67 protein-coding genes and 3 pseudogenes are annotated in these 55856 nt (G+C 70.8%); 43 read left to right on the top strand and 27 right to left on the bottom strand.

Features of this window, described 5'->3' with window-relative positions; all coding sequences use genetic code 11:
- Positions 1 to 131 precede the first annotated feature (131 nt).
- Positions 132 to 1673 carry a gamma-glutamyltransferase gene (locus ACIBAF_RS23190; protein ID WP_399465306.1) on the top strand — a complete coding sequence of 514 codons (1542 nt, stop codon included), beginning with the start codon at positions 132 to 134 and terminating at the stop codon, positions 1671 to 1673.
- A gap of 42 nt (positions 1674 to 1715) precedes the next feature.
- Here ACIBAF_RS23190 and ACIBAF_RS23185 read toward each other — a convergent pair whose 3' ends face one another.
- The 5 genes from ACIBAF_RS23185 to ACIBAF_RS23165 all read right to left on the bottom strand — a co-directional run bounded on the left by ACIBAF_RS23185 (position 1716) and on the right by ACIBAF_RS23165 (position 5019).
- Positions 1716 to 2447 carry a hypothetical protein gene (locus ACIBAF_RS23185; RefSeq protein WP_399465305.1) on the bottom strand — a complete coding sequence of 244 codons (732 nt, stop codon included), beginning with the start codon at positions 2445 to 2447 and terminating at the stop codon, positions 1716 to 1718.
- Positions 2444 to 2974, bottom strand: a complete 531-nt coding sequence (locus tag ACIBAF_RS23180) for a hypothetical protein (RefSeq protein WP_399465303.1) — start codon at positions 2972 to 2974, stop codon at positions 2444 to 2446. Before ACIBAF_RS23180 ends, ACIBAF_RS23185 begins: the two co-directional genes overlap by 4 nt.
- A gap of 295 nt (positions 2975 to 3269) precedes the next feature.
- Positions 3270 to 3590 carry a GFA family protein gene (locus ACIBAF_RS23175; protein ID WP_399465455.1) on the bottom strand — a complete coding sequence of 107 codons (321 nt, stop codon included), beginning with the start codon at positions 3588 to 3590 and terminating at the stop codon, positions 3270 to 3272.
- Between the two features lie 354 nt (positions 3591 to 3944).
- A complete protein-coding gene (locus tag ACIBAF_RS23170) occupies positions 3945 to 4385 on the bottom strand; it encodes a GFA family protein (protein WP_399465301.1) in 441 nt (146 codons plus the stop codon).
- 109 nt (positions 4386 to 4494) lie between these two features.
- Positions 4495 to 5019 carry an AAA family ATPase gene (locus ACIBAF_RS23165; RefSeq protein ID WP_399465300.1) on the bottom strand — a complete coding sequence of 175 codons (525 nt, stop codon included), beginning with the start codon at positions 5017 to 5019 and terminating at the stop codon, positions 4495 to 4497.
- 224 nt (positions 5020 to 5243) lie between these two features.
- Here ACIBAF_RS23165 and ACIBAF_RS23160 point away from each other — a divergent pair, with 224 nt between their 5' ends.
- Complete coding sequence (locus ACIBAF_RS23160; protein WP_399465299.1) at positions 5244 to 5738, top strand: hypothetical protein; 495 nt, start codon at positions 5244 to 5246, stop codon at positions 5736 to 5738.
- A gap of 11 nt (positions 5739 to 5749) precedes the next feature.
- On the opposite strand, the gene ACIBAF_RS23155 is transcribed toward ACIBAF_RS23160, so the two are convergent.
- The 22 genes from ACIBAF_RS23155 to ACIBAF_RS23050 all read right to left on the bottom strand — a co-directional run bounded on the left by ACIBAF_RS23155 (position 5750) and on the right by ACIBAF_RS23050 (position 21580).
- Complete coding sequence (locus tag ACIBAF_RS23155; protein WP_399465297.1) at positions 5750 to 6049, bottom strand: DUF6087 family protein; 300 nt, start codon at positions 6047 to 6049, stop codon at positions 5750 to 5752.
- Between the two features lie 13 nt (positions 6050 to 6062).
- Complete coding sequence (locus tag ACIBAF_RS23150) at positions 6063 to 6185, bottom strand: hypothetical protein (protein WP_399465296.1); 123 nt, start codon at positions 6183 to 6185, stop codon at positions 6063 to 6065.
- A 575-nt stretch (positions 6186 to 6760) separates the two neighbouring features.
- On the bottom strand, positions 6761 to 7744 hold the full coding sequence (locus ACIBAF_RS23145; RefSeq protein WP_399465295.1) for a SpaA isopeptide-forming pilin-related protein: 984 nt from the start codon (positions 7742 to 7744) through the stop codon (positions 6761 to 6763).
- A 35-nt stretch (positions 7745 to 7779) separates the two neighbouring features.
- Entirely contained in the window at positions 7780 to 8565 is a 786-nt protein-coding gene (locus ACIBAF_RS23140; RefSeq protein ID WP_399465294.1) for a DUF317 domain-containing protein, read from the bottom strand.
- Positions 8566 to 8625: 60 nt separating this feature from the next.
- A complete protein-coding gene (locus tag ACIBAF_RS23135; protein WP_399465293.1) occupies positions 8626 to 9114 on the bottom strand; it encodes a hypothetical protein in 489 nt (162 codons plus the stop codon).
- Positions 9115 to 9143: 29 nt separating this feature from the next.
- Positions 9144 to 10004, bottom strand: a complete 861-nt coding sequence (locus ACIBAF_RS23130) for a DUF317 domain-containing protein (RefSeq protein ID WP_399465292.1) — start codon at positions 10002 to 10004, stop codon at positions 9144 to 9146.
- Positions 10005 to 10050: 46 nt separating this feature from the next.
- Positions 10051 to 10704 (bottom strand): HAD family hydrolase, encoded by a 654-nt coding sequence (locus ACIBAF_RS23125; RefSeq protein WP_399465291.1) that lies wholly within the window; start codon positions 10702 to 10704, stop codon positions 10051 to 10053.
- Complete coding sequence (locus tag ACIBAF_RS23120; protein ID WP_399465290.1) at positions 10701 to 11864, bottom strand: MFS transporter; 1164 nt, start codon at positions 11862 to 11864, stop codon at positions 10701 to 10703. The genes ACIBAF_RS23125 and ACIBAF_RS23120 overlap by 4 nt, the downstream gene beginning before the upstream one ends.
- Complete coding sequence (locus tag ACIBAF_RS23115) at positions 11861 to 13114, bottom strand: ATP-grasp domain-containing protein (RefSeq protein WP_399465289.1); 1254 nt, start codon at positions 13112 to 13114, stop codon at positions 11861 to 11863. Before ACIBAF_RS23115 ends, ACIBAF_RS23120 begins: the two co-directional genes overlap by 4 nt.
- A gap of 53 nt (positions 13115 to 13167) precedes the next feature.
- A complete protein-coding gene (locus ACIBAF_RS23110; RefSeq protein WP_037729836.1) occupies positions 13168 to 13470 on the bottom strand; it encodes a hypothetical protein in 303 nt (100 codons plus the stop codon).
- A 36-nt stretch (positions 13471 to 13506) separates the two neighbouring features.
- Positions 13507 to 14742, bottom strand: coding sequence for an MFS transporter (locus tag ACIBAF_RS23105; RefSeq protein ID WP_399465287.1), 1236 nt, complete (start codon positions 14740 to 14742; stop codon positions 13507 to 13509).
- Positions 14739 to 15257 (bottom strand): regulator, encoded by a 519-nt coding sequence (locus ACIBAF_RS23100; RefSeq protein WP_399465286.1) that lies wholly within the window; start codon positions 15255 to 15257, stop codon positions 14739 to 14741. Before ACIBAF_RS23100 ends, ACIBAF_RS23105 begins: the two co-directional genes overlap by 4 nt.
- Positions 15254 to 16096, bottom strand: coding sequence for a winged helix-turn-helix transcriptional regulator (locus tag ACIBAF_RS23095; RefSeq protein WP_399465285.1), 843 nt, complete (start codon positions 16094 to 16096; stop codon positions 15254 to 15256). The genes ACIBAF_RS23100 and ACIBAF_RS23095 overlap by 4 nt, the downstream gene beginning before the upstream one ends.
- A gap of 41 nt (positions 16097 to 16137) precedes the next feature.
- On the bottom strand, positions 16138 to 16551 hold the full coding sequence (locus tag ACIBAF_RS23090; protein WP_399465284.1) for a hypothetical protein: 414 nt from the start codon (positions 16549 to 16551) through the stop codon (positions 16138 to 16140).
- Between the two features lie 10 nt (positions 16552 to 16561).
- Positions 16562 to 17005 (bottom strand): hypothetical protein, encoded by a 444-nt coding sequence (locus ACIBAF_RS23085; protein ID WP_399465283.1) that lies wholly within the window; start codon positions 17003 to 17005, stop codon positions 16562 to 16564.
- On the bottom strand, positions 17002 to 17478 hold the full coding sequence (locus tag ACIBAF_RS23080) for a hypothetical protein (RefSeq protein WP_399465282.1): 477 nt from the start codon (positions 17476 to 17478) through the stop codon (positions 17002 to 17004). The genes ACIBAF_RS23085 and ACIBAF_RS23080 overlap by 4 nt, the downstream gene beginning before the upstream one ends.
- A gap of 99 nt (positions 17479 to 17577) precedes the next feature.
- Positions 17578 to 17901: an SH3 domain-containing protein gene (locus ACIBAF_RS23075; protein ID WP_399465453.1), complete on the bottom strand. Its 324-nt coding sequence runs from the start codon at positions 17899 to 17901 to the stop codon at positions 17578 to 17580.
- A gap of 181 nt (positions 17902 to 18082) precedes the next feature.
- Positions 18083 to 18832: a hypothetical protein gene (locus ACIBAF_RS23070; RefSeq protein ID WP_399465280.1), complete on the bottom strand. Its 750-nt coding sequence runs from the start codon at positions 18830 to 18832 to the stop codon at positions 18083 to 18085.
- A gap of 17 nt (positions 18833 to 18849) precedes the next feature.
- Positions 18850 to 19548, bottom strand: coding sequence for a hypothetical protein (locus ACIBAF_RS23065; RefSeq protein ID WP_399465279.1), 699 nt, complete (start codon positions 19546 to 19548; stop codon positions 18850 to 18852).
- Between the two features lie 18 nt (positions 19549 to 19566).
- Positions 19567 to 20052: a hypothetical protein gene (locus tag ACIBAF_RS23060; protein WP_399465278.1), complete on the bottom strand. Its 486-nt coding sequence runs from the start codon at positions 20050 to 20052 to the stop codon at positions 19567 to 19569.
- Complete coding sequence (locus ACIBAF_RS23055; protein ID WP_399465451.1) at positions 20049 to 20600, bottom strand: DUF4913 domain-containing protein; 552 nt, start codon at positions 20598 to 20600, stop codon at positions 20049 to 20051. The genes ACIBAF_RS23060 and ACIBAF_RS23055 overlap by 4 nt, the downstream gene beginning before the upstream one ends.
- A gap of 224 nt (positions 20601 to 20824) precedes the next feature.
- Positions 20825 to 21580 (bottom strand): DNA-methyltransferase, encoded by a 756-nt coding sequence (locus tag ACIBAF_RS23050; RefSeq protein ID WP_399465277.1) that lies wholly within the window; start codon positions 21578 to 21580, stop codon positions 20825 to 20827.
- Between the two features lie 517 nt (positions 21581 to 22097).
- Here ACIBAF_RS23050 and ACIBAF_RS23045 point away from each other — a divergent pair.
- The 41 genes and pseudogenes from ACIBAF_RS23045 to ACIBAF_RS22845 all read left to right on the top strand — a co-directional run.
- Complete coding sequence (locus tag ACIBAF_RS23045) at positions 22098 to 23231, top strand: C40 family peptidase (RefSeq protein ID WP_399465276.1); 1134 nt, start codon at positions 22098 to 22100, stop codon at positions 23229 to 23231.
- Between the two features lie 312 nt (positions 23232 to 23543).
- On the top strand, positions 23544 to 23912 hold the full coding sequence (locus tag ACIBAF_RS23040; protein ID WP_399465274.1) for a hypothetical protein: 369 nt from the start codon (positions 23544 to 23546) through the stop codon (positions 23910 to 23912).
- Positions 23913 to 24157: 245 nt separating this feature from the next.
- Positions 24158 to 24466, top strand: coding sequence for a DUF6112 family protein (locus ACIBAF_RS23035; protein WP_061334899.1), 309 nt, complete (start codon positions 24158 to 24160; stop codon positions 24464 to 24466).
- Positions 24466 to 25152, top strand: a complete 687-nt coding sequence (locus tag ACIBAF_RS23030; protein WP_399465273.1) for a hypothetical protein — start codon at positions 24466 to 24468, stop codon at positions 25150 to 25152. Before ACIBAF_RS23035 ends, ACIBAF_RS23030 begins: the two co-directional genes overlap by 1 nt.
- 36 nt (positions 25153 to 25188) lie before the next feature.
- Entirely contained in the window at positions 25189 to 26565 is a 1377-nt protein-coding gene (locus ACIBAF_RS23025; RefSeq protein ID WP_399465272.1) for an ATP-binding protein, read from the top strand.
- Between the two features lie 81 nt (positions 26566 to 26646).
- Positions 26647 to 28119 (top strand): SCO6880 family protein, encoded by a 1473-nt coding sequence (locus ACIBAF_RS23020; RefSeq protein ID WP_399465271.1) that lies wholly within the window; start codon positions 26647 to 26649, stop codon positions 28117 to 28119.
- A 94-nt stretch (positions 28120 to 28213) separates the two neighbouring features.
- Complete coding sequence (locus ACIBAF_RS23015) at positions 28214 to 28675, top strand: DUF6238 family protein (RefSeq protein ID WP_399465270.1); 462 nt, start codon at positions 28214 to 28216, stop codon at positions 28673 to 28675.
- A gap of 28 nt (positions 28676 to 28703) precedes the next feature.
- Complete coding sequence (locus tag ACIBAF_RS23010; RefSeq protein ID WP_399465269.1) at positions 28704 to 30239, top strand: VirB4 family type IV secretion system protein; 1536 nt, start codon at positions 28704 to 28706, stop codon at positions 30237 to 30239.
- Positions 30236 to 30802 carry a hypothetical protein gene (locus ACIBAF_RS23005; protein WP_399465268.1) on the top strand — a complete coding sequence of 189 codons (567 nt, stop codon included), beginning with the start codon at positions 30236 to 30238 and terminating at the stop codon, positions 30800 to 30802. Before ACIBAF_RS23010 ends, ACIBAF_RS23005 begins: the two co-directional genes overlap by 4 nt.
- Positions 30803 to 30909: 107 nt before the next feature.
- Positions 30910 to 31080 (top strand): hypothetical protein, encoded by a 171-nt coding sequence (locus ACIBAF_RS23000; RefSeq protein WP_399465267.1) that lies wholly within the window; start codon positions 30910 to 30912, stop codon positions 31078 to 31080.
- On the top strand, positions 31070 to 31990 hold the full coding sequence (locus ACIBAF_RS22995; protein WP_399465266.1) for a hypothetical protein: 921 nt from the start codon (positions 31070 to 31072) through the stop codon (positions 31988 to 31990). The genes ACIBAF_RS23000 and ACIBAF_RS22995 overlap by 11 nt, the downstream gene beginning before the upstream one ends.
- Positions 31991 to 32227: 237 nt before the next feature.
- Complete coding sequence (locus ACIBAF_RS22990) at positions 32228 to 32983, top strand: hypothetical protein (RefSeq protein WP_399465265.1); 756 nt, start codon at positions 32228 to 32230, stop codon at positions 32981 to 32983.
- Positions 32967 to 33938, top strand: a complete 972-nt coding sequence (locus ACIBAF_RS22985; RefSeq protein WP_399465264.1) for a hypothetical protein — start codon at positions 32967 to 32969, stop codon at positions 33936 to 33938. Before ACIBAF_RS22990 ends, ACIBAF_RS22985 begins: the two co-directional genes overlap by 17 nt.
- Positions 33939 to 34096: 158 nt before the next feature.
- Positions 34097 to 34606 carry a hypothetical protein gene (locus ACIBAF_RS22980; RefSeq protein ID WP_399465263.1) on the top strand — a complete coding sequence of 170 codons (510 nt, stop codon included), beginning with the start codon at positions 34097 to 34099 and terminating at the stop codon, positions 34604 to 34606.
- A 66-nt stretch (positions 34607 to 34672) separates the two neighbouring features.
- A complete protein-coding gene (locus ACIBAF_RS22975; RefSeq protein ID WP_399465261.1) occupies positions 34673 to 35632 on the top strand; it encodes a hypothetical protein in 960 nt (319 codons plus the stop codon).
- A 164-nt stretch (positions 35633 to 35796) separates the two neighbouring features.
- Positions 35797 to 36368: pseudogene (locus tag ACIBAF_RS22970) on the top strand (hypothetical protein).
- 108 nt (positions 36369 to 36476) lie between these two features.
- Positions 36477 to 37168: pseudogene (locus tag ACIBAF_RS22965) on the top strand (glycosyltransferase family 2 protein).
- A complete protein-coding gene (locus ACIBAF_RS22960; RefSeq protein ID WP_399465259.1) occupies positions 37168 to 37701 on the top strand; it encodes a hypothetical protein in 534 nt (177 codons plus the stop codon). The pseudogene ACIBAF_RS22965 and the gene ACIBAF_RS22960 overlap by 1 nt, the downstream one beginning before the upstream one ends.
- A gap of 291 nt (positions 37702 to 37992) precedes the next feature.
- The gene (locus tag ACIBAF_RS22955; RefSeq protein WP_399465449.1) at positions 37993 to 38445 is read left to right on the top strand and encodes a hypothetical protein; all 453 of its coding nucleotides are present in this window, start codon (positions 37993 to 37995) and stop codon (positions 38443 to 38445) included.
- A complete protein-coding gene (locus ACIBAF_RS22950; RefSeq protein WP_399465257.1) occupies positions 38442 to 39632 on the top strand; it encodes a hypothetical protein in 1191 nt (396 codons plus the stop codon). The genes ACIBAF_RS22955 and ACIBAF_RS22950 overlap by 4 nt, the downstream gene beginning before the upstream one ends.
- A gap of 18 nt (positions 39633 to 39650) precedes the next feature.
- Positions 39651 to 40910, top strand: a complete 1260-nt coding sequence (locus ACIBAF_RS22945; RefSeq protein WP_399465256.1) for an MFS transporter — start codon at positions 39651 to 39653, stop codon at positions 40908 to 40910.
- A gap of 79 nt (positions 40911 to 40989) precedes the next feature.
- Positions 40990 to 41211: a hypothetical protein gene (locus ACIBAF_RS22940; protein WP_399465447.1), complete on the top strand. Its 222-nt coding sequence runs from the start codon at positions 40990 to 40992 to the stop codon at positions 41209 to 41211.
- A gap of 194 nt (positions 41212 to 41405) precedes the next feature.
- Positions 41406 to 42548, top strand: a complete 1143-nt coding sequence (locus ACIBAF_RS22935) for an AAA family ATPase (protein WP_399465445.1) — start codon at positions 41406 to 41408, stop codon at positions 42546 to 42548.
- Positions 42545 to 44344 (top strand): hypothetical protein, encoded by a 1800-nt coding sequence (locus ACIBAF_RS22930; protein ID WP_399465254.1) that lies wholly within the window; start codon positions 42545 to 42547, stop codon positions 44342 to 44344. The genes ACIBAF_RS22935 and ACIBAF_RS22930 overlap by 4 nt, the downstream gene beginning before the upstream one ends.
- Positions 44345 to 44552: 208 nt before the next feature.
- The gene (locus ACIBAF_RS22925) at positions 44553 to 45044 is read left to right on the top strand and encodes a hypothetical protein (RefSeq protein WP_399465253.1); all 492 of its coding nucleotides are present in this window, start codon (positions 44553 to 44555) and stop codon (positions 45042 to 45044) included.
- A gap of 144 nt (positions 45045 to 45188) precedes the next feature.
- Positions 45189 to 46121, top strand: coding sequence for a hypothetical protein (locus ACIBAF_RS22920; RefSeq protein ID WP_399465251.1), 933 nt, complete (start codon positions 45189 to 45191; stop codon positions 46119 to 46121).
- Positions 46118 to 46825: a hypothetical protein gene (locus ACIBAF_RS22915; RefSeq protein WP_399465249.1), complete on the top strand. Its 708-nt coding sequence runs from the start codon at positions 46118 to 46120 to the stop codon at positions 46823 to 46825. Before ACIBAF_RS22920 ends, ACIBAF_RS22915 begins: the two co-directional genes overlap by 4 nt.
- Positions 46822 to 47355 (top strand): hypothetical protein, encoded by a 534-nt coding sequence (locus tag ACIBAF_RS22910; protein ID WP_399465247.1) that lies wholly within the window; start codon positions 46822 to 46824, stop codon positions 47353 to 47355. The genes ACIBAF_RS22915 and ACIBAF_RS22910 overlap by 4 nt, the downstream gene beginning before the upstream one ends.
- Before the next feature lie 323 nt (positions 47356 to 47678).
- Positions 47679 to 48116, top strand: coding sequence for a hypothetical protein (locus ACIBAF_RS22905; protein ID WP_399465245.1), 438 nt, complete (start codon positions 47679 to 47681; stop codon positions 48114 to 48116).
- Positions 48113 to 48877: a hypothetical protein gene (locus ACIBAF_RS22900; protein ID WP_399465243.1), complete on the top strand. Its 765-nt coding sequence runs from the start codon at positions 48113 to 48115 to the stop codon at positions 48875 to 48877. Before ACIBAF_RS22905 ends, ACIBAF_RS22900 begins: the two co-directional genes overlap by 4 nt.
- Positions 48878 to 48924: 47 nt before the next feature.
- Complete coding sequence (locus tag ACIBAF_RS22895; protein WP_399465241.1) at positions 48925 to 49215, top strand: hypothetical protein; 291 nt, start codon at positions 48925 to 48927, stop codon at positions 49213 to 49215.
- Positions 49216 to 49238: 23 nt separating this feature from the next.
- Positions 49239 to 49997, top strand: coding sequence for a hypothetical protein (locus ACIBAF_RS22890; RefSeq protein WP_399465443.1), 759 nt, complete (start codon positions 49239 to 49241; stop codon positions 49995 to 49997).
- Entirely contained in the window at positions 49994 to 50638 is a 645-nt protein-coding gene (locus ACIBAF_RS22885; RefSeq protein WP_399465239.1) for a hypothetical protein, read from the top strand. The genes ACIBAF_RS22890 and ACIBAF_RS22885 overlap by 4 nt, the downstream gene beginning before the upstream one ends.
- A 16-nt stretch (positions 50639 to 50654) precedes the next feature.
- A complete protein-coding gene (locus ACIBAF_RS22880) occupies positions 50655 to 51062 on the top strand; it encodes a hypothetical protein (protein WP_399465238.1) in 408 nt (135 codons plus the stop codon).
- A 274-nt stretch (positions 51063 to 51336) separates the two neighbouring features.
- Positions 51337 to 51720 (top strand): hypothetical protein, encoded by a 384-nt coding sequence (locus tag ACIBAF_RS22875; protein WP_376387152.1) that lies wholly within the window; start codon positions 51337 to 51339, stop codon positions 51718 to 51720.
- Entirely contained in the window at positions 51717 to 52520 is an 804-nt protein-coding gene (locus tag ACIBAF_RS22870; RefSeq protein ID WP_399465236.1) for a DUF317 domain-containing protein, read from the top strand. The genes ACIBAF_RS22875 and ACIBAF_RS22870 overlap by 4 nt, the downstream gene beginning before the upstream one ends.
- Before the next feature lie 27 nt (positions 52521 to 52547).
- Positions 52548 to 52904 carry a hypothetical protein gene (locus tag ACIBAF_RS22865; RefSeq protein WP_399465235.1) on the top strand — a complete coding sequence of 119 codons (357 nt, stop codon included), beginning with the start codon at positions 52548 to 52550 and terminating at the stop codon, positions 52902 to 52904.
- Positions 52895 to 53716 (top strand): DUF317 domain-containing protein, encoded by an 822-nt coding sequence (locus tag ACIBAF_RS22860; RefSeq protein ID WP_399465233.1) that lies wholly within the window; start codon positions 52895 to 52897, stop codon positions 53714 to 53716. Before ACIBAF_RS22865 ends, ACIBAF_RS22860 begins: the two co-directional genes overlap by 10 nt.
- A gap of 73 nt (positions 53717 to 53789) precedes the next feature.
- Positions 53790 to 54308, top strand: a complete 519-nt coding sequence (locus ACIBAF_RS22855) for a hypothetical protein (protein WP_399465231.1) — start codon at positions 53790 to 53792, stop codon at positions 54306 to 54308.
- Positions 54309 to 54310: 2 nt separating this feature from the next.
- Positions 54311 to 55090 carry a DUF317 domain-containing protein gene (locus ACIBAF_RS22850; RefSeq protein WP_399465230.1) on the top strand — a complete coding sequence of 260 codons (780 nt, stop codon included), beginning with the start codon at positions 54311 to 54313 and terminating at the stop codon, positions 55088 to 55090.
- 38 nt (positions 55091 to 55128) lie between these two features.
- Positions 55129 to 55856 (top strand): annotated as a pseudogene (locus tag ACIBAF_RS22845) (hypothetical protein); the annotation flags it as partial.

Here is a 55856-nt window from a genome sequence, read left to right as displayed (position 1 = left end):
GGACGGGCAGGCCAACAACGCCGGTCGCCGTCGGCATGGCCGTGAATACGCCATGCCGACGGGAGTTAAGCAGATCGCCGGCCCGCCGCCCGGCGTCAGGAAGGATCCTGAGCCGTGCCAGAGTGATCCGCATGATCCCCGCACACGTCCCCGACAAGCCGCCGCTGACCTACGCCGACAGCTTCGACATACCGGTCCTGTTTCGCAACGGGCCCGCGAAGAAGCCCCGGAGGCAGTGGCGGACGGCCAAGCACAAGGCGTGGGCCGGGTCGGACGGGTTCCCGGCGGACGACGGCTGGTACGCCCCGACCACCACATGGCGGGAGATCATCAAGGCTGCCACCGAAGTCGGCCGCGACATCACCCCGCACCTGCAGAACCAGCCGCGCTACGCACACGGAGAACTCGTTGCCCGTGTCTCCCCGCTGTACGCCTACCTCGGCGCGCACCCCGTGAATCCCCGACATCCCGTACCGGGCGCCAAGGGCCGGCGCCTGACCTGGAACCCGGTCTACACGCACGGTACCGAGCGCAGCGCGAAGAATGCCGCCGGCTACCGGCTGGGCATGACGATGACCGAGTGGGCCTGCCGCTCGCTGCTGGGCCTCGGCCAGACCGAGCACCTCGAACTCGGCGGCCCCGTCCCGGCTCTGTACAAAACGTTCAAGGATCCGAAGAAGAGGCTGCCCGACCTGTGGGGGCGCCACGAGGCAGAAGAGCTGTACTGGCTGATCGAGGCCAAGGGCGGCGACGTGGGTCTCGGCACGCTCCGCAAGGGGTGGGCGCAGCTGGCGGCCGGCAGCAACGTCCTCGGCGCGTACGCGCACCGCACCGTCCTGGTCGGGGCGTCCGTACGGCCCGGTGACGACCTCTTCCTGACCATCGACCACAACCTGCACCCCGGCCAGCCCCCGCTCGCCCCCGACGGCTCTGACGGCTCTGACGGCTCTGACGCCGACGACGAAGCGGCGGGCCCGGGCAACCTGGAAGACCGGCTCGGAGACAGCGACGACGCGCTCATCGGCGCGGCCCGCGCCCAGATGCTCGCCTACCTGGCGCTGCGCTCGGCTCCCGCCTCACAATTGCGCACCGTGCCCGTTCCCGCCGACCGCGCTTCCCGTCACCGCCGCTCCGGGCTGACCACGCCCCTGGAAGGCGATGACCTCACTCTCGCCATGCGGGCCGACGCCCGCGGAGCAGCGACCGGCGCGGAGCAGCAGGCCCTGCGCGCCGGAATCCGCTCCATGGGCCTCGACGACTTCCTGAGCTGCCGCATCCCCGGAACTGAGGTCCACCTCGGCATGTCCCGGAAGCTGTTCGCCGCCTGCGAGCGCCTCCACGAGGAAGACCTCGCCATCGCCCGACGCACCCCAGGACTGCGCGCCGAGGACCAACCTCCCGCCGACCTGCAACTCAGCGACGAAGCCCAGGAAGAACAGCGGCTCACCCAGCGGCGCATCTTCCGCGAACAGCAGGAGGAAGCCCGCCCACGGCTGCGTCCTCTACTCCGCGACGCCTACGAGCGGGGTGGGGCGAGCAACTGGAGTGACCTCCTGCGCCGTCCCCGGGAGCCGGAACTCGACCTGGAGGGCGACGAGGGTCTCCTCGAATCGGCGACGCCGGAGACATACCTGGCCGTCAGCCGTTACGACCTACCCCTCGCCCACTCCTAGTCCGGCCCCTGGCGTGCCCGCCTCTCGCGGTGGCGAGGCCGGTCATGATGTGCCCTTCCGCCAGGAGGCACCGAGTTCTGCGAGCCGCCCTCGAAGTGCGCCGCGCTGTTCCTCCAGGTCCTGCGAGGCAGGCGAGAGGAGATAGACGTTGTCGCGGAAGAGGCGGAACCCGAGGCTCCGCCATCCCTGGGCGATCTTGGTGTTCACGCGGTCCCACTCGGCCTGGTCTGTCAGACGCCGGCTGCTGAGGTCGGTGATGCCAGGTGAGCAGGCGATGGCCCGGCAGCCGGCCATGAGCCGGTGGATCACCTCGCAGCCGAGTACAGCCGCCAGTCCGTGCCCACGCCACGGGGGATCCAGCGTCACCCGGTCCATGACGAGCAGCGCGGAGCCGACATACTCCAGCAGCTCGCTGACCTCGCTGGTGAAGAAGCCCGTCTCGGGATCGAGGAGCACCTGGGCGGTTTCGTACAGCTCCTCGGATTCCTCTTCCATCGCCCGGAACGCGTTCCGGCCGCGGTCGAGGTGCACCCGGTAGAACGTCATCGACCCCACAGTGGCGTCCTCGACCGTGCACGCGGGGCACCCCACGGTGACGCAACTGCTCGTAGCCGCCGCCCCCTGGCCTCCGTCGTGCACACGCCGGCGGTGGAGGACGGACACACTCCACCGCTCCAGCGTGTCGGCCTGCGGGGTGTCCCAGAGTTCGTCGTCGTAGGAGATCCGCAGGTACAGGTCGGAGGGGTCACCTGGAAGCTGAGGCCGCTTGCTCACCCGGCAAGGTCCTGCACGATGGCTTCAAGGACAGCCCCCGAACCCTCGATGGGCGTGGGCATCACGACACCGATCACCGTTCGGTGCGCGGCACCGCCCGACAGCAGCGACGGCTCGGGGTTCTTGGTCACGATCCGCAGGAACGCGTGTCCTGGAGCCCCCTCGACCCGATAGCCGGGTTGGAGGCGAGAGAGCCATCCGTGGTCCACTGCCACCGCGGCGCCCTGTAGCGCGCCGATACGCAGACCGCGGGTCACCCAGGCCGACCAGGCGACCTCGCTCCAGTCCGCGCCGTCGGCCGGGTCCGGAAGGACGCCTGAGAGGTCGGGGTGCTGCTCAGACACCCAGCGCGAGGGCTGCGCCTTGCGGAGGACCCACTGCCCGTCCCGGCCGACCTCACCAGGGTCGAGCCCTGGAGTGAGGCGCATGTCGAGAGCGACGTGGCCGTCGGTGATCCGGTCGCCGTGCACCCAGACCTTGTCCTTATTGACGACCCAGTCGCAGAGCCGCTCCATTGACGCTGTCACTCGTTGTGCTCCCAGGAGAGATCGTTGCCCTTCCACAGTAGGGCGGGGAGCACGGACAGCCGCTCTCAGACGACCTTTCCGCCTGCGGCCGACGCGAAAGCCACGCTCCGGGCGAACAGCCCCACGTGACCATCGCACGCGTAGAAGCGGCGGCCGTCATCGGGGCCGGCGCAGGGCTCGAACAACAGCACGGCGGTATGTCGGCATGAGTGGTGGTCACAGTCGTGGGGGTCGGTTATCAGATCCGCCAATCCCATGAGCGCGTGAGTCAAGCGTGGAGGCTAGCTGCCGACCGTCACGTGCCGGGTCGCGGGTCGGGCGCGAGCGTGATGGTCATCCAGGGCGCCGACATCTCGCGGTAGCTGTGTCCAACCGGGGCCAGTTCCGCGCTGCGGGTGAGGCTGAAGATCGTCACCGTGATCATGTCCGAGCCGTCCGCGACAGAGGTGAGCTGGGTGTGGCAGCGCTGGCAGGATCCTCGGTGGAGAGTCGGCCAAGTGGAGAAGTAGTCCGGCTCTCCTGCCGGGCCCGTCCACTTCAGGGCGTCCCTGTGGAAACCGACCCAGGCCATCGCGGGAGAACCGGACAGGCGCGTGCAATGCGCGCACGAGCACAGTTCCCTGTCAAGTCCTTGTGTTCACGTCTTGTGCCTCCTCTAGGTGGCAGCCGTCGAAGGAGCGGGACGGCCATCCAGCGAACGGGATGAGCAGTTCCTGTAAGACCAACTCTGCCGTTTCTACAGGCGCGTTGTGGGCCTCTTCGATGAATTCGACGGACCCGTTCACGGGCGGCGGACAATGCATCAACCGATGTCCCGTGCTCCGCACCCAAACTCGTCGAAACCGACACCGCCCGAAAACCCAAAGTTCTGGCTCTCGCTTCCGCTTCAGTCTCGGTGGGGCGGCAGCACTAATTCATCCAGAAAGTAGCCCCGCGCATTTCGGAAGTGCCCTGTCCGTCCGGCTCTCGGTCAGCTGGCCGTGGTGGGCTCGGTCTTGGCTACCGAAGGCAGCCATCCCACGGCGTTGTCGTGGAAGGAGGCGTGGATCGGGACGAGGTCTTCGCCGCTGGTGTCGTCGAGGGCGGTGACGTTGATGCCGATATCCGGGATGTCGCTGTCGATCGCCGCGACGCGGCTGCCGCAGGTCGGGCAGAAGCCGCGCTTCGCCTCACCAGGGAAGGTCTCGTACCAGGTCGGCTCGCCACCCTCGCCAGTCCAGGTGACGGTGGCGAACCCCACCCACCACATCACGGGGGTGCCACCGAGTTTTTGGCAATGCCCACACTCACAGGTGTGGGGGAAGCCCGCGGGGCCCTGAGCGGTGAAGCGGATGCGACCACAGAGGCAGCCGCCGGTGCGATCCTCGACTGGTTCGATTCGCTGGGCGTCGGCGGCGGGGGTGGCGTTCATCGGGTGATCTCCCTGGTTTGATGGGCAAGTTGGGCAGATCAGTGTGCCAGTGCTTCCGTGATCGCCAGGATGCTTGGTGCGACGGCACCCGCTCCGGGGCTGGGCGGCCTTACAGACCCCGGGCCTCGGAGAGCGCCACCGCTAGCGCGTCTAGGTCCCCGGTATAGACGATCACGTCCTCGTCGTCGGTAGGGGTGTCCAAGCGGGCGAAGAAGTCGTCCAGGGCGCCGGGGGTGACGGTCAGCGCGTTGGCGTCCTCGCGTACGTTGCGTTCGGCCAGGCGCCGCAGCAACTGTTCGCGGTCGGCGGGGAGGTAGACCACAACGGGCAGGCCGCCCGCTTCGCGGGCGGCCTGCCGCCAGGCGTCGCGCTCGGCACGGCGCCACAGGCCGTGGTCCAGGACGACGTCGTTCCCGGCCTCGATCTCATTGATGAACCGGTCCCGGATCGCTTCGACCACGGGCCGTTCACGCTCGAAGTAGGTGCGCTCGGGGTAGTCCACGCCGTACCGGCCGTGGAGGCGGTGGACCTCCTCGTCCACGGACAGCCGGAGGTAGCCGTGGCCGACCAGGGCCTGGGCGACGGTGGTCTTCCCAGAGCCTGTGAGGCCGGCCAGGAGTACTGCGAGGGGCACGTTGTCGTCCTTCCGCGACATGCTGTCCGCGAGAGAGAGCGTTGCCTGTCAATCCTGGCCGCTGCGGACATGCGGACGCCAGGTGGTGAAGACGCTGCGGGCCTCCAAGGGCGCAACTGAAGGGCATCCGGAGAACGCGGTGCACTCCCGTGCGCCCCGAAATGCAACACTGCGCTGACAGCGTGGCGTTGTCAGCATGTTGCTGTGCCTCGAGGGTGGGAGGCATGACGAACTCCCACAAGCAGACTCGTCCGCCCCGGCCGGTCCCGTACGTGATGGACGAGGAACAGGCCGGATTACTCGCCCGTCTCTCCGAGGACTACGCCGACGCCGTGCAGGAGATCCAGGATCGTACGCCGCACGTATCGGTCGCCGCGCTGCTGCACGCGGTCCACGCCCACCAGGCCCGGCGCGTGTTCGCCTGTGACCCGCGGTGGCGGGAGACCGCAGGCATCACGGAGGTACCCGAGGACCGTGCAGACGACGCGGCTGCCGCGCTCGCGCTGCTCCAGGTCGCCCGCGACGACCTGGAGGGCCTGGAGGCAGCCCTGTTGCTGGCCGCGCGTACGCCCAGTACCCGCACGGGCAAGCCGTTGCTGACGTTCAAGAAGATCGCTGCTGCCCTCGGCGTCGAGTCCGAGCAGGCAGCCCAGGGCCGCTACCGCCGCAAGGTCGGCAATCTCAACGGCACCGATTCCGGACTCGACGGCACACCGTAGGGGCGGCCGGATCAGGCAGCGGACTCCCCATTGTCGGCGCTGGTCGTCTGCTCGTTCACCCACCGCTGGGCCTCCGAGAGGTTCGCGGCGGTGCCCGCGGGCTCGTAGGAAAATCCGTTCCACTCCTCCAGAGCCCTCGGCTCGTCCGGGCGGAGGTGTCCGCCACCGCCGTGGAGTGGGCGGTGCCGGCGATGGACGTCCAGCGGCGGGCGGCGGCGCTTGTTGTACGCCGCGAGCGGGTCGCCGCCGTCGACGCGGGGAACGGCGCGGGACGGCTGGTTCGGTGGTCCGGGTCGGGAGTGTTTGCCCATGGGGCCGATGGTCTCAGGCGGCGACGGTGGTCGGCCGGGCTGCGGCAAGATCTGCCGCGCGGGTGCGGACCTCGTCCGCCGCGGCGGTCCGGTAGGGGCGGGCTGCGTCCAGGAGGGTGTTGAGCCGGGAGGCCACGAGCGTGGAGTCGAGGCGGGTGACGACCTCCAGCGCCTGGTGGGCTGCGGCGGCTCCCTGCTCGAGCTCGCCCTCGGTGAAGGGGCGGCGGCCAGGCCGATGCGGTCCATGACCTTCACCCGGTCGAAGCCGGGTCTGCGCAGCCGCAGGGCGTCGGTGAAGTGCAGGCTGGCGGGTCGGCGGTCGCCGAACACGCCGGCGCCCGCGCGGTCTCCGCCCGCGACCTCGCCGGAGTCCACGGCGAGGCAACGCCCAGTCCACAGGTCGGGTACGACGATGCGCTCGGCCACCGGGACGACTCCTTTGGTACGGGAAAGCTGATACCGGCGGCAGTGTGCCGCACCCAGGCGACATCGCGCTGGCGTTCGACACCGGCCGACCCCAACGGGATGGCGAGTCCACTCTTGAAGGCGAATATCCGTACGCGTCTTCACGGTTCGGCGTCGCTCTGCGCAAGGGCCACGCGTGTGCGGCGGGTGGCGCCCGCCTCCGCTCGCATCGGACACGCGCCCATGACAAAGCCCCCGGAATCAGTGGGCGAATTCCAGGGGCTTTGCGGAGTGCCGCGGGTCAGGTCAGCTCGCGGAGGAGCCGTCGGCGGCGGAGTCGTCCGTGCGTCGGCGACGGGCCGCGAAGAGAGCGCCTCCGCCAGCGACGATCAGGATTCCGGCGCCGCCGATCAGCCACGGGGTGGCGTCGGCGCCGGTGTGCGCGAGCGAGCCGGAGGGAGCGGGCGACGCGGTCTCGTTGGAGGTCGGAGTGCCCGGGGCAGACGGCGCCGGGGTGTCCTCGTCCTTGCCGGGCTTGTCCGGGGAGGGCTTGTCGCTCGGCTTCTCGGTGGGCTTGTCTGTCGGCTTCTCCGAGGGCGGCGGGGTGGCAGCAGTCTTGGCGTTGGTGACGGTCACCGTCACGGGATCGCCCGGCTTGGCCTTGAACGCCTTCGAGGGCTTGTAGATGTTGTAGCCGGCAGGTGCCTTGACCTGCTTGACCCAGAAGTCCGTGCCGGTACGGGAGTTGATGGGCAGCTGGCCGCTGGCCGTTCCGTCGGCGCCGGTGGTCAGCGTCAGGAGGGTCTTGTCGCCGCTGCCGATGTTGACCGTGGACCCGGCCAGCAGCTTGCCGGTCTTGTCGTCCTTGCCCTTCAGCAGGACCGAGGCGGCCTTGAACGGGTCGACGATCGTGAGCCGGGTGGCGGTGCCCGGAGTGACGATGACGTCCTGGTCATCGACGGTGTCGTGAAGGCTGCTGCCGCTGGAGATTTCTTTGAGGCGGTAGACGCCCGGCGCGAGGGCGGAGAAGGTCAGCTTCCCCTGTGCGTCGGTCTTGCCGCGTCCGGCTTCTTGGCCGGCGGAGTCGAGCAGGAGGAACGTGGCGTCGGGGAGCGCGTCCCCGGCCGGGTCCGTGGTGGTGATCTCGACGCTGCCCGCGTCCGGGGCCGGTGTCTCGGCGGAGGCCGAGGGGGTCGGTTCGGAGGGCTGGGCACTCGCGGCCGGCGCCCAGGTGAGGGTGCCGGTCACCGCGACGGCGACGGCGGCGGATCGAACGAAGCGTGCGTGCACGAGGAGGAGGACTCCTTGGATCAGAAGGGGGAAGGTCAGTGGGCTCGGCCAGCGACTGGGGCGGGAGGTGGCAGGGCGACAGGTGTGTTGCCGTGAGGCTGCTTGGGTGTCCTGGTGGCGATGTAGAGGGCGCTGCGGGTGTGGACAGGGACGTCCTGGACGGCGCGGTGCAGTGGCTCGGTGGAGATCAGCGAGGCGATGAAGGCCGCGACGAGCGTGGTGGGCGTGCCGAACGAGAAGCGCGCTGTCCAGTGCGGCTCGCTGGGGTGCCCGCCCCAGGCCCGCCAGGCCGGCCCGCTGGAGCCGCTGATGGCGTAGCGGTGGCGTAGGCCGCCGAGTCCTTCCGGGGTGAGGAACGTCTGTGTGCCGTCGGTCTTGACGTCGTGGCTCCACCCGCGGGTGAGCAGCGGCACGTACGCCTCGTGCGGCGCCGTCTCGTCCCGGAACAGCCGGTCGTGGTCGCTGTGCCGGTCTTCGAGGTAGAGGTCGAGCAGTTCGGTGTGGACGTCGTGCAGCAGCTCGACGGGGGTGGTGGCATCGAAGGTGATCCGCCAGGCCGGCGGGGTGAACGGGGCCCGGTGCGCGCTGACGGTCCACGTGCCCTTGCCGCGCTGGTCGGGCTGGGGGTCGTAGGTGGCCTGCAGTCGCAGGCACGGGCTGAACGCCGCGGCCGTGCCGTCGTCGGTCTGGGCGAACGGCCAGCCCTCGTCGAAGGGGAAGGCCCATGCGGTACGCGGGTCGACGGCGCCGGGCCCTGCGAGGTGGCGGGGAAGGACCTGCACGGTCTGGGCGGGGTCGAGGTTTTCAAAGGGGTGGCTCATCACGGGCAGGGCTCCTGTTGGAAGAGTGCGGAGTGCGGTGCTGGCCGGTGGGGGCGCGGCTCAGCGGGCGCGGGTGCCGCTGCGGGTGACCGGCATGGCGGGAGCCGTGTGCGCGGTCCGGCCTGCGGCGCGGCTCGGCGCGGACGCGGTCCAGGCGCCGGGGAACCAGACGGCGGTGTACTGCTCGATGGCGTCGCGCAGCCCGGTGGTGACGGCTCCCTCCCACGGGGGCCGGCCGGGGCGGTGGTACGTGTCGAAGGTGCCGTGCTGCTTGGTGTTCGGCCGGGTGTTGGTCGCTTCGTCGCGGCGGTGGAAGGTGCCGTGGTCGAGGAAGCTGAGGGCGACGGCGTCGATCTCGCCGCGGTCCGGGTGGACGACCGCCAGGCGCAGGCCGCCGTAGGTGTCCGCGTGGATGGTGCCGGTGAAGTCGATCCGCAGCCGCAGCGGTACGCCGGGGATGGGAGCGGCGAAGTACGTGTTGCCCACGACCGTGCTGTCGTGGAAGGTGAGGCACAGCTCCGCGAAAAACTCGGGGGCCTGCAGGGACAAGAGGGGTCTCCGGTCGGGTCGGGCTGGTCCTATCGGCGTGGACCCGGCAGGGCCGGTCGGCTGGCGGTGCTCCAGCGCGGGACGCTGGCCGCGGGGAGCGCGGCCGGGCGGCGGGACGCGGCGGCCCGCCGCACGTCGAGCGGGGTCGGGGCTGGCGGTCCGGGCGGAAAGATCGGGGTGAGCTGGGCCATGCCCTTGACGTAGCTGAAGGTGTCCTCGCGCCACCGGGGCAGGGGAGCCGGATCGGCGACGCACTCGGTGACGGCGGTGAGCAGGGCGACGGGAGTGTCGGTGCTGGCCGTGGCGTACCAGGCGGGCCGGTCGATGGAATTGCCCGCCCACATCTGCCACCGGGCGTCGCGTGTGGTCAGCTCGGCTTCCGAATCGAGGTCGCCGGTGGTGAACTCCAGGCCGGCGAGCCCCTCGGGGGACTGGACCGCGAAGACGCCCCAGCGCGGGCGGTCGATCTCCCAGCCCTGTTTCAGCAGGGGCACGACAGCCAGAAAGGGATCGTGCTCGTCGCCCCCTGCGACCGGCCTGGCGAGGTAGGCGTCCGGGCCACGCTCGTACGCCTCTGCGAGAGCGGTGGTGAAGGCGCGGACGAACTCGGTGGGGACGCGGTCGTTGAAGCAGACGCCCCACTCCGGCGGGCCGAACGAGTCCTGGTAGGCGTTGATGCGCCACAGCCCGTCGTCGTCTCCCTCGGGCAGATAGCCGAGTCGGACGCGGTGGTCGGGCGCGGTGACGTATGCGTTGCCGAGGTCGTCGTGACGCAGGTCGAAGCCGTGCGCGAGCAGCGGTTCCAGAGCCGGGTCTCCGGTGTAAGTGCTGGCGGCGAGGTAGCGGGGGGAGACGTAGACGTCGCCGTCGATCTCTTCTGTGTCGGGCACGAAAGTCCTGAGGGTCGGGGCCGGGGGTGAGTGACGCGGTGCGCGGTCAGGAACCGGTGCTGGTCGCGAGGGTGGGCAGCAGCTGTCGTTCCAGGTGGGCGGGTTGGCCGGTGTAGTGGAGGGTGCGCAGGCCCAGCTGGGCGGCGGCCCGGCAGTTGTCCTCGCGGTCGTCGACGAAGAGCACGCGTGCTGGCTCGGCGACTCCGGTGGCAGCCAGGGCGTGCTCGTACACGGCAGGGTCGGGCTTGCACAGGCCCAGGCGGGCGGAGTACAAGGCGTGGTCCATCAGCTCGCGCCGCCAGACGGTGGCGTCCAGGACGTCGCTGAGGTGGGCCGGGGCGTTGGAGAGCAGCACCATCGGCAGCTCCGCGGCCCGGGCGCGGTACAGGACATCGAGGACGCGCGGGTCAGTGCGGGTCCACATGTCAGTGTCGGCGGCCCGCAGGGTGCGCAGCCACCGCGGGCCGGGATGGTGTCCGAGGACCTTGGCCCAGTAGGCCAGATCGCTCAGTTCCCCTGCGTCGTACGCGTTGCGGGGAGCCCAGAAGGCGTCCTGGAACGAGGGAAGATGCCGGTCGGGCCACTCGGCGAGGTCGGCAAGACGGGTCCACATGGCGGTGCTGGGCTGGAGACCGAGGACTCCGTTGTAGTCGAGGATCAGGGCGTCCACGCCGCTCAGGGAGGCGGAGGTGCGGGTCAAGGGGTCGTTTTCTCCAAGGCTTTGGGTGCGCGCACGGCGACGCTTGCGGCGAGGAGGGCGGGCAGCAACAGCGCGTGCGGCAGTGCGGTGACGGTGGTGAGAGCGCCGATGAGGGCAGGGCCGGCGAGCAGGCCGACGTAGCCGGTGACCGCGACGGTGGCGACCGCGCGGGGTCCGCCGGTGCCGGCGGCGGTGATCAGGCTGGGGATCGTGACGGACAGGCCCAGGCCGAAGGCCGTCCAGCCGAAGAGGGCGAAGGCGGTGGTGGAGCCGACCAGTCCGGTGGCGAGGCCGAGGGCGGCCAAAGCGGCGCCGGTGCGCACGACGGTGTCCGCGCCGAAGCGGGCGGTGAGCCGGTCTCCGGCGAGACGGCCTGCGGCCATGGCGGCGCTGTAGAAGCCGTACGCCGCGGCGCTGGTCGCGGCTGTCGCGCCGAGGTCGTGCAGGTGGACGGAGGCCCAGTCGGCAGCGGCTCCTTCACCCAGCAGCGTAGCGGCGGCAAGTGCGCCCAGCAGCCACAATCGACGCCGGGACAACCCCCTCCGCTCGTGCGGGCCCGGTGCAGCACCGTGGTGGACGGGCTCGAGTGCGGGGCTGGCGACGGTGCGGGTGAGTTGCGTGGTCGCGCCTGCCGCCGCAGCAGCGCCAGCTGCCACCGCGGCGAACAGAACGGTGTGTGAGGTGTGGGCGGTGGCGGCGGCGAGTGCGGCGCCGAGGAGGGCGCCGAGGCTGTAACTCGCGTGCAGCTGGCTCATGATGGGGCGACCATGGGCGTCCTGGCATCGGACCGCTGCGGCATTGACTGCGACATCAAGGACGCCGTGAGCGATGCCGAAGGCGAACGCCGCTGCCAGGAGGCTCTCCAGACTGGAGCAGACCCCGAGGACGGCAAGACACGCGGCGAGGGCCATGGCACCGCCGGTCAGCAGCAGGGGCAGACGGGCCGGGCGGGCGAGGCGTCCACCTGCCTGGAGTCCGGTGACCATGCCGAGGGCGGCGGCCAGCAGGACCAGGGCAAGCCCCGCGCTACTCACCTCTGCGGCGCTCTGAACGGCGGGCATCCGCGCGCCCCAGACAGCCATCGCCACACCCAGTCCGGCGAAGTACCCGGTCAGCAGGCGGCGGCTGCGCACCAGCTCGGGCGCTGCGGTCTGCCTCACGCGGCACGCTGCCCGGTAGTCAGGGCTGCCGGCGGGACCGGGGCGACCTGGACGTCGAGGGTGCGGTACGCCTCCTGGGCGCGGGCTTCGGCGGCGGTGGCGGTCGGCCCGGTGGTGATCAGGAAGCCGATGCGGGCGGTGTACAGATCGCCGCCGTCCTGTGGCAGTACGAGCGGGTCGCCGGCCTGTCGCTGAAAGCGCACGCGCTCCATTCCTTCGACGTGTGCCTTCAGGCGGCGGGCGGTGAGGGTGCCGGAGTAGGCGGGGTAGATGAAGCGGATCGCCGCCCCCTGGTGGCGGGTGGGCGTCAGGTCGGGGGTATGTCCGCAGGCGATGTCGGCGGCGGCCCGGGCGAGGTCGACGCCGGTGGCCAGGTGGACGAGGTGGCCGATCATGTCGCCGCCCAGGCGTGCGTTGACCTCGATCAGCCGTGGCCGGCCGTCGACCATGCGTATCTCGACGTGCTGCACGCCGTCGGTGATTCCCAGGGCCTTGATGGCAGCAGCGGCGGTCGGCGCCACTGTTGCGAGGAGCGGATCGGCGGCGTCGACAGTGTGGCCGGTCTCGTCGAAGTAGGGGGCGGGGCCCAGGCGCTTGCGGGTCACGGCGACGGCGGTGGTGGTGCCGCGGTGGGTGACGCATTCGACGGAGACCTCCGGTCCGTCGAGGTACTCCTCGACCAGGACGCCGCTGTCCTCGCGGCTGCGGCTTGCGCCGGCCGAGGCGAACTCGAAGGCGGCGGGCAGCTCTTCGAGCCGGTCGATGCGGATCACGCCGATGCTGCCGGCCGATGCGGCGGGCTTGATGACGGCGGGGAAGCCGAGGGTCCTCGTCGCCCGTTCAGCCTCCCGCAGGGTCCGGGCGGTCATCGACGCGGCCGACGGCACTCCGTGGCGGGCGAACAACGTGCGGGCGGTGGCCTTGTTGCGGCAGGCCCTCATCACCTCGACGGAGTTCGCGGCCAGACCGAGCGCGCGGGCGAGGCGGGCGGTGGGGACGAGGTTCCATTCGTCCCAGGTGATGACGCCGTCAAGGTCGTGTCGTTCCGCCAGAGCTCGGCCGGCGGCGAGCAGCGCGGTGGTGTCGTTCAGATCGGCGACGGCGTGGTCGACGATGTGCTGCTTCTCCCACGACGGCTCGGTGCCGGTCAGCAGGACGATGTCGTACGCGGCGGCCACCTGCTCAAGGCAGTAGCCGCGATCCGCCTCATCGCCCGGAGAGACGACGAGTACGAGGGGGCGAGCGGACAAGAAGGGGTTCTCCGAGTCGGTAGGCGGCAGGACGAGGGAAGGGAAAGGGGGGCTCAGGCGGCCCGGCGGCGGCGCAGCTCGAACACGCCGGCCCAGTGGGGGTGGTCGTCGATCAGGCGGCGGGCGTAGAGGGCGGTGAAGTTGTTGTTCAGCCCGGCGACGCCGTACGGGAGTTGGCGGCGCAGGTCTTCGAAGAGGTCCTTGAGGCTGACCCGTGTGGCGCCGGCGGCCAGGCGGCGGGCGGCCATGCGTTCCAGAGCGCGGTAGACGTGCGGATTGTGTGCGTCGAAGGCGTGGAACTGTTCGGTGATGGTGCGACCGCTCGCGCGGTTCGTCCCGAGGATCGTGGTGGGCATGAGGTTCTCCACAGGCTGGGGAAAAGCGCGACAGGGTCAGGTGCGCAGGGCGGGATCGGTGCGCAGGCGGGCGAACGCGTACAACAGGCCGAGGGCCTGCAGACCGGCGCAGACGGTGATGGCGTGGCCCAGTGCGTCGGGCGGGGTGAGCGCGGTGAGCACGCCGGCGACGGGGAAGGGCAGCAGGAGGACGAGGATGGTCGCCGACAGGGTGCTGCCGAACGTCTCCGGGGGGATCAGGCGGGAGCGCAGGGTGCGCAGGACGACCGTCATGCCGCCGTCGGCCGCCATGAGGACCGCGACCAGGACCAGGTAGGACCGGTAGTCGGGGGCCTGGGCGGCTGCGAGGCAGGCGAGCGAGGCGAGGGCGGCGCAGGCGGCACCGACCGGCCACAGGCCCAGGCGGTCGAGCGCGAACCGGCAGAGCGTGACGCTGAGGAGCGTCGCTGCGGCGGCTGCGGACCAGACTAGGCCGACGGCCGTGGTGGACTGCCCGAAGTGCTTGACGACGATCACCGGTCCGGCCGCTTGGAGGAGTCCGGTGGCCAGGTTGGACAGGGTCAGCCCGGTCACGAGCCAGCCGAGCGCGGGAAGAGAGCGGATCGTGCGCCACCCGGTGAGGAGTCCGGCGCCGGACTGTCCCTTCGGCGCGCGGGCCGGGGCAACGGGTGAGGGGGGTGTGCGCAGGGCGAGCATCGCGGCGAGAAGTGAGAGCACCGTGATCACCGCGAGCATCGTCGGCGCCCCGGCGAGCAGGAGCACTCCGGCGAGGGCCGGGCCGGCCAGGGTCGCGGTCTGGTCGATGCCGAGCAGGGCAGCCTGGACGCGGTGGGCCCGCTTTCCTGCCCGCCGGCCGGCGGCGGCGCCCGCGGTCTCGGCCGCGATGTAACTGAACTCGGTGAGCACGCCGGTCGTCGCCGCAAGCACCATCACCGTTGCGGTCGCCACGGTGCCGGACGGGTAGAAGTGGAGCAAAGCTGCGCCGGCGGCGAGGACCAACGCGCGTCCCAGGGAGGCGAGGTGGAAGACGACTGCCGCCCCGCGCCGGTCGACGATGGATCCGGCCCACCCGAACGCCGCCAGCCGCGGGATCCACTCCAGGGCGAACGCGGCGCCCGTCAGAGCGGCGGAGCGCGTGGTGGCCAGGACCAGCAGCGGGATGCCGTAGGTGCACATCGCGAACGCGAGGGCGTCCGCCGTGCGCGGCAGGTAGATGCTGCACATCAGCCCGGCGCTGTGGCGTGCATGCCGGGGTGCAGCCGCTGTGCTCACGCGGCCGGCTCGGGCTCGGACACCCGGGTGATCTGAGGGTTGCCGGCCAGCCACTGAATCAGGAGGGTGCGGGGACGGACGAGGTCCGCTTCGGCCTCGTCGCTGGGCAGCCGCGCGGCGGACGGCCGCGGGTGGCCGTCGGCGCGCTCGGTCGCGAGCGAGGGCGCCAGGAGGTCGAGGACGTGGCGGACGCGACTGCTGAACTCGCAAACCGGTGTCGGGAAGGCGTGGTGTCGGGCCCAGCGCGCCGCAGCGTCGTACAGGTCGGCCAACTCCGAGCCATGCTCGGTGAGTTCCAGGCCGGTGCCGGGTGCGGTCCGGACGAGACCGTGGGCGCGGGCCGTCTCAGTGGCGCGGCGCAGTTGGTGCGAGGAGAAGTCAGGGAGGGTACCGGCCAGCCGCCTGGGAGGTATCGCCCCGTTGTCGTCGATCTCGGTGACCAGGCGGATCAAGGATCGCGAAGCCAGCAGCTCGATCGCGTTGCGTACTTCGGCCGTGGTGGAGGGAGTGGTCATCGGCGCGGACCTCCCGCCGGGACGGCCGCCTGCGGGCGGGCGGGGGTGGCGTGCGAGAAGAGATCGCGGTTGTGCCACGCCGGAGAGGACTCACCCGTCCGGGCCTGCGGGAGGGTTGCGGGGGCCGGCCGGGACTGGCTGCTGACCCACGGCCTCGGCGCGGGCTTGGCCTGCGGGTGCCCCCAGACCGGGTGTTGGGCCGCCTGGTTGAGGGGCTGTCCGGCGGACCAGGCGGACAGGGCGCCGAGAACGGGGCTCAGGCCGTCGCCCGCCGTGGACAGCCGGTAGGGCTGGCCGAGGCCCTCGGTGTCGACCAGGCCGTCGGCGACGAGCTGCCGCAGTGGCGGGTACACGTTGGTCCAGTCGCTGCTGGGCATCACGATCCGGGCCAGGGCCCGCCCGCTGACCTCCGTCCGGGACTTGAGGACCCACAGGATGGCGGCGGCGTGCCGCCGGGTGAGCAGGGTGAGGCTGTCCTCGATCTGCTCGATCGCGAGCAGCGGGCGGTCCGCCTTCTCCAGATGTTCCTCGGCCCAGGTGACGATCACCGGCAGGACCGGCAGCAGGGCGGCCCCGCGCTCGGTGTGGCCGTAGGTCACATGCCGTGCGGTGTGTTCGGTGCGCTCGACGAGCCCGGCGTCGCACAGCGACTTGAGCTTGGGGTGGAGCTGGCCGTTCTGCAGCCAGGACACCTTGGCCGCCAGCTCGCTGTAACGCTGCGGCGGGCCGGAGAGTGCCAGCAGGATCCTCACGTTCCAACGCGGGGTGATCATGGCGAGGGCCTCAGTGACCCGGGCGATGTCGGCATCGGTGTCGGGAGGCAGGGCGGTGATGGCCAAGGGAGGAACTCCTGGAGTGGGGAAGGGAAAACGCCAGCGGATCAGCGGCTGTGCGCCGTGCTCTGGACCGGAAGAGGCGGAGCCGGAACGGGCGGCGAAGCAGTCGGCGGGGACAGCACTGGCGCCGGGACGCGGGCCAGGCTCTGCAAAACGGCGGCGACCGACTTGGCCTGGACGTCGCGGACTGCGACTGCCTCGGCGAGCCGGCGAGAGCCGTCGAGAAGGTGGGAGACCTCATGCCGGCCGATCTGCCGCTCTGGGTGGACGAGCCGGGCGAGGTGGTCACGGTGGAAGTCGATGCTGCGCTCAGCGAGGACGAGGTCGTCGTGCATGCCGAGCAGGGCGGAGAGCATGCCAGGCGGCTGATCCTGGGCGTGGGCTTCGAGGTCGGCGAGCGGCGCGCCGTACAGGTCCTCGATCCGTCCGGCTATCTCGGTGGACGTGAGGTGAGACAAGCGGGAGCTTTCAGGGTCGGCGGGCCCGGGCCGCCCCGGCACGCTGAGGTGCCGGGGCGGCGGACGGGGGCAGGGCTGCGGTGACCCTGAGTTGTGCCGTGCGGACAGGGCGGGCCCGCTGGTCGGGCGCAGGCATGGTGCGCAGCAGTTCCCGGAGGGCGGCGCGGTAGCCGTCGCGGGCATCGAGCGCCGCCTCCAGCCACTGCGCGTCGAAGCGGAGCTTGTCCGCCGACAACTCGCCCATGTCGCGGTCCGGATCCATGTCCGCGTGCACGCGGTCGCGGACGCGGGCGACCTGCTCCTCGGTCAGCGCCAGGAAGGAGCGCAGTTCCAGGGCACGGGCGAGGGCAGGCGAGGCGTCGGGGCCGACAGCCGCCTCGTAAAGCTCCGCAACCGCGTTCCCGAAGACATCCTCCAGGTCGCCGTCCATGGTGCTTGCCTTGCCCCGGCTCACCGGACGGGCCTTCCCGCCCGCCACGCCGACGCGGGTGTGCCCGCGGGTCGGTGGGGAGCGCTGGTGGGCACCGCCGGCCCGGTTCGGGGGCGCAGACGGGCGAGGCGTTCCGCGGCGAGGTCCTTCTTGCCCGGAGCATCCGGGTCCAGGAGCCACCGCACGACCAAGGCCCGGCCGTCACGGGTGGCGACGGCCGCGTTCACGCGGTGGGCAAGGCCCATCGTCGGGTCGTCGACCTCGCTGGGCTGGGTTTCCAGCGCGGCGAGGAGGTCGTCCTCAGCGCGGTCGAGCACCGACTGGGCCTCGACGAGAAGGCCGTGCCACCTGACGACCTCGGTGGCGTCAGGATGCGCGGTCGGCGCGGCGGAGACCGCGGCCTTCAACTGGTCCATGTCCATGGCGAAGCGCGCTTCGATCCGTTCGGTGAGCACGCCCACGACATCCTCAGCGTCATCGGATATGCCGTCGGACAAAAAGAAAACTCCTGTTCTGGAAAGGCCGATGCCTGGGGGAATGTGACGGGCGGCCGTACCCGGCGGCTCAGCCACCTTCGGGCACCTGTTGAATTGCTGTCAGTCCAGGCACATACGGGTGTCGCGGTAGACGTAGGTGCCGGAGACCCAGCCCTTGACGCCCGTGGTCCGGTCGGTGATGTAGAGCCAGTTGCCGCTCTTCTTGTGCACGGTGAACTTGTGGCTCTTGTAGAGCACTCCGACCGCAGTGGACTTCGTGGTGGCCTTGGACCGGATGGTCACCGCCGACGCGTGGACCTTGTACGGCAGCGGCGGGAGGTCCGGGCAGGGCGTCACCATGCTCGTGACCGTCGAGGCAGCGGCGACGGGGGCCGCGCTCGCGGGCGTAACGGACAGCATCGGCAGAGCGAGTGTTCCGAGCATCGCCGCGGATATGGCAATTCGGGTGGAGCGCATGCGGAAGAAACCTCCGTGAAGGCATAGGGATTGCATGGAATGGCGCCGCGGGAGTTGTCCCGGCGGCTGTATAAGAGTCCGGAGAATCGCCGGTTTGGCTAACCGGCGATCGTCGGCTATGTTGCGCCGCCCGCGTCGGCCTTGGCGCTCAGCGCGACCGGCCGGGCGGGCGCGGAGCAGGGGCCTTCGCCACACCGGCAGGGCTGCCGGCTGCGGCCGACGGGCGGACCGGCGGGAGGGGACCGGCCTCGCCGGTAAGCCGGTCGTCGCACCACTGCAGGGCCTCGCCCACCGTGTCGAAGCCGCCTTCGCGCAGGGTGTGCGTCCACGCGTCGGTGTCGACTTCCTCGACCACGACGCGGAACGGGCTGGGGGCTCGCTCGTCCAGGGCGCGCAGTGCCACGACGGTGACCGTGTCGTCCGGGTCGTCGCTGGTGTAGGAGTAGCCCATGGCGTAGTGGTCGCCGTCGCCCGCGAGGCGTCGCTCCAGCGCACGAGTCGCCTCGTCCGCCGGCGGTGGCCCCAGCTCGGGGTCGAGGCCGATGGCGTTCTGCGGGCAGCCACGGTGGATGAGCCAGGACTGCGCCATCGCCTGCAGCGGCATAGCAGCCTGCTCGAAGGTGAACGTCCGCTTCTCGCGGTCCCGTTGCAGATGCACGGCGAGCAGCTGCGCCATACCAGGGTGTCCCCACGTGGCGGTTCGGTCGAACAGGACGTAGTAGCTGTGCGCGCCGTTGGGAGTGTGGTGTACAGCGAGGGGGACAAGCATGTCCTCGTGGACGGCGACCTGGCGGTAGAAGTCGAGGTACATCTCCTCGTCGGCGTCGAAGTCGTCCAGCTCGAAGTCGACTTGGGGGATCGGCTTCCGGGCCGGCGCCGGTTCGGTAGGAGTCAACAAGGGCCTCTCGGTGGAGTTCACCGCCGCTGCACCGGGGTGGACGGCGATGTGCCGGGGCGAGCCGGGAGCGTGGGTGCCCGGGTCGTGGGGGTCCGCCGAGCGGCGAACAGCGCGGCGCGGCCGGCGTCGGTGAGTGCGACCGGCTGGCCGGCGTGCACGGGGTGGCCGGTATCCCGGACGACCAGGCCGGCGTCCTCCAGCCGCTGCAGCTTGGCGTGTGGGATGCGGGTACCGGAGGCGGCGGTGACGGACATCCGGCCGGTCAGCAGGTGTTCGTAGAGCTTGGCGCCACCGGCGATGGCGAGCAGCGCGGCCTGGTCGTCCGTCGAAAGCCGCTGCGCGCCGGGCGCGGAGGCCGCCGCGGCGGCCTCAATGGGCTCCAAGGCGGCGAACACCCTCCGGGCGGCGGCGTCCCGCGCGGCGGCGGCCTCCTCCAGCTGGTCCACGGTGCGGTTGATGCGCGTGAACAGGGCGTCGTTGACGTCGAACTCGCCGCTGGAAAGGCGGTGGAGGAGGCGGAGAAAGAAGGTGACGCCGGTCTGGGTCTTGGCCAGCTCGCGGTGCCGGTCGACCAGGTGGGCGTGTGGCTCGTCGAGGATGCCGCGGTCGCGGTAGGCCCACAGGGTGTCGATGTCGTGACCGGTGGCGGCTTCGAGGCGGTGGTCGAGCGGGGAGACCGCACGCCGACCTGGTGTCGGCGCGGGTTCAGGGGGCATAGGCGAGGTTCCGTGCGTTCAGCGGGTGTGATGGTGCGCGGGGTTGTGTGCGGGACGGGGCAGACCCGGCAGTGCGGTGGGCGGTGGACCGGGCCGGGGCGCCGGAGTGCGGGTGGTCAGCTGCGGGGAGCGGGAGCGGGCCGCGTGGGTGCGGGCGCTCAGCGGCCGGCGGGTCATCCCCAGGCGGCGGCCGACCTCGTCGTAGACGTCGTTGCCCGCACGCGGCCGGATGGCGACGACGTGGATCTCCTTCGGGTGCGCGGACTCCGCGGGCGCCGGGCGGACGCCGTAGACGACGCGCCAGTCCTTGCGCGAGTCCACGAACAGCTTTCGGTAGCCCTCCAGGTCACCGTCGAGGCGCAGTCCGAAGCGCTGCGCGTTCACGACTTCCTGCAGGTACGCGAGGGTGAGGTCGCGGATGTCGCTGGGGGCCTGGAGGAGATCGGTCAGCGCTCGGGGGTCGAAGCTCAGTCCGAAGGCGGGCTGCTCCTGTCCCGTGGTCATGACGTCGGCTCGTCCGGCTCGGCGGGCCCGGCGGCCTCCGCAGTGGCCGCCGTCTCCGTGCGCACGGACGGCGGCGGGCCGGGCAGAAGACGGTGCGCGGGCCGGTCGGGAGAGGTCATGCAGGCCGACAGCGGCCCGCCCGGTGCGCGGATCGCCGCAAGGGCATGGGTGAGGAAGTCCCGGTGCCACACGAACAGGCCGGAGAGCCCGGCTTCGGGGTCCTTGTGCTGCTGGTAGGCGAGCCACAGGGCGTGGAGCCAGGCCACGACGTCGTCGTGCTCCTGCCACTGCAGGCACCAGGGCGCTGCGGTGGTGACCTCCGCCCCGTAGACCGGGAGGAAGAAGTCGTCGACCCAGTCCGACAAGGCGTCGAGTTCGTCTTCGCGTTCCTCCCCGTCGAGTTCCAGGATCGGGCGGGGCTCCGGCGGAGCGGCGGCAGGCGGGCCGCCGAGCCCCGGCATGCCGAACGCGGCGAACGGTGATCCGCTCGGCGCTGGGGCGGACGCGAGGTGGTCGAGTTGCTGCGCCTGTTGCGCCGACTGCTCCATGAGCCGTCTGACGCTCGCCTCGATTCCTTCCAGCTGCGGATCGGGAATACGTACCGGCTCCAACTCCCCATCGTCAGGGGGTTTTATGGCTTCGGGCATGATGAAGTTGGGCCTCCTACGAGACGCGGAATGAGAGGAAAACGGAAGCGGCGACGCTCGGACCGGCCGGCGAGTTACAAGTCCACCAGGGCGCCGGTCGCCTTGACGGGAAGCGCGCTCGCGGCTCAGACGGTCAGAGTCACGTCGTCTTGCGTGAGGGTCTCGCGGAGCGTTTCGGTGAGCCGGTCGGACGCGATCGACGCGTAGTGCTCGGTCTTCTCCACGCCGATGAAGTCCCTGCCTTCCAGCAGAGCGGCCACCCCCGTAGAGCCGGAGCCAGCGCAGAAGTCGAGGACTGTGCCACCCTCGGGGCTGATCTTGACCAGCTCACGCATCACCTCGACGGGCTTCTGCGTGATGTGCTGGCGCTTCGCCCCGGAGGGCTGCGAGGCCGAGTACAGGCCGGGCAGATAGACCGGGTTCCGGGAGCCGTCAATCGCTCCCTTCGACGCCCAGACGATGAACTCGCAGTTCTGGGTGAACCGGCCCTTCTGGGGCCGCGCCTGTGGCTTGTGCCAGGCCAGCACCCCGCGCCACAGCCACCCGGCAGCCTGGATCGCGTCCGTCGTGATCGGGAGTTGACGCCAGTCGGTGAACAGCAGCGCGGTGCCGCCGTTTCGGGTGAGGCGGTGGGCTTCGGTCATGATCTGCGTCAGCCAGAACCCGTAGCTGCGCTGGTCCATGTTCTCGCCGGGGAAGTCCGGCAGGGTGTGCTGGGCGTCGGCGGAGGTGTACTTCTGCTTCGCGGAGCGGGTGGTGCGCTCCTTCGCGGTCCTACCGCCCGAGTTGTACGGCGGATCGGTGATGACGGAGTCGACGCAGCCGTCCGGAAGGCCGGCGAGAACACTGAGGGCATCGCCCTGGTGCAGGGAAAAAGGCAAAGAGGGAACCCCTATTCGGGAGCGGAATCGCGGAGAGAACTCACCGCCTCGCACAGAAATCCTCGCGGGCCGGGAGTGGGCATGCAGAAGCCCAGGGCCGCAGACCGAGGAGGGCGAGGGGGGAGTCCAAAAACTGTAGAGGCGAAAACGCCGACGACCAAGAAGTGCATTGCTGAGGTGCCGGATTCCGGCACCTCACGCCAGCTTTTTGGTCAACCGCCGATCCGGGCCTACTGTTTTTGAACCGCCCGGCGCACACCGCCGCTGGCTACGTCCCCGCCCCACCTCACGGAGGTACCCCCCTGCCCCGGCACACCTAGCTCACCGCCCGGCCACGCGGAGCGAGCGGCAACTCGCCCACACCGGCCCGCCTTGATCGCCCATCCCGGCCGCCGCGCCCTTCCAATCACGCATCGCGCACGCGGCACGCCGGACACTGCACTCCGAAGGACACGTGCATGACGTCTCGCTACCCACCCACGCCCGAAAGCGCTGACCGGCAAGCGATCCGCTCCGGTTGAAGGCGCTCGCCGCCGGCATCGGCGTCGTCTTCCTCTCCCCGATCCTGATCGCAGGCACCGGCATGATGCTGGCCTCCTCCGCCGACGCCGTACAAACCAGCGGCTCCTTCAGCAACTGCCTGACCGACCTCGACACAGGCAAGGTCGCCAAGCAGGTCACCAAGATCCTCGACGGCGCGTCCGGCAGAGGCGTCCACATCGAGGGCCTGGACCTGCCCGCCGAACAAGTCCCCAACGCAGCGACGATCGTGGCCGCCGGCCTCTCGCTCGACGTCCCCAAGAAGGGACAGATCATCGCGCTCGCCACGGCGATGCAGGAGAGCCGACTGCGCAACCTGGGCTACGGGGACCGGGACTCGCTCGGCCTGTTCCAGCAGCGCCCCTCCCAAGGCTGGGGCAGTGCCCAGCAGATCCGCGATCCGGTCTACGCCTCCGAGCAGTTCTACAAGCACTTGCTCAAGGTGAACGGCTGGCAGCAGATGACCGTCGCCCAGGCCGCCCAAGCCGTGCAGAGATCCGCCTACCCCGACGCGTATGCGCAGTGGGAGAGCCTGGCCACCGCCCTGCAGGATGCCATCGCCAAGACCTTCCCGGGCGGCGGCACCGACGCGGACAGCAAGGACGCAGACCAGGGCAAGCAACCATCGACCGGCACGAGCGGCTGTGCTCCCAGCCAGGACGGTTCCGGGTTCGGCCGCATCCCCGAGGGAAGCGTCCCGAAGGGCTACGCGATCCCGAAGGACGCCGATCCGAAAGCGCGCAAGGCCATCGAGTGGGCGATGCACCAGCTCGGCACGCTTTACCAGTGGGGCGGCTCCTGCACCAACGCGCACGGCCCCGACCCCATGGCCCGCTGCGACTGCTCCAGCCTGATGCAGCAGGCGTACGCGCACGCCGGCGTCACACTCACCCGCACCACGTACACGCAGGTCAACGAGGGCAAGGCGGTCTCGCCAGCCCAACTCAAGCCCGGTGACCTGATCTTCAGCCGCGGCACCGCCGCCCATCCTGAGCACGTCGGCATGTACATGGGCGAGGGCCTCGTGATCGAGGCACCGCGCACCACCAAGCCGGTCCGGATCACACCGATCAAGGACTGGACGATTCTCGCCGCCCGCCGCGTCCTCTGACACCGGCCGGGGCGCGATGTAGGTTCCGGTTCAACTTGTCACTGTCCGACCGATCTCTCATCGGTATGTCACCCGCTGGGGCAAACCCGCAGGTCGGCTGTCCGAGAGATCTGTCAGCAGAGCCCGAACGGGCTATCTCGGCTGAGGAATCCGACAGATCGGCTGGACGAATCCACTGACAAACCGGCCGGACAACCGCCCGAAACCGCAGGTCAGCGCAGCACCCGACGACAAGTCAAATCGGAACCTACACGCGAGGGCCCCGGCGCACCATCGCTGACCGAGATTCCCCAAACAGTACGGAGCATCTTCTTGATAACCCGCCCCCGCGCCCAGCGTGCCCTCGCGGCAGCCTCTGTGGGCCTGGCCGTCGCCGCCGGCGGCCTGGCTACCGCCTCCACGGCACAGGCGTACGACACCGGCACCACCACCATCAGCTGCAATGCGGTCAAGGTGCGCAAGGCACCGTCGAAGACATCCGCGGTCTTGGGCATCGGCTACCGGCACGACAAAGTCGTCTACGACCAGTGGGTCTACAAGAGGGCCGAGAAGACCTGGTACACGCGCGGCACCGTCACCCGGAAGTCGGACGGCAAGAAGATCGGCCGCGGCTACATGATCTACAACTGCGCGAACCCGTACAAGACCAGCCCCGCTCCGAAGCCGTCGATCCCGAAGTAGGGGTCTCCCACGGCCGGTTCGGCCCCTGAGCCGACGCCTTCGCTGGGAGCACCGGCTCGGTCCGTAGCCTCGGCGCGGCACCGGCTGCGTCCTCGTGCGAGCGATGCCGTCTCTTCGCGGACGCCGCTCGAGCCGGCCGGTTCCCGCGTGGTGTCTGCCCTCCCTTTCTGCGAGGCGCTGCCTCGTTCCTCCCTTTCCTTCTGTGATTCCCGCGCGCCGGGTTTCGGCGTGCCCAAGGAGCCTCCTTGCCCCTACTCGAAACCGTGCAGTACCTGGCCTACGATCCCGGCATCACCCCATCGGGCGGTGGCCTGCCCGGCCTGAGCGTGCTGAAGAACGTCGTCAACTCGATCAACCTGTTCGGCATCATCGCCGTCGTCGGCGCCCTCGCCGTGTCGCTCGGCGTGTGGGCCTGGGGCCACCACACGGGCGGTCACCAGGCCGAGGCCAACGGGAAGAAGGGCGCGGTCGTGGCCGCGGGCGCCGCCCTGGGCCTGGGCGCCGCGAACGGAATCGTCGCGTTCTTCTCGACCCTCGGGTCGCAGGTGCACTGATGGAGAAACGATTGTTCTCCCTGTCTTCGTATGGCAGTGGCTGGTCGGCCAACCGGCGCATCGCGATCGTCGCCTCCGCCGTCGCAGTCCTGCTCGCCATCGCCGGGATCGTCGCCCTGCTGACCGGCGGCGGCAACGGCCCCCAGGCCCCGGACACCGCCGCACCCGCCCCGGCTGGCAGCCCGTCTCCCTCCGAGGCCGCCTCCAAGCCTTCCGCCGGATCCGGGTCGGTGTCCCAGCCTCCGCAGATCGCCGAACCGGTCGCCTACGCCAAGGCAGCGGCCCAGATGCTGTGGTCCTACGACACCCGCGACACCAGCCGCGACCAGCAACTCTCCGGCATGCGTGCCTGGCTGACCACGGAGACCAAGTACGCCGACTGGGCCTCGGTCTCCGGCCAGGTTCCCGATCCGGTGCTGTGGTCGCGGATGGCCGACCAGGACCAGCACGCCACCGCCAGCGTCACCGAGGGCCACTACCCCTCCGCGTTCAAGCAGGCGCTGGCCGACGACCCGTCCGCGATCACTGAGGCGTACATCTACGTCGTCACCGTCAACGGCACGCAGCAGATCGCCTGGAAGAAGGGCGGCGGCGGGGCCGAGGAACGGGCCGTGACCCTCGCCGTCCAGTGCCGCCCGAATCACGACTGCACCCTGGCCGCCATCGCCCCAAGCGTCACCCAGTGACCCGCGCCTGAGACAAGAAGGGAGGAGCAACTCCTCGTGGGTTTCTGTGATTTCCCCCTGGCCGACAAGCTGTGCGCCGTAGGCGACGCAGTCGATTTCGCCTCGGACCCCGGCAAGGCCATCGGTGACTGGATGGCGAAGTCCGCCGGTGAACTGGCAGCCGCTGCAGCCGACTTGGCCGCCGAGGCAGTCAACACCACTACGAAGGTCGACCTCAACGCGTCGTGGTTCGTCGACAACTACGAGATGCTGCTGCCGCTGGGCCTGGTCCTGCTGGTCGCCACATTCTGTGCGCAACTGGTGCGGGCCGCCGTCCGACGCGACGGACAAGCCCTGGCACAAGCATTCACCGGCACCATGAGCGGCGTCCTGTTCGCCTTCTGCGCCATCTCTGTGACCACAGTCGCCGTCGAAGTGGTCGACGCCGTCAGCGACGGCCTGTTCAAGACCGCCCACCTGAACATCGAGTCGGCCGTGCGCCGCATCGTGAAGGTCAACCAGATCGCCGGCCTGTCCGGGATGGGCTGGCTCGTTGCGGTTGTCGCCGGCCTTGGTGCCGCCGTCGGTGCCTTCCTCTACTGGTGCGTGATGATGGTCCGCAAGGTCGGCATCCTCGTCATGGTCACGCTGGCCGTCTTCGCGTCCGCCGGCGGCGGCTGGGAGGTCGCGCGGCGCTGGCGCAAGGGATGGATCGAGGCCACCGCCACCCTCGTCGTCTCCAAGCTCCTGATGACCGTGATCTTCATCCTCGGCATCGCAGCCATGGGCAAAACCGAGGCCAAGGACGGCATCGCCGCTCTGGCCGACGTCATGTCCGGCATCGTGATCATGATTTTGGTCCTGCTGTGTCCGTACGCCGTTTTCAAGTTCGTGCACTGGGCGGCCGACGGGACCGACGGCGAGTCCATCCACCGGGCCGGCGGCGCCGGAGCGCAGATCGCCAAGGCGCATGCAGAGAAGGCCGCCCGTAAGGCCGCCGCGGCTGCGGCCACTGCCGGAACCGGTGGCGCTGCCGCCGGAGCAGGCGCCGCACCGCAGGGGCCCGACGCCGCTGGCGGGGGCGGCTTCCCCGGCGACGTCGCCGCCAACCCGACCGGCGGCGGAGAGGGCAAGGAAGGTTCGCAGGGCGGCGGAACGGGCGTCTCGCCCGGTGGCGACGCGGTCAAGTCCGGTCTGGAGAAAGCCGTCCAGCCTGCACCGACGAGCGTGTCCGACGACACCAGCGGCCAAGTGGGCGGCAGCCCGGGGCCGGGCGGGCCCGGATCGAACGCCGCCTCCGGCCAGGGCAGCGGATGGCAGTCCGCGCCGCCGACCACCACCGCGCCGCCGCAGGGCGCACCCCCGCCCCCCGGCTCACAGAACGCCACGTCCAGCGGGTCGGCCTCACCCTCTCCCCCGCCGACCGGCCTCTGATCCCCTGCCCGTCCACCGGGGGCGGGACGTGCGCTGCACCTCCCGCCCCCGGGTTCCCCCGCGTCTCCAGGACCCGCCCCTTTGACTGATCTCTCCGTCGCCCCGGTCACGGTGAAGTTCCCGCACCGGTCCCGCCGCGGCATCCTCCTCGGCCTCTCCCTGCCCCAACTCATCCTCGTCTCCTGCACACTGGCGCTCCTGCTGATGACGGTGGTCTCCACCGGACTGCTCGGCGCCGTCGCCCTGGCCCCGCTGTGGGCGGCATCCGGTGCGCTCGTCGCAATCCGCCGGCACGGCCGCTCCCTCATCGACTGGGCGCCGATCGTCGCCCGCTACGCACACCGCCGCCGCACCGGCCAGACCCTCTGGCTCGCCCGGCCCGTCACCCGGCCCCGGCAGGACGGCATCCTCCACCTGCCCGGCACCACCGCCTCCCTCAAGGTGGTCACCCCCGGCGACTCCGTCAACGGCGCCGCGGCCGTGCACGACCCGCACCGGCAGACCCTGACCGCCATCGCCCGCGTCACCAGCCGCGCCTTCGCCCTCCTCGACCCCGCCACCCAGAACCACAATGTGAGCAGCTGGGGACGCGCGCTCGCGGGCATCGCCCGCTCCGGGCACGTCGCCACTGTGCAGGTGCTGGAGCGCACCGTCCCCGACAGCGGCGACACCCTCACCCGCCACTGGACCCACCACGGGCAGCCCCAGACGCCCGTCGCCGGACAGATCTACTCCGAGCTGGTCTCCTCTGCCGGCCCTGCCGCCGCCCCGCACGAGACCTACCTCGCCATCTCCCTCGACCTCAAGGCCGCCCGGCGCCTGATCTCGCAGGCCGGCGGAGGGCTGCCCGGGGCGTTCACCGTCATGGAGCAGACCACCGCGTCCATCGCCCAGGCCGCCCGTAACGCCGGGCTCCAGGTCACCGGGTGGCTGAGCGCGCGGGAGATCGCCGCCGTTATCCGCACCGCCTACGACCCGAAGGCACTCGCCGCCCTCCAGCAGTGGTCCGAGACCGGCAGGGCCGAGGCCGATCCCGCAGCCGCCGGGCCCGTAGTCCAGTTCGAGGAGTACGACCGTCTCGCCACCGACAGCGCACGGCACGCGACGTATTGGGTGGAGAACTGGCCGAGGACGGAGATGGGGGCCGGGTTCCTGCACGGGATCATGTTCACGGCCGGCGTGCGGCGCAGCCTCTCCCTTATATACGTGCCGCAGGGACTCGAGTCCGCGCTGCGAGACGTCCAGCGGAAGAAGGCGGCGATCATCGCCGACGCCAACGAGAGGGCCCGCCGGGGGCAGGTCGACAGCGAGGAAGACTCCGTCGAGTATGCCGACGTCAAGCAGCGTGAGCGCCAGCTCATCGCCGGACATGCCGACGTGGCCCTGACCGGCCTGGTCACCGTCACCGCCGAGACCGACGCCCTCCTGGACGCCGCCTGCGCACAGATCGAGACCCACGCCGTCACCTCCGGCGTCGATCTGCGACGGCTCAACTACCAGCAGCCGGACGCCTTTGCCCTCACCGCGCTCCCGCTCGCCCGGACCGCCCTGTGAGCCGGTCCCGTCCCCGCCGGTCAGCAACGTGGCGCCCGCTGCTCTTCGACCATCCGTCACCGCCCCTGCCTGCCGGCGGGAAGGACCACCACCCTTGACCGCTCCCACACCTCCGGACGACGCGCACCCCTACCTCCGCGCCGCGAGCGCCGGAGTACGCCACCACACCCGGACCCTGGCACCGTCGGACGCGAACCCGCCCCGGCCGGCGGACCGCGTGCACCTCGACGTGCTGCACGCCCACCTCACCGCCCTGCACCAGCTCGTGGACCGGCTCGCCGAAAACACCCGGCCTGCGCACCCCGCCGCCGGCCGCCACCTCGCCACCGCGCACACCCGCCTCTGGCAGGCCACCAGCGAGGTCCACTCTGCCTTCCACCTGCTGCCCAACAACACCACAGCAGAAGCCGAGACGAGCGCATGCCATCCAGAGCGGCTGCCCGAAGGGCCGCCCGTACTCACGATCTGCCAGCGCCACCTCGCCGCCGGGCATGTCATCCGCCGCAAGACCACCCCCACCGACCTCCGCCCGCACACCACAGCCTGCGTGCGATGAGCACCACCCGCAGAAACGAGGGCCCTCTATGAACCATCGGCCCGCCCGCCGCGCCCGCCGCGCCTCCGCCAGCCCGCTCTTCACCCCCCACGGCACCGACCGCGCCAGCCGCAAGGCCGCCCGTCGCCAGCTCGCCGAGGCCACCGCCAAGGCCCGCGCGGAAGCCAGTGCCCACCAGACCGAGAGCACGTCCGCCGCCCACGAGATGCCCACCGCGCTCTACCCGGCGAACGGACGCCCCGGACCCGCCTCCGCGCGGGGGAACCGGCTGAAACTGCCCGCCCACCGCATGACAACGGCCGTGGCCGCCGGCGCATACCCCTTCCTGGCCGAAGGCGGACTCGGCGCCGAGGGCATCTACATCGGGCGCGACGTCCACGCGGAAGCGTCCTTCGTCTTCGATCCGTTCGCGCTGTACGGCAAGGTCGAGGGATTCACCAACCCGAACCTCCTGCTCGCCGGGGTGATCGGCCAGGGCAAGAGCGCGCTCGCCAAGTCCTTCGCGCTGCGTTCGGTGGCCTTCGGATACCGCGTCTACGTGCCGTGTGACCCGAAGGGCGAATGGACGCCGGTGGCACAAGCCCTCGGCGGCCGGTCCGTCGCACTCGGCCCCGGACTGCCCGGACGGCTGAACCCCCTGGACGCGGCCCCGCGCCCGCAGAGCGTCTCCGAGGACGACTGGGTCGGCGAGATCCGCAAACGGCGCCTGCTCCTGCTCGGCTCCCTGGCCCGGACGGTCCTGGGCCGGGACCTGATGCCCATGGAGCACACCGCCCTGGACGTCGCCCTGGACGCCGTCGTCACCCGCGCCGCCGCCACCGGCCGCACCCCGCTGCTCGGCGATGTCGCCACCACCCTCAACAACCCCAGTGCGCTCGACGAGGCCGCCGGGATGATGTCGGGACAGCTCGGCGACGCCGCCCGCGACCTGGCCCACGCCATGCGCCGCCTCGTCCACGGTGACCTGGCCGGCATGTTCGACGCGCCGAGCACCGTCGCCTTCGACCCGAACGCGCCGATGCTCACCATCGACCTCTCCCGTCTCGGCGGATCCGGCGACGACACCGCCCTCGTCCTGGCCATGACCTGCGCGAGTGCCTGGATGGAATCCGCCCTCTCCGACCCGTCCGGCGGCCGGCGCTGGATCGTGTACGACGAGGCGTGGCGGTTGATGCGGCACGTCGGCCTGTTGCAGCGCATGCAGGCCCAGTGGAAGCTCTCACGCGGCCTCGGCATCGCCAACCTCATGGTGATCCACCGGCTGTCTGACCTGCTCACCGCCGGCGACGCCGGATCACAGGGCCGTGCCTTGGCCGAGGGCCTCCTCGCCGACTGCTCCACCCGCATCATCTACCGCCAGGAGACCGACCAACTCCATGCCGCGGCCTCGCTTCTCGGCCTGACCTCCGTCGAAATGGACGCCATCGCCCACCTCAACCGAGGGCGTGGCCTGTGGAAAGTCGCCGGACGATCTTTCATCGTGCAGCACCTCCTGCACGCATACGAGCTGGCACTCTTCGACACCGACGCTCGAATGCACATAAAAGCCACAAAAGACTCATGAGACCCGATATCCAGCGTGAACTGATCCCGCGCGCCACCACCCTCCACCTCATCGACGCGCTCAACGCCGTGAGGGGCAAACTCTCCGGCGCGTTCGAGCAGTGGGAGCTGCTGGACGGCACCGGTCACGTCCCGGCCTCACCGTCGTACACCGCGCTTCTCCAGCACGTCACCGGCGCACAGTCCCTCGCCCGTGATGTCGTCCAGCTGACCGCAGACTTCGCCCGGACCACCCCCAGTACGAACCGTGCCGGCAGCGCCGTCCTCGCCCATCTGGCGTCGGCGGTCACCCTGTCGAGCCAGGCCGTAGCGCACTTCGCCGAGACCGCGCAGACCGCGCTCTCACCGCCCCGGTCGCACAGAGAGAACGACAGCTACGTCCGGGACAACCGCATGGTCGTCGAGCACGCCACGGCGCGTTCCTGTCTGCGGCGCGCGTCGAAGTCGCTCGGTGACGCAGTCCAGGAACTCACCGACCACCTCGACTTCCACCGCTTCTTCCTCCCGCCCTCCCACCGCCAGAGCCCGGTGCCGCCGCCCAAGCCCGGCGGTCGCCACCGCTGACCCAGACCGACCCCACCCCTTCAAGGAGTCCTCTGAACCGCCCCGCCCACTTCAGCGACGCCGACTGGGCCGACTACCAGCAGTGCCAGGCCGAGCACGACGACCTCATGGCACAAGTCGCCGAACGCGAAGCCCAGATGGAGCACGACCTGATCGCCGCCTACGACGACTACGAACTCGACTTCAGTCCCGTGCCGAACCCGGAAGCCGACCCCGCTCGCCGGATACCTCCGCCCCACCGCACGTCGGCCTCCCGCAGGAGGAACCGTGGCCGCTGACCAGGAGAACACTCCAGACGCCCGCCGCGCGGCTGCGCTCGCACCACTTCCCGACCACCGCAACGTGGACACCCCGTGGTGGCAGGAGCTGTGGCGCCGCCACGCGCACATCACCACGCCACTGCGAGAGCGCGGGCTGGAGTGCGACATCGAGTTCGGCCTCAGCGCCTACATCGTGCGCGTATCCCTCCCCGACGGCAGTCACCTGATCATCGGTCCGCCGCAGGAGCCCCCCTCCGACCGCCCGCCTGGCAGCCCGGAGGGCTGGATCGCGACCCGCGAGCACCCCGACGACCCGTCGCTGTCCGAGGTCCTCTACGACTCGGCGCCCTCCGACGACCCCGGTGCAACCCGGCGGCCCGAAGCCCTGCACGGCGGCAGCGCCCAGCCCCTGATCGAGTCGATCGACCATCGCCTCGCCCAGCTCGGGCTGCTGCCAACCCCCTCCTCGCCCACCTCCCGTACGCCCGTGTCCACAGCCGAGCCGGCACTCCGCACCCCCAAACCCGCGGACGTCTCCGACAACGCGGACCGCACCTTCGTCTACGGCGACGTACTCCTCGCTCTCACCGACCGGCTCAACGCCACCGAGTCACCGACGGACGCCGCCGCCCTGCTGCACCAGGTTCTGGACCCCACCAGCGGCCTGCTGGACCGGCTCGGCGAATTCTTCGAAGCAGCCGCGGAAAAGGCCAAGGAATCCGAGCAGGACGACGGATTCGACCTCCACTACGACCTTCAGGACGCCGCGGCCACCCTGCGCAGTCTCGGCGAGGACCTGCACACCGCTGTCGACCGCATGCGTGCCCTGGCCCCCGCGCGCCGGACCACCCGGACCGCTCTCCCGCCGGGCCCGAGCCCGGGGCCACCGACGGCGACCACCCCCATGCCCCGCCGCGGCGCCCGGTGAACCAGGCACACCCGACGCTCACTGCGCCCTCGCCCGGCTCAAAGACCAGGAACGTGCCGCCTTCCCGAAATGGCGAGGTCCACCAGCCGCAGGCCCCACTTCGCGGACTTCCACCCGGCAGGCAGGTGGCCCGGACGGCGGTCGGCGTCGCCTCCGGGGAGGTCCACGGTGCGCTACCTCGGCACTCCCTCGGGGCCTGAGATACGGGCTGCGATGAGCGCCGGCCGCATCGGCTGCATGACCACACCCGCGCAAGGCAGCCGGATCCCCGACGGTGCGCTGTATGCCTGTGACAACTCCAAGTTCGGCAGCGACGGCAACGGCCGCTACTGGCCCGGAGCCCAAGCGTGGTTCGCCTGGCTGCACCGGACCGTTGAACGGTACGGGCCGGATCGCTGCCTGTGGGCGCTCGCCCCGGACCAGCCGTTCGACGCCGCCGGCACCCTCACCGAGTCCCTGCCGTGGCTGGCCCGCATCCGCGAACTCGGCGTGCCCGCGGCCTACGCGGCCCAGGACGGCTGCGATACACCCGGGCTGCTGCCCTGGGACGACTTCGACGTCCTGTTCCTGGCCGGATCGACCGAGTGGAAACTCGGCCCCGTCGCCGAACGGCTGGCCCGCGAGGCGAAGGCCCGCGGCAAAGGCGTGCACATGGGCCGCGTCAACTCCCGGATCAGGCTGGGGATCGCCGAGTGGTTCGGCTGCGACAGTGCCGACGGCACCTACCTCGCGTTCGGGCCCGACAAGAACCTGCCCAAACTTCTGAGCTGGCTCGACGAACTCGATGGCCGCCCCTCCCTCGTCGGCGGCACACACCCCTTCGCCGCCCCCGACGCTCCGTCGACGACTCCGCCTCCGCGAGCAGACCTCCGACGACGTGTACTGCCAGGTCACGAGGCTGCCATGAGATCGAAGAAATACCCGCCCACGGCGACAAGCGATGTAGCCCCCGCCCTCCCGACACCACGAGGTCCCCGTGCCAGAACCCGCTGAACAATCGACGCCGCACCGGTCGCAGCAGCAGAACCTCGAACTGCGCAGTACCTCCGAGCCCCTCGAACTGCTCGACCACACCGGCCACGTCCCGGACGATGGCGGGTCACCGGCCGGAGCCTCATCGTCCGACATCAACTCCACTCGCACGAGCCTGGCGTTGTTCGACACTGACGGACCTGCAGACAAGCCCATGCCCGCCATTAGCCTCGGCGATCACGACCAGATCGGTGTCATCGCCCTCACCAGCAACGACGCCCCCGCTGCAGCCCACACCCTCCTTACCGACCACGGCTTCTGGCGCCCACGAGGCGTCTTCGGCTCCATCCTGATCCACGACAGGTACGACCACGACGTTCCGGCCCGGCTCACGCGGTTCCTCGCCGATGCCGACCGACAAGGCATCGGCGTGGAATACCACCTGCCCCGCATCTTCGCGGACGCCGGTTCTCCCGCTGCGGGCAAGCGCGTCGAAGACCTGTGGCGCGACAACCAGCAACGGGAGTACCGCCGTTCACAGCGTGAGGCCGTCCGCATCGCCACCTCCGGCAGCGATCTGGAGTCCCTCGCCCATGGCCTGTGTCACCGTCTGCCCGGCGAATGGGTTTCCTGCATCACCGACTTCGCCGATCCGGACAGCCAGCTCGACTTCTTCGACGACCTGTGGGACAACGCGTCTTTGGCCAGTGCCTGGATGCAATTCCGCGTTCCCCGCGCCGCGATCCTCACCGGCCCCAACCGCCTTGAGCTCGTCGTGATCGACCGCCCGCTGCATCGCGGGCAGGTCCTCGTCGGCGCGCGATCTCTGCACGGCATCACCCACGACTACTTCGGCGACGACAACGCCCCGCACGCGATCGCAGTCCCCGCCGAGGCAGTCCGCGCCGCGCACACGGTCTCCCGGCGGCTCCTGCCCCGCTACCGCCAGGCCGCCCGGCGCCTCAGGAACCCATGACCGCGTCCCGCACCGATCTGTCCGCCTCCGAGGGCCCACCGACCCGCCCGCCCACAGCAGCGCCCGGCATACAGCCGACGGCGGGCACGCCGTCCTCAGCACGGCGGTAGACACCCCCACCCATCCTGGAGTTCCCGCTGTCCGATCCTGACCAGCGGATGCTGCTGCACGACGTGGCCGACCGGCTCAACACCGTGGCCGACCACCTCCCGCTCCCCGACCAGATCCAACCGGACCCGGCCCTGAGCGAGATCCTGGACGACGAAGTCCGCCACCTGGCCAGCCTGCTGACCTACCTCGTCGGCGAGAGCGCCTTCCGCCACCGGGCCGCCGCCCGCTACCCGACCCGCGTCACGGCCACCCACCGCCGCACCACGCTCGCGCTCGCCCAAGCGGCCGAGCCCACCAGTGCCGCGCTCGCCGCCCTCGGCTCGGCCGTGCACCACCTCGGCCTCCTCGCCGACCTCACCCACCAAGCACCTGGTCCCGCCCGCACCCGGGCGATCGCCTCCACGTACCCGGGTCTCGTGGACCGGCTCGGTGAGAGCCGCACCTGCCTCGCCCGCGCCGCAAAGCAACTACGTGCCGCCGCCGACACCCGGGCGGCACCGGCCGTGACCGCACCGTCCCCGCCGACGGCATCCGCCACCGCATCCCGTACCCGCTAACCCGCTATTTCCCGGAGCCTCCTGATTCCCCTGCACACCTCCGCACGCCGCACCGCCCTCCTGCTCATGGCCGTATCCGTCGCGCTGACCGCGTCCGCCTGCGCCACTTCCGGCAGCCCGGACGCCGACACCACAGCCAGGGCCACCCGCAGCGCCGCCCCCACCCCGACCGCCGAGCCGGCGCTGACGAAGAAGGAGGCCCTCGCCCAGATCTCCCACTACTCCAAGATCAACAACGAGGCCAACATCGACCGCGACCGGCGCCTGCTCGACACGGTCGAGGACGGCCCGCTGTACGCGATGTCCATCTCGGACTACACCGAGACCGAAGGGCTTCCCGCAGCGGACCGCAAGCCCTACAAGCCCTGGTCCTACGACTCGGCAAACGCCGAGCTGTACATCCCGCGCCTGGCAGCGGGGCAGGATCGCTGGTTCGCCGCCGCGCTCTCGGATCAGAAGGGCAAGGCGCCCTCGCGTCTGGCAGTGTTCGCCGAACGCCCCCAGCACAAGCGCTGGGAGATGGTCTCCGTTGTCGACCTGGACAGCCAGAAGCTGCCGGACATCGCCCTTGACCGGGACGGGTACGCGAAGGCCGTTCCCGCCGCCGGCAACAAGCGGCTGGCAGCGGACGCCGACCTGCTGCGCACAGCCGTGCTCGACAACTTCGCCACCGGAGGCACGGACACCGGGACGAAGGTCTTCGCCCCGACCAAGGCGAGCAAGCGGCAGATCGAGGTTCACGACAAGACCGGCACCCGCTACGGGAACCAGGGCACCACCGTCTTCGCCGGCGCCGCCAACCGCTACACGGACGCCTACGCCCTCAAGACCACCGACGGCGGCGCGTTGCTCCTCTTCTCCCACACGCACACCCAGACCGACGCCGTCGCGCACTCCGGCCTCCAGATCAACCCCGGCAAGGACGAGCAGCTTGGCTCCACGACGTGCCCCGCACCTCCATCACGTACACGTTCGTGTGCAACGACGCCGCCATCGTCCCCGCGAAGGCCGAACAGTCCCGACTGATCGGTTATACCTGCGCCCGCACCGACGCCTCCGGCCCCCCGGTCGCCTCCTGACCGGACCGCATGTACACGCACCGCCCCTGACGCGCCGCGCTCCCCTGATGGCCGCCCGACGCCCCCGCTTCCTTGCTCGATCCGGAGAACTCCCTGTCCACACGTTCCTTCATCGCCCGCCCCACCACCGATACGGGATACAGCGGCATCCACGTCCAGCTCGACGGCGTACCCAGCCACCACCTGCCGCTGCTCCTGGCCGCCTACCAGTACAAGTTCGGGCGCGACGTGGAAGCCATGTCCCGTCACCTCATCGACGACGTCGCCGTCGGCTGGGACGAGCTGGGCACGATCTCCTCGACGGCGCCCCGCCCTCGCTCGTGGCCGCGTTGACCGGCGGCGAGCAGTGGCCCAGCCGTAACCTCGCCCACCTGATCACCCCGGACGGCTCCCCGCCGGTGCGCATGTCGGTAACCGCCTATACCGCCGACGAGCAGGACATGCAGTGGGGGTACATCCTGCACAAGGAGGGCATCGAGGTGATCAGCCTCCTCCACGAGGACATCGGCCCGGTCGTGGACTGGGCCATCGACCCGCGCACCGCCTTCAACGACCACCCGGCGGCCTGGTCCTCCCTCGACCCCGTACCGGTTATCCGGGCATCGCGCAGCACGCCGTCCCCGGGCGCTCCCGCTGCATCCCCGGTGAGGGCCCACGCCCCGCGTCCCGCCACGCGCCGCTAGTTCACTCTCGTCTTCTCGGAGTCTTCCCTGCCCTCGCACACCCTGCCCCTGATCACCGTCGTCATCGCGAGCCGCCTGCGCGAAGACCGGCTCGACTACCTGACCGCCATGCACGCCAGCCTCACCCGCCAGTCCGTGCCGTGGGAGGCCGTGATCGCGCTCGACGGTGCCTCGCCGGACCGCCTGCCTGACCCGCTCGCGCAGGACTCCCGCGTCCGCGCACTGGTGCTGCCCCGCCCGGTCGGCGCAGCCTGCGCCCGGAACCTGGCCCTCGCCCATGTCCGCACCCGGTACACCAACTGGGCCGATGACGATGACGAGTTCACCGACGACGCCATGTCCGTACGGCTGAACATCCTGGAATCGACGGGAGTCGGCTGGTGTGCGGGATGGAGCGAAGACCGGCACCCCGACGGCTCGACCACCCTGTGGCGATGCCCCGCCCCGCCCGGCCGGCACGAGGCCGGCGACGTGTGGACGTACTGGAAGTCGCCGACGGACACCATCCCCATCGGGCCGACCACGATCCTCGCCCGCACCGACCTGATGCGCGCCGCTCCGATGGGCGGGCTCGTCCAGGGCGAGGACTACTGCGCCGCCCTCGGCGTCACCAGCCTCGCCCCGGGATCCTGCTTCCCCTGCCGGTCTACCGGTACCGCAAACACCCTGGCCAGATGACCCGCCAGGACTCCTATGACGTCCTGGAGCCGGAGGCTCGGCGGCATGCGTGGAACTACGGACGCAGCCTGCGAGCCGCCCTCCGCGCCCGGGAGACAAGCGCTGCGACTGGGGTGGTCTGATGTCTTCCTCCGTCACTCCGGCCACATTCGACTATCTGGCCAGACGTCTGGAGGAACTGGCCGCCTCATTCCCCACCAGCCCCGACGCCGTCGACCTGATCACGCTCACCGACGACATCGGCGTGCTGACCCACCATCTGCAGCACACCATCGAACACGCGCAAGAACGGTTCACCACACCGCAGACGGTCTACCCGCCCGAACGCGTCGCCCTGGTCCAGCTCGCCCGGGCCGCCGCCGGTATCACGCGAGTTCTGGACACACTCGCCGAAGCCCTGACCTACGCCACGACCGGCTTCCAGCGCGAGGCCGTGGAGGATCTCGCCCACTCGCCCCTGCGCAACGACCCCGAAGTCCTGCGGATCATGACGGCCGAGAAGTACGTCGCGGCCCGCGCACGCCTGCGCCACACCGCCGCCGCCCTGCGCGCGACCTCCACCCCGGCACCGTCTGGGCCGTCCACACCGCGCACGACCGGCCCACTAACCCAGCCAGCTGCCGCCGCCCAGTCACGGCAGCCGAACCGCCACTGAACGACACCAGCAGACCCCGGGATGCCCCCGAACCCTCTTGCCGAGATCCGGCTCGCCTACAGCCGCGCCGCCGCCCTGGCCGCCATCGCCCACGGCGAGCAGTACCAGTGAGCCAACACCGCATTGGACCAGGCCGGATTCACCAAACGGGACGACGGAAGCGACAGCATGCCCGGCCCCGACGTTCGCCCAGCCCGCCACCGGCGGACCCGCCCCCTTGAAACCAGCCCGTCGTACCACGACCCATCCGCCGTCCCTCGCCGCTGACCAGTAGATAGAAGGGATCCTTCTCTGTCCGACCACTTCCGCTTCCGTGCCCATCCCGAACACGGTTTCGTCGCCACCGCCGCACCGAGCTTCACCCCTCACCTGGCCGAGTGGTTCCTCGTCCGCGAGCAGTTCGAGCCCGTCCCCTTTTCGCCGGGCCTGTACCGGCTCACCGAGCCGGAACGCGATGGGCTGCGCCGTACCCGCCAAGCCGTCCACGACCTGCGCAGCCTCGGCTACAGCGTGCAGGCCGACATTCGCCTCGCCCCGTCCCTCTCCGCCGGCCCACCACGCCCGGACCGGCCGAACGGGCTCCAGGAGCGCCGCAGCCGTCTCGCCCAAGCAGCAGCCGGCCGAACGACGCAGCGCGCCACACCGCCCACCACTTCCCCGCCCTCGGCCCGACCGATCCCGCCGAAGCCCACCTACGCACCGACCGTCCACCTGACGGCCTCGGGCAGTGGACGGTTCCGATGACGCCCGCGAGCAATCCGACCCCGGACGGCTCCGTCCCGGTGGCACCGGAACTCACGGACGGTGCACGCAACTTCCGGCTGCGGATGGCGGTCATCGACCGCGAGAGCGAGGTCGCGCTCGACATGACATGCGACCGCTACGGTCGCACCGTCCACGCAGGCGCCGCGGCAGCCGCACGAGCCCACCGCAACAGGGCGGCGGTGGAGGCGTACACCACACACCTCGCCCCGCATGCCGACACTCTGCTCGACGCCGCCCGCCGTGCGCTCGACGAGCTGCCACCCGCCCGGCACCTGGCCGGGTGGCGGGCCGTGCTGGACGGCCTGGCCGCCTCCGCCGCCGAGATCCGCCGGGCCCTCGACCGGCCGGACACCCCCGGCTCCCCTGCCGAACGCGCACAGCACTCGGCCCTGTGGCCGCACCTCGCCGCCTGGGCGGATCACAGCTTCATCGCCAGCGATCTTGCCGACCAGAACAAACACCGTCATCACAGGGCCCCGCTGACCGACGAAGAGCAGCAGATGTGGACCGAGATGGCCCAGGCCGCGCAGAGGCGAGGCGAGCTGGAACTGACCGAGTCGTGGTACGCCGCCGACGGGCAGCCGATCACCCTCGCCCACCTCATCGAGAACGATGACTCGACGCTGGTCGCGCTGCGAGGCGACCCGGACGCACCGGGCTGGCAGGTGATCGGGCACTACGCCCACGAATACGAGGCAGGGAAGGTACTACCTGCCCCGGTCCCGCCTGGCGTGCTGCGCGCGGACGTCTCCCGGTTCAACCGCCCAGCGCCGGTCCCGGAGGTGTCGCTGCAGGAACTCATCCGCGACGTCGTCGAAGGCCAGACCGCAGGAGACGCCTCCGAAGCTCTCCTCGGCGCCGTCCAGCGCGGCTACACCCCGGGCCCGATGGTCCGTCTCCAGGAACTCCTGGAAACAAGCAGCCAGTTCGCCAGCGCGCTGGAGACCGTGCAGGGCCGCCAGATCGCCGCCCGCCTCTCGGCACTGGGCCGGCAGATCGAGTTCCTCACCCACGAAGTCGAGGAGGCGGCCGAGGACCTCGGCGCGACCGTCGCCGTCCTGCCGCCGCACCGCACCCCCGTGCCGCGCGTCCGCCCGCGTCCGGCCGTGGACACCGCACCACCCACGCCGCCGCCCCGCGCCATCACGCCCGCCCGCCACCGCTAAGCACCGAGAAAGCACCCGTTGTCCCTGACCACATCCCCGGCCCCGCGTATCACCTACGGCGTGGTGCTGCGCAGCCCGTACGTCGCCCGCCTCCTCGGCGGCACCCTCACCGGCCGACTTCCCAACGGCATGGCGCCCGTCGCCATCCTTCTGTGGGCCACCGCGAGCGCCAGTAGCATCGCCTTCGGCGGACTGCTCAGCGCCCTGTACGGGCTGTCCTCCGCGCTGTCCCAGCCGGTCAAGGGACGCCTCATGGACCGCCACGGCCAGAGCGCGGTGCACCTTCCGGCCGCCCTGCTCAACTCGGCCCTCCTGGTGGCTCTGCCCCTGGCCGGACCGTACGGCGGACCGGGCCTCGCCACGGCCATCGTCGTCGGCGGCCTGACCACGCCTCCCCTGGAGGCCGGACTCCGGGCGCTGTGGCCGAGCGTGCTGCCAGACCCCCGGCTGCGGCACGCCGCGCTCGCGCTCGACACCGGCACGCAGGGCCTGCTGTACATCGTCGGCCCCCTGCTCTCCGCCGCGCTCGCCTCCGCGTACAACCCCGCCGTCGCGCTCGCCGTCACCGCAGCCCTCGGCCTGGCCGGCACCGCCGCAGTCGCCCTCGCTCCGCCGTCGCGACGCTGGCGACCCGAACCGTTCGTGGGGCAGGACGCGGCCCCGGCTCGGCAGTTGGCCACCCCTGCCGCGTTGCTGCTGTTCGTTTCCCTCACCGGCATCGGGTTCGCGATCGGAGCCATGAACGTGTGGTCCATCTCCATGGCCGAGCACCACCACCAGGACATGCTCTCGGGCATCATCCCCGCCGCGTTTTCCACCGGCGCCTTCCTCGGCGGCCTCATCTACGGAATCCGCACCTGGACCGGCACCACCACCAGGCGACTGATCATCGCCACAGCCGCGTTCCTGGCCGGGTGGCTCCCGCTCCTTGCCCTTCCGGCCCCGTATGCGGCCACCGCCGCGGTCACCGTGCCCGGTGCGTTCCTGACCATCGTGGTCGCCTGCGCCTACGTCACCACCGACGCCCTCACCCCCGCAGGCCGCACCAGCGAGGCGTACGCGTGGCTGATCCTCGCGATCGGCGTCGGCCAGGCCGCCGGCACCGCCCTCGCCGGACGCCTCGCCGAGCAGCCTCTCGCCAGCGCTGCGCTCCCCGCCGCCGGCGCGGCCTTCGCTCTCACCGTCCTTCTCGCCGCTCGCCGACGTCTCGGCCCCACCGGACACATGCAGTGCGGCCGGCACCGCCGCCCGCTCCGAGGCCGGCACAAGACGCCCTGATCCGGGCGCAACATCCCACCGCTTTCCCGCCACCACCGTTAGGAGATCCGCCTTGCCCGAAGCGCCAGCAGAGCCGTTCATGCCGATCCGGCACACCATCACCGGCGAGATCACCACCACGAGCTACAACGCCGCCGCCCGGCGGATCCTGCTCCAGGACGGCTTCGAAGAGACGCCAGGCTGCGCCTGCCGGGCGACGGAACCCGATATGGAGCGGACGCGCGGGCCTGCTCGGCAGCCAGCGAACTGCTCGTCGCCGGCCAACCCGTGCACCTGGACCGAGCCCTCGGTCGGCCGGTGAGCGCCGACGGTACGCCCCGGTTGGCCCGGTCGCCGATGCCGACACAGTCCGTGATCCGCTCCGAGAGCGGCCAGCCTCTCCAGCGCATCGCCAACCCCGCCCGCACCCGCACCTGTTGAAGGACCCTCGTATTGACCACACCCGGACCGCCTACCAGCCCAGCGCGCACCAAGGGCGGCGAACTACGGGCCAAGGTGGCCCAACTGCTGGCCGACCGGCCGGCGGACACACTCACCATCGGGGACATGGCCAGGCAGCTGGGCCACTCCCACGGCGCCGTCCGCAACGCCGCCCTCACCCTGGTGCGACGCGGCGAGGCCGACCAAAGCGGGACCGGACAACCGGAGTTCCGCGCGAACGCGAAAACCGCCGCAGCCGCGCAGACCGCTGTGATCAGCCCACCAGGCACCCACTCTCCCCGCGCCCAACCGGCCACGGCCCGCACCACCACTCCCGCAGCAGCCACGCCCAGGCAGACCGGCCCGATCCGCCGCGCCGGGGGCCAGCTCTACCACCCCCGGGAGCTGGCCGATCTGCCCGACGTCGAGGCGTTGAACCGCTTGCGCGACGCCGACGTGCCGGTGCTGCTCTACGGCCCTCCGGGCACCGGCAAGACGAGCCTGGTCGAGGCGGCGTTCCCGGACCTGCTCACCATCGCCGGTGACGGCGACACCACGGTCGGCGACTTGATCGGCGAGTACACACAGAACGACGCGGGAGCCTACGTCTTCCAGTACGGCCCGCTGGTCACCGCGATGACCGAGGGCCGCGCCCTGCTGATCGACGACGCCACCCTGATCTCACCGAAGGTCCTGGCGGCGCTGTATCCCGCGATGGACGGGCGCCGGCAGATCCAGGTCAAGGCCCACAAGGGCGAGACCATCAAGGCCGAGCCGGGCTTCTACGTGGTGGCGGGCCACAATCCCGGCGTCCACGGCGCGGTGTTGACGGAGGCGCTCGCGAGCCGGTTCAGCGTGCAAATCCAGATCGGCACAGACTATGACCTCGCCCTGGCCTTGAGGATCGATGCCCGGGTGGTCCGGGTCGCCCGACACCTCGCCCACCAAGTCGAACTCGGCGAGCTGGGCTGGGCCCCCCAACTGCGGGAACTGCTCAGCTACCAGAAGACCGAGGCCGTCCTCGGCACCAAAGCCGCGCTCGCGAACCTGGTCGGCATCGCTCCTGTGGAGGATCGCGACGCCGTCGCCGCCGCCGTCATCAAGGCCGCCGGCGTCAAGAAGATCGCTCCTCTCACCCTCGGCAAGCAGCTTTCCGCCTCGGCTGCCCGGCAGCCCCCGGCCGGCACCGGCTCCGCGCACCGGGGCCGCTCGCGATGAGCGCCCACCACCACGTCCAGTCCCCCGCCACCACGCCGGACGACGACGCCGACCTCGCACGCTGGGACGACGACGGCGCCCCGCCCGCGCAACCCCGCTCCTCCCCGCACTTGTGGCTGCGCGTGGGAGCCGAACTCGGCGACCGGCTGGTCGACCTCTCCGGCCGCCAGGACCTCCTCGTCACCTGCCGCCCCGGCACCCGCAGCGGCGCACCGGCCGCGTTCTTCCCCACAATGGGCGAGGTCGAGTTCGACGCCGGCCTGTTCGCCCCGCTCCAGCCCCACGAGATCCATCCGCGGATCGTGGGCGACGAGGAGCGGTATCCCGCCGCCTGGGGAGTGTTCGTCCACGAGGCCGCGCACGCGGCCCACTCCGTCTGGACGCAGCCGGCCGGAGCGAACCCCCGTGTCGTCGAGGCCGCGCTCCTGCTCGAGGAGAGCCGTGCCGAAGGCGCACACCTGATCACGCGGCCCACGGACCGCACGTACCTGCGCACCAGCGCCCGAACCCTGGTCATGCCCGACATCGCCCACCCCACCCTCCAGGGCATCGAGCACGCCGCCGCCGTAGCGGCCCTGATCCTCGGCCGCCGTGACGTCGGCATCCTGGACGCCGGCGAGACCCGAGCCGTCGCCGATCTGTGCGAAAAGGTGCTGGGCGCCAACCTGCTGACCACCCTCACCCGCATCTGGACCGCAGCCCACCAGTGCGCCGACCACGACGCCACGACCATGCTCGCGCACGCGAAAGAATGGTGCGACGCTCTGGACACCGCGGCCCCCGCCCTGCCCGTGCCGGAGAACCTCACCGATCTGCTGTCCGGCGCCGTGGGGGTCGTCATGGACAGCACGGCAGCCACCGACGCCGCCGACCTCGCGGCACAGGCCGCAGCGACCAACGCCATGGCCGCGCAGTCCAAGGCGCAGGCTCAGGACCGCGCCCAGCGGGCCGACCAGCGACGCAAAGCCGCCGCCACCGCCAAGTCGGTCTTCAACGCCCGTGGCACCACCGTCACCCCCGACGGCACACCGGCGCCCCACGGCAACCCGGTCACCGGCACCCGCAGGCCCACCGCCGCCGAGCAGAGTGCCGCCGCGCGCCTGAGCCGCGCCCTGCGCGCCGCCGCCTACCGCGAGCGGACCGAGGAGCGGACCACCAGCCCCACCCCGCCCGGCCGCCTCAACATGCGCGCGGCCCTCGCCCGCGACGCCCAGCGCGCGGCCGGGTCGGTCCCCACCGCGGAACCCTTCACCCACACCCGCCGCCGGAACTCCCCCACCCCACCGCTGCGTGTGGGGATCGCCGTCGACGTCTCCGGCTCCATGCGGGCCGCCTGCGCGCCCGTCGCGTCCGCTGCCTGGATCGTGGCACGCGCAGCAGCCCTGACCGACCCCGACTCCCTTACCGCCACCATCGCCTACGACAGGCACCTGACCGCGTTGACCCGGCCCACCCACCGGGCGCCAGAGCGCGTGACGCTTTTCGATGCCAACGGCGGCCACCACAACCTCGGCGACGCCATCGACGCACTCGACCACGGCCTCGAACTCAGCCGCCCCGGCGCCGGCCGCCTCCTCGTGATCGTTACCGACGCCCGGTACGGCAGCGACGAAACCGCTCAAGCCGTCACCCGCGTCAAGCAGCTCACGACCGCCGGCTGCGCCGTACTCCAGCTCACCCTCACCGCCAAGTCCCACCACTTGCCGGGGACCACCTTGCTGCACCTGCCCCAGCCCTCCAGCGCTCCCGTCGCCATCGCCACGGCGGCCACAGACGCCATCCGCAGGACACGCTGAGACGACGCAGAAGACGGAAGCGTCCCCGAGACCACCGCCAAGCACTCCAGACCACCTCCGTCCGCCGCATGAATCGCGCATCTGACGCACGACCCTCCGCAACGACGCAGGCCACCACCCCAACCACCAACGAAAGGCACTCGATTTGAAGCCCCAGACCAACAGCCCGACCTCGAACGTAACGCCCATCAAACGGAATTCCCCGGGGGTGAGTACGCACTGGACCGTGCAGCACGCCTGCTCCCACCAGGTGGTTCATGATCTGTCCGGTCGTCCTGCCGACAAGCGGGCCGGATTCGCCCGTTGGCTCGCGGCTAAGGACTGCTCCGACTGCTGGAAGGCATCGCGTGACGCCGACACGGAGTCCAAGGAGGAGTGGCTCGCGGCCAAGCGCGCCGCCGAGCAGGAGGCTGCCGTCGCGTGGGCGAGGCAGTTCGACATGCCGCAGCTGGAGGGCCCGGCGAAGACCCTGGACTGGGGCGAGCGCTCCCGCCACCAGCTGATGACGGCCGCGCACACCGCGCTGGTGGTGGAGGGGAGTTGGGACGAGGCGGACTGGGCGGAGCTGGAGGAGAAGGCCCGCGCCATCACCGCCGCCGGATGGTGGATCGACCAGCGCGACGCAGAGGGCACCGACGTGCTCGAACTCCTCGACGCAGCAACGGAGCAGGACCGCCCGACGGAGAATCCCTTCCGCTGACATCTATCTGGGGACGCAGTCCAACGGATTCCGAGGGCTATGCCCGCCGAATGGGTGAACCGTCCTGCACCGCAGGTAGCCGATTAGGCCGAACGGGTTGTGCAGCACGAAGGATTGTCAGTCCCTCAATCTACGTTCCGAGCCATGACGGATTGGATCGAGCCCAGTGCTCGTGAAGCAGAACCGGCGTACTCCTCTGAACAGGTAGAGCGCGGTCAGAGGCTGGTAACGCGCGATGACCTCCTGACAAGCGAGAAGCAGCGGACGCGCTTGGAAATCGGAGATCTCCTGCTTGAAGTCGCGCCGATGAGCGACGACGAGTCTTCCAAAGGATCCGATGAAGTGATCAGGAGGTTCGCCGTAGAGATCGGCATCACCGCCGAGATGGCTCGTGAATACCGGTGCGTGTCCTCAAGGTGCGGCGGCGCTCTCAGGCAAGTGCTAGCCGAGTCGGACGTGACGGTGTCCTACTCAGTCGTCCGTGAGGCTGCGCTGGGATTCTCCCTGCCGAAGGGGGTCCGAGACGCCGAGAAGGCGCTGCCGGTGGAGGGCCGCAAGCTGCAGCGCCAGGCCCGTTGGGACATCCTGCTTGGGATGCTCCAGACGCCCGGCCGCCGCCGTGTGACGGCGCAGGAGTTCCGCGCAGCGATCGGTGCGCGGCCGGTGCCGAACTCCGCCTCCGCGATGACCGCTCAGAAGATCGTGGAGCAGCTCGCTCGTCCCGAGGTCAGGTCGGCAGTGATGGCGAGCGTGATGGAGCCGGCGTACCTCGTGGAAGCGTTCGCGGCCGATCCGATGGTGGAGCTGAAGATCCGCGACAGTCTCGCTCAGGTCGCCCAGGTGACAGGCAGCCGCGGGAGCACTTCCGTCGCCGAGAAGACCGATGACCGGCTGGTGCTCCAGTTCCGGCGCCGGGTGCACCTGCTCTACGGCCTAGTCGAGATGCACCCCGAGCAGATCATCAACATCGCCGACGAGGAGATGCTCAACGACCTGGAGAAGGCGTGCGAGGGCGTAGTGCACTGGGCACAGCGACTGCACTCAGCCCGGACCGCCGGACAGGCAGGTGTGCGGTGACCGCCTCGCGCTACACCTCTCTGTCGGCCGCAGCCCGCCAGTGGATCACGGACAACTACGGCCCGCTGTTCGCTCAGCACAGCGACAAGAACCGACGGACCGGCGAGTTCATGGACCTCATGATCGAAGGGGTTCAGGCAGGCGAACTGCCAGCGATCGAGTACTTCAAGGTCGTCTTCGGCACTGTGCTCGGCGCACTGGACAACGAGCTGCTGCTCCGCTTCGCACACAGCGGTATCGAAACGCCGCCAGCCGGAGGATCGAGCACGGGCGGCGATACGAAGCCCCCCGAGGGGGCAACGCCACCGATTCCCGGCCTCGGTGGTGACGGAGCAATCTCAGGAACCGCCTCTGGCGGCTGCAGCACCGGAGCTGACGTCGGGATCGGCATCCCTGGCCAGCGCTCGTTCCTGCCCGCCGACCTGGTCCACGCCCGCATCGTGGAGGTAACCAAACAACTCCTCGCCATCAAGGCGAACCAGAAGCACCTCCGCCAGCAGGAGAAGGACAGCCGCGAGTTCCGGAAAATCCTCGCAGGCCAGTACTCGGAGCTTGAAAAACAGCTCCGTGCCCTCCAGAGGGCTCAGGAGCGCATCAAGGAGAACCCGACGATCGGGCTGGACGCGCTGGACGCGCTGGGCATTGGTGCCGCGGAGCTTGGCATGAGCGACGCGGATCTGGTGACCCTGGCAGGAGCGGTATGAGCAGCCTCAGTTACTCCTCGACCCAGTGGCACGACTACTGGAAGTCTGTGGTGCCGGCGACCCACCGTGAACAGTGGCGAGGAAACCACATCGCCGACGTGATCGCGGCCGACGGATGTGTGGTTGAGATCCAACACGCGAGCATGTCCCCGACAAAGATCATGGGACGTGAACTCGACCACGGTCACATGGTGTGGATCTGGGACGGGCGCTCCGCCTACACCTCCGGCGCCCTCTCACTGACCGCCTTCGCCGACGGGGTCGTGAGATTCAGGTGGAAGAACCAGCGCCGGAACCTCCGTACATGCAGACGACCCTACTTCCTGGACCTCTGGGCTCTCGGAGAATCCGGAGAACGCCTGCTGCTAAAGGTGGACGTGCTCAACGAAGACGGCACCGGCTCGGGCCAGTTGGTCACCCACCACTCGATGCGTCTATGGATGGTCTGTGGCCTTCCCCGTTCACCTCTCGCCGAGCTTCCAGAAGGCTCCAACATTCCGCTGGTGATGCTCACCGCAGCGGTCGCCTAAACCTGTCGCCCTGGCGGGTTAATCAGTTGATGTGCCGTTCGGCTATCGATCACTGATGCCATGTGACACCTGATCAAGCCGTTAATGCCGGCCGATCCAGTCCGGATGCGGCGGTGGGCCGACCACCGCCGCATCCTTGAAGGGATCGCGATCACGTGGAACTGCCGGGGCTGCGATCGCAGCCGCCCTTTACGGCGCGAACTGACCCGCGGACGCACCACCGAGCCGGGCGGAACATAGCCGCAGATCGCCGGTTAGCCAAACCGGCGATCCTCCGGACCATTGTTCCTCCCACCGCCCCCGTCTCGCGTGGAAGGATCCGCATGCTCCCGCCGTCTTGGACACCTCCGTCCGCCCCGGTCGTCGCTCTCACACCCGACCCGCTCACCCCCAACCGGGACATCACGCACCAGCACTTCCAGGCCGGCGACATGGTCGTCGTCCTGAAGGGAGTGGCCGACGGGGAACTCTGGGGAGACGCGATGCGCGTCGTTGCCCCGTCCTGGCACACCCCGACCGACGAGGACGGGTGGCGGCTGCGTGATGCGACGGGCGGCGCCCAGTCCTACGTCACCGGCCACCCCCGCTACCTCGTGCACCTCTCGCGCAGCTGCCCGGACTGCCTGATCTACCTGCGGGCCGTGGAAGATACCCTCCTGCCCCGGTACGCCGACCGCAACGAGCTGATCGACTGCGGCTGGTACACCACCACCGCCCTAAACCAGTTGGTGCACATCGCCGACGTCCGGGGCGGCCGGTGATCCCCCGCCTGCACGAGCGGACCCACAAGCCGCGAGACCCGCTCGCCGAGGCACTCGGGCGGCCGGTCTCGCCGAACGAGGGCCTGACGGAATACACGATCGTCGCCCACTGGCCCGGCCTGGATTACTTCACCCTGGACGACGAGCAGAGGATCTGGACGTCCGTCGAGTGGGTCGCGCACCTCGAAGGCCCGTACCTGGAGCATCCGTTCGCCGCCAGCCCGGACGACGACCGGCGGGCGATCCTCCACCTCGACGTCCGGCTTCACCCGGACGACCGGGAGCTGACCGGCCCCGAGTGGGCTGAAACCGCCCACCGGCTGGCGCGGGCCGCCGGCATAGAGATTCCCGGCAACGAGCGCGGCTGCCGGTGGATCGCTGTTCAGGCCCAGCCCGGACGCCTCGACCTGATCGCCAACCTGATCCACCTCGACGGCGCATGGCACGCCCCGCCCGCCGACATCCTGCGGCGCCTTGCGTGCGAGGCGCGCCGCATCGAGCAAGACCTCCGCCTGATCCCCATACGCTCCGGCCCCATGGCGCGGCCCGTCCTCCGTCCGGCCTCGCCGAAGACGACGAGTCCCTTCTCGCCACCGACGCCGTCGCACGCCTGCGGGCCGCCAGATACCACGTCGACTGTGCCCCGGACTTCGACACCGACGCCCGACCGGCCAGTGATCTGCCACTGGGCTCCTGCGTCGCCCACCTCGCCGAGCGCCTGCGTGACGCCACCACGACGGAGGAGGCGGCCGACGCGCTGACCGATCTGACCGCAGCCCACGACGGCATCCTAGCCGCGCTGGAGGAAGTGCTCACCGCCACCGCCGAGCTCCACGACGGTCTTGGTCAGGCGGCCGACCCCTACACCGCCCGGCGGCTGCGCTACCTCGTCGACGAGCACCTGCACGTCATCCGCACCGACCTCGCTCACACTCGCAACGCCCTCGCCGACCGGCACGCCCCACACCCGGGCCGCAGCACCTGCACCGGGGATGTCCCCACCACCGAACGCGAACGCTCCGCCGTGTGCGCCTGCCCGCCCCCGCCGCGCACGCTCCCGGTCCCGCCGCCCTCGGTGGCCGCCGGACTGCGCCGCTGACTCCCACCTCGCCCAAGGACACCATGCACGACTACGACACCTCCGAGCGCCTCGCCTCGTACGCCGACGTCCTCGCCGGCGAACTCCCCGACACCTGGACCAGCACTCACCTCCCGCCGGACACCAAGGACGACCTCGCCGAACTGGCCGACCGCATCTGGGACTTGGACCTGGTCGCCGCGTCCCTCGCCGAGCACCCGCTTCGGCACGCAGCCGTCCTGAGCCGCCCCGACGGTGCCCAGCTCGTCCTTCTGGACCGGCACGACGAACGCGACGGCTTCCTCATCGCCGCCGTCGCCCCCCGCGCCCTGCCCGACGAGGCGTACCGCGGCGTCCCCGAGCCCAACGGCATCGCCCTGGCGGACGACCCGTTCCTGAGCGCGGAGCAGATAGCCGGCGGCCTGCTCGCCCGCTACGACAGCGCCCTCGCCCAGGTCCGGCACAACGCCCTGGGCGGCATCCAGCCCTCCCAGCCGGGCCGGGTCGTCCTGACCTGGCAGCCGGACGGCAGCGTCGCCACCGCCCCCGTCGACGACCGTGCCGGCGCGATCCTCGTCGCCCACGGCTTCGTCCAGGACCCGCAGAGCGGCATCTACCGCCTCAGCGGCGACGACACCAGAGCGCAGGCGCGCGCCCTGCGCGAGCTCGGCCCGCAACTCGACGCGCTCGGCATCGGCACCGCCCTCCAGCACCCCGCAGGCCGAACCGCGCCCACCTCCGCCCCAGCCTCCATGCCGCCCTCCCCGGCCGGCAGTCGTGGGCCGGCGACCAGGGCTCGGTGAAGCAGAAGGAGCCCGAGTTCTGGGTGCTGGAGTACATCACCATCACCAAGGACCCCCGCACCGGCCTGGTCGTCGCCATCGGCGGCACCGAGAAGGCGGCTTACATTCTCCAGCGAACCGGCGGGTTCCTCTCCGCTCCCGGACCGAGCGGGGACTACCACCGGCTTCCCCACGGCCTGCCTGTCGAGCACCAGCGCCTGAAGGCGACCGCTGCCTCGCACGCCCTGCTTGCCGCCGGTCACAGCGTCCACCTCGACCCCGCCCTGAACGCGCTGGTCACACCGGACAGCGAACACAACGCGGCCCCGCGCTTCCTCACCCAGCCCGCCGAGCGTGCCTCTGCCGCCAAGACCAGCAGTGCGGTGGCCGAGGTGCTGACCGAGATCGCTGCCCCGGTCAATGGGCTGCTGCCTCTTACCAGGGAAGTGGTCGTCCGGGCCTGGATCGCCGCCAGTGCCCTCCAGGGGGCCGCCCCCGGCGAGGAACCCGAACCTCTCGCTCGGCTCAGGGACACCGCGAACTCCATGAGCCAGGCCGCGTGCGTGATCCTCCACGCCCGCAACCACGCCGCCCGGGCTCCGCAACCGGCGGCCCTCACACCGCCGAGCTCCGCCCAGCCCTCGGCCTCACGCCGCCGTTGACCCCGGAGAGAAACACATGGCCAACCTGGCCGACGAGTACGGCACGGACGTCGAGATCTACATCAAGGCCCTGACGTCCACCATCCACGCCGACACCCCCACCGGCGCCCCCGCCCAGCTCCACGACCTGCTGGAACAGCTCGGCCTCGAACGCCACGAATACCCCACGGGCGCGCCGCTGTACATCTGGCACACCGTGTCCGAGCACCTCGGTGCCGACGAGCAGAAGCGCCTGGCGACCCGTGCCATCCCCGCCCTGCTCCTGGCCGGCTACGACGTCAACTGCACGCCCGACGTCTTCGACGAAACCGCCTACCGGCACGCCGTACACGACGCCCGCGCCCGAGAAGCCCGCCCCGCCACGCAGCATCCGGCACCGGCCAACTCTCCCTCGCGCCCTGCACCGGCCCGCCGCACCCCGTAAGACCGCCCGGGCGGCCCTGGCCCCCTCGGTGCCGCCCACCGCAACCCCGATTCCCGGAGAAACCTGTAGCAGCCCGCACACCCCCACCGATCAGCAACCGGCTCCAACCCCGACTCGCGACCGCCCTGTTCCGCCGCTACCTGCGCGCCTGCATCCCGACCGGCCCCGACCCCGCCTCCCCGTTGGCCGGCGCCCGCCCAGAGGCCGTCCTCGCCGAGACGCAGCGCGTCGGCCACCGGCACCACCACTGACCGCACCCCCGCCCCGGAGGAGCATGACCCACCCCGCCCCCTACCCGGTGAGACTGGCCGACGAGATCACCCGCCAGCTCGGCCAGCTCGCCGACCACCTCTCTCAGCTTCCCCCGCCCCAGGCCGCGCAGGTCATCGCCCGCGTCCTCGACCCGGACACCGGAGTCCTCGGCGGCATCACCCACCTCGTCGCCACCGGCAGCGTGTTCGCCAAGGACCAGGCCGAACGAGGCGCCCTCCCCGCGGAAGTGTGGCTCGCTCTGGGCCGCGCCTCGAACGAACTGCACGACATCACCCTCGACCTGGACGAACACAAGGACACCCTGCGGCACGTCGGCACCCAGCCCGCCACCACCGCGGCGAAGCCTCCGGCACCCGCACCGCTCGTCGTCCGGCGGCACCGGTGAAGAAGAAGCACTGGCAGGGCTGGGGGCCAGGAGAGCAGGCCGAGCAGCACTACCTCGTCCAGCCCCGTGCCCTCGCCGGCGGCGGCGACGTCCGGCACGTCTCGGAGTTCCTGCGCGCCTCGGGCTGGCGGGACAAGTCCAAGACGAACGGCCCGCTACTCATGGAGAGCCCCGACCGCACCGTCCGTGTCGCCTACGACCCCTACATCCTGCCCGGCGGGTGGACCATCCACGGCAGAGGGGACGGCCTGAACGGCGAATGGACGGCGAACCTGGGCCGGCAGACGCCGGTGGAGATCGTCGCCGGTATGACCGACGCCCTCACCCGCCCCCGCTCCGCCCACGCCCCCAACGTCTGGGCGCCCCTGCAGGAGCAGAACTGGCACACGCGCTTGGAGGGCGAGCACTACACGGCGACCAGCCCCGACGGCACCGCGTGGATGCAGTACCACCACAGCCCCGACGGCACAGCGATGTGGTGGACCGGAGCGAAGGACCAGCAGGGCAATGGCTGGACGGCCAACTTCACGCCCAACACCCCGATGCACCTGGTACAAGCCCTCTCGGCCGAACTCGCCAATCCCGATCCCGTGATGCGCCCGCGCGGGCGCGTCCCGCACAGCGCACAGATCCGCACCTGGTCGGTCTCCGTCAAGCCCTCCCAGTTCAGTGCGTGGCAACAGGCCCGGATCACGGCCGCCCGCGCCGCCACCTGGGCCCGCAACAGCACCCGAAGCCCACGGCCACGCACCACCGCCCGTACCCACACCCCGGCCGGCGGCGCCCGGACCCGCCACTGACCCGACGCACCCGTCCCAAGGAGCCCGATGCCCGCACTCACCCCGGACACCATCCACACCGCGACCGAAACCCTGTCTGACCTCACCGACTACCTGCGCGAGAACCCCGACCCCGTGGAAGCCCTCGCCCTCGTCGAGCCCCTCCTCGACGAATACACGGGCCTGCCCGTCCAACTCGCCGACACCCTGCGCGCCCTCGCCCGCACCCTGCAGGAACACCCGGACACGCCGCGCACCGCACAGGTCGACCTTCTGATCACCGAGTTGCGCACGGCCGCGTGGGAGCAGGCCGACCAGCACACCCTCCACTACGTCCTGGACAACCTCCGGAACCTGTACGGCAGCACCGCCGCGAGTGAGCCGGGAGACGCCCGGTGCCCCTGAGCGAACGACAGCTCGCCGCGTTCGCCGACAAGCACGCCAGGCAGATCCCCTTCGACACCAGCCCCCGCCACCTCGCCGGCCCCGGGGATGCCCGCCACGTCACCCACGGCCTGGCCGTCGCCGGATGGAGCGCCGTCTCCGACCCGTTGAGCGCCGAGATGGTGCTGCGCAGCCCCGACATGCGCCACCGCCTCCAGTTCGACCCGCAGTCCGCCACCTCCGCGTGGTGGCGGCTGCGGGCCGAGCCCACCGACACCGAGCCGGGCTGGTACGCCGAGTTCGGCGAACTCGTGCCCGCCGAGGTCCTCGCCGGGTTCACCGACGCCCTCGTCGCCCCGCCGCCACAGCAGCCGGACCCGTGGCAGGCGGTGACTTCGGCGGGGTGGCACCGCGACTCAGGCGGCACGGCATACTCGCCGGACTCCATGTGCCACATCGAACTGCGCCCGCTGAGCGAATTCAGCGACCGGCCGTCCTGGCATGTCGAGACCCGCGAGCCCGGCTACGACCAGTTCCCCGGCCCGCGTATCTGGCACGCCTACCTCGACGAGCGCACCCCCGCCCACCTCGTCGGATCGTTCCTCACCGCGCTGGTCGACCGAAGCCCGCTCCAACGCGGCATGTACGACCGCACCGGCCACTACAGCGCCGTGCAGGAGCCCAGCCCGCTGCGCCCGCAGCAGGTGGCCGACGCGCACACCACCCGGATCGAGTCGCTCCGCGCCCGGGCACGCTCCACCCGCCGACAGCTGACGAGACCCGCACCGACCCCGGCGAAGGCCCACACCGCCCAGCCGGCCGCCCGCCGCTGAACCGACAGGACTCCTCCCCATTTCCGCCGATCACCGCGCACACCGCGACTTCCTCCGCCACCTCGACCGCTACGTGAGCGACAGTAAGAAGATCCTCGACGCCTGGGACGCCTACTCCGACGAGCACACCGACCTCGACGGATGGCCCTACGACGACCACGCCTACGGCCTGCGCGCGAGCCAGCGCGACGCCGACACCGCCGAGGCGTTCGAACCGCTCCGCTACGGGGCCCGTCACCTGCTGGCCACAGCGGAGACGCAACTGGGCCGCCTGCCGGAAGGTACCGTGCAGAGCCGCTGGGTCTACCAGTTGGGTGTCCTGCACGCCGCCCTCGACCGGCTCGAGCAGCTGCACGAGCAGTGGCTGGAAACCCGAGACGCCCTTCCCGCCACCGCTAAGCCCGGCACTACGGCCTTCGACGACGCCCTCGCCGAGTACCACGCCGAATCGTGGAGCTACCTCGACGACTGGGCCACCCATGGCAAGACACTCCGCGAGATCAACGCCGCTGCCCGCAGCGCCCCCTCACCTCTGGCACCTGCGCCATCGCCGGCTCCCGCGGCCGACCGGCGAACCCCGGCACGGAGGTGACCATGCCCCCGGCTCCCGAGACTGTCGAGGTCGACTTCATCGCCCCGCGCCACCTGGCCGGTGGCGGTGACCCCGCCTGGATCACCGTCCCTCTCCACCGCGCCTGCGGCTGGAGCCACGGCAACGACCCCCTGATGGCGCGCGTCCTGCTCTCCAGCCCCGACCAGAAAGCCCTCCTGCGCCTGGAGCCCGAACCCGACGGCCAGTGGTGGACCCTTCACCACGCTGCGGAGCCGGACCGGCCAGCGTGGTACGCGAGTTTCGGTGCCCTCACCCCGGTCGAACTGATCGCCGCCGTTACCGACGCCCTCACCGATCCGGCCGCAACCGCGAGCACACCGTCCGATCCGTACGAGCTCCTCCATCAGATCGGCTGGTCGCCCGCCTCTGTGGACAACGGCCTCGTGTCGCCCGACGGCACCGCGTACGTCCAGCGGCTGGGCAGCGCGGAGGAACCGGGCGCCTGGTTCTTCACCGCCGCACTCGGCCCGGACCGGCCGGTGTGGCAGGCCCGCTTCGGCGCGCGCACTCCTGCGTACATGGTCGCCGCGTTCACCGCTGCGCTCGCCGATCCGAAGCCCGTACCGCGCATCGACAGCGGGCGCAGTCTCCCGCCCCGCGAACCGAACGTCGTCACCTGCAGGACCACGGACATGCTCGCCGTGTACGTGGCCGGGGCGCTGGAAGAACGCGTCCACTCCCTCGCTGCCCGGCACGCCACCTCGCCGACGAGTCCGATCCCCTCGCGACAGCCGCCGGCCAAGAACCACCGCAGCCGCTGATCCCACCGCCCCCGTCCCCGCCCGGAAGCACGTAGCCCTTGCCCCCTTCCTCCTCCAACAGCAACACGGACGGGTACGACCTCGTCCTGCGCCTCCTGATCGGCGTACTCGCCGTCGTCGTCCCCCTCGCCCACCTCGCCTGGCTGTCCGGCAACGTCACCGCCTACCTCACCGGCGCCGACTGGGCCCCCTACCAGCCGACCAGCGCCCTGCTCCACCCCGATCAGCTGTGGCCCAAAGCGGGAGAGACGTCCCTGCTGATCGGTGCCCGCGTCGTCCCTGTTGTCCTGCTCCTGCCCCTCGCCATTGCGGTGGGCGTCCTGTGGGCCCGGCACAAGAACCGCAGCGGCGGCCGGAAGAAAAAGATCGCCGGCATGGCCAAGGCCCGCGACATCGAACCGCTGATGGCCAAGGCGATCACCGACAAGGCCCGCTCCCTGCGCCCGAACCTGAAGGACGCCAAGCACATCGAGGCCCGCGACACCGGCATCCTGCTCGGCAACCTGCAGGGCACCAAGCACGAGGTGCGCATGGGCTACGAGGACGTGGCCGTCGCCATCATGGCGCCCCGCTCGGGCAAGACCACCAGCCTCGCGATCCCCTCCATTCTTGCCGCGCCCGGCCCGGTCCTGCTGACCTCGAACAAAGCCGCTGGCGACGCCTTCACCGCGACCTACGACGCCCGCGCCCGCGTCGGACAGGTGTGGTCGATGGACCCGCAGCAGATCGCGCACGCCGCACGCGAGATGTGGTGGAACCCTTTGGC

It is taken from the genome of Streptomyces sp. NPDC051677 (assembly GCF_044453465.1).
In the GTDB taxonomy this organism is placed as follows: Bacteria; Actinomycetota; Actinomycetes; order Streptomycetales; family Streptomycetaceae; genus Streptomyces.
This window is presented reverse-complemented; position numbering and strand designations above follow the sequence as displayed.

Coding starts and splice junctions, on each gene's coding strand:
- ACIBAF_RS22940 (WP_399465447.1), top strand. CDS start 40,990: ATGCCGATCCGGCACACCATCACCGGCGAGATCACCACCACGAGCTAC.
- ACIBAF_RS22875 (WP_376387152.1), top strand. CDS start 51,337: ATGACCCACCCCGCCCCCTACCCGGTGAGACTGGCCGACGAGATCACC.
- ACIBAF_RS22990 (WP_399465265.1), top strand. CDS start 32,228: ATGACCACACCCGCGCAAGGCAGCCGGATCCCCGACGGTGCGCTGTAT.
- ACIBAF_RS23055 (WP_399465451.1), bottom strand. CDS start 20,600: ATGGAGCAGTCGGCGCAACAGGCGCAGCAACTCGACCACCTCGCGTCC.
- ACIBAF_RS23190 (WP_399465306.1), top strand. CDS start 132: ATGATCCCCGCACACGTCCCCGACAAGCCGCCGCTGACCTACGCCGAC.
- ACIBAF_RS23060 (WP_399465278.1), bottom strand. CDS start 20,052: ATGACCACGGGACAGGAGCAGCCCGCCTTCGGACTGAGCTTCGACCCC.
- ACIBAF_RS22930 (WP_399465254.1), top strand. CDS start 42,545: ATGAGCGCCCACCACCACGTCCAGTCCCCCGCCACCACGCCGGACGAC.
- ACIBAF_RS22880 (WP_399465238.1), top strand. CDS start 50,655: ATGGCCAACCTGGCCGACGAGTACGGCACGGACGTCGAGATCTACATC.
- ACIBAF_RS22920 (WP_399465251.1), top strand. CDS start 45,189: ATGACGGATTGGATCGAGCCCAGTGCTCGTGAAGCAGAACCGGCGTAC.
- ACIBAF_RS23030 (WP_399465273.1), top strand. CDS start 24,466: ATGGAGAAACGATTGTTCTCCCTGTCTTCGTATGGCAGTGGCTGGTCG.
- ACIBAF_RS22960 (WP_399465259.1), top strand. CDS start 37,168: ATGTCTTCCTCCGTCACTCCGGCCACATTCGACTATCTGGCCAGACGT.
- ACIBAF_RS23160 (WP_399465299.1), top strand. CDS start 5,244: ATGACGAACTCCCACAAGCAGACTCGTCCGCCCCGGCCGGTCCCGTAC.
- ACIBAF_RS23000 (WP_399465267.1), top strand. CDS start 30,910: ATGGCACAAGTCGCCGAACGCGAAGCCCAGATGGAGCACGACCTGATC.
- ACIBAF_RS23065 (WP_399465279.1), bottom strand. CDS start 19,548: ATGCCCCCTGAACCCGCGCCGACACCAGGTCGGCGTGCGGTCTCCCCG.
- ACIBAF_RS23100 (WP_399465286.1), bottom strand. CDS start 15,257: ATGACCACTCCCTCCACCACGGCCGAAGTACGCAACGCGATCGAGCTG.
- ACIBAF_RS23155 (WP_399465297.1), bottom strand. CDS start 6,049: ATGGGCAAACACTCCCGACCCGGACCACCGAACCAGCCGTCCCGCGCC.
- ACIBAF_RS23110 (WP_037729836.1), bottom strand. CDS start 13,470: ATGCCCACCACGATCCTCGGGACGAACCGCGCGAGCGGTCGCACCATC.
- ACIBAF_RS22905 (WP_399465245.1), top strand. CDS start 47,679: ATGCTCCCGCCGTCTTGGACACCTCCGTCCGCCCCGGTCGTCGCTCTC.
- ACIBAF_RS23005 (WP_399465268.1), top strand. CDS start 30,236: ATGAGACCCGATATCCAGCGTGAACTGATCCCGCGCGCCACCACCCTC.
- ACIBAF_RS22980 (WP_399465263.1), top strand. CDS start 34,097: ATGCTGCTGCACGACGTGGCCGACCGGCTCAACACCGTGGCCGACCAC.
- ACIBAF_RS22850 (WP_399465230.1), top strand. CDS start 54,311: ATGCCCCCGGCTCCCGAGACTGTCGAGGTCGACTTCATCGCCCCGCGC.
- ACIBAF_RS22865 (WP_399465235.1), top strand. CDS start 52,548: ATGCCCGCACTCACCCCGGACACCATCCACACCGCGACCGAAACCCTG.
- ACIBAF_RS23170 (WP_399465301.1), bottom strand. CDS start 4,385: ATGAACGCCACCCCCGCCGCCGACGCCCAGCGAATCGAACCAGTCGAG.
- ACIBAF_RS23140 (WP_399465294.1), bottom strand. CDS start 8,565: ATGAGCCACCCCTTTGAAAACCTCGACCCCGCCCAGACCGTGCAGGTC.
- ACIBAF_RS23010 (WP_399465269.1), top strand. CDS start 28,704: ATGAACCATCGGCCCGCCCGCCGCGCCCGCCGCGCCTCCGCCAGCCCG.
- ACIBAF_RS22975 (WP_399465261.1), top strand. CDS start 34,673: ATGGCCGTATCCGTCGCGCTGACCGCGTCCGCCTGCGCCACTTCCGGC.
- ACIBAF_RS22950 (WP_399465257.1), top strand. CDS start 38,442: ATGACGCCCGCGAGCAATCCGACCCCGGACGGCTCCGTCCCGGTGGCA.
- ACIBAF_RS23075 (WP_399465453.1), bottom strand. CDS start 17,901: ATGCTCGGAACACTCGCTCTGCCGATGCTGTCCGTTACGCCCGCGAGC.
- ACIBAF_RS22890 (WP_399465443.1), top strand. CDS start 49,239: ATGCACGACTACGACACCTCCGAGCGCCTCGCCTCGTACGCCGACGTC.
- ACIBAF_RS22910 (WP_399465247.1), top strand. CDS start 46,822: ATGAGCAGCCTCAGTTACTCCTCGACCCAGTGGCACGACTACTGGAAG.